A 57,261-nucleotide genomic window follows, 5' to 3' on the forward strand; every position below is an offset into this window, starting at 1 on the left:
CTGGCGCGGCGCGCTCGCGAGCTGGGCCGCCCTCGCCGCCGTCGCCGTCGTGGTGTGGCTGGTCGCCACGCGAACGCTGTCGCCGCTGCGCAGCGCTGCCGCGGCGAACCCCGGCGAAACCCCGCGCCGCTCGCTGCTGCGCGTGCCGCTGGCGTGGGTCGTGACGGTGTTCTTCGGCTGCCAGGCGTGCCTGGCCTACATCGTGATGGGCTGGCTGCCCCAGGTGCTCATGGACGCGGGCGTCAGCCGAGGCGACGCGGGCCTGCTGCTGGGGCTGGTCTCACTGCTCGGCCTGCCGGTCAGCCTCACCATTCCCGCGCTGGCGGCTCGCCGGGGCAGCCAGAGCGGGTGGATCGTGGGGCTGGGCGCCTTCGGTATCGCGGGCATCCTCGGGCTCATGCTGGCCCCGGCCGCGTCGCCGGTGGTGTGGTCGGTGCTGCTCGGCATCGGCATGAGCGTGTTCTCCCTGGCGCTGACCACCATCGCGCTGCGGGCCAGGGACGGTGGCGACACCGCGGCCCTGTCGGGTATGGCGCAGGGCCTCGGCTACCTGCTGGCCGCGCTCGGGCCGTTCCTGTTCGGCCTGCTGCACGACCTCACCGGAGGCTGGACCGTGCCGTTCGCCTTCCTGCTCGCCGTGGTGCTCGCGCAGTGCGCCTTCGGTTACGTCGCGGGCAGGCCCCGGTACGTCTGAGTGCGGCTGAGCTGGGCTAGCCGTCCAGCGGCAGGGCGAGCAACGCGTTCTCGACCAGTTCCGGCATCGCGGGGTGGATCCAGTACTGGCCGCGTGCCATCGACCGCGCGTCGAGTCCGAAACTCATGGCCTGGATCAGCGGTTGCAGCAGCGTCGGCGCCTGCGGGCCGATGATGTGCGCGCCGAGCAGGTGACCGGTCGCGGGGTCGGCCAGCAGCTTCGCGAAACCGGTGGTGTCCTCCATGGCCCAGCCGTAGGCGATGCCCCCGTACTCCTGGGTGGCGGTCACGTACCGCACGCCGCGTGCGGCGGCGTCGCGCTCGGTGATCCCCACGGAGGCGATCTGTGGCGCGGTGAACACGGCGTGGGGCACGAACCGGTGATCCGACTCGATCGGGTCGTCGGGATGCAGCAGGTTGTGCTGCACCACCCGGGTCTCGTGGTTGGCGACGTGCTTGAGCTCGTGCGGCGACGACAGATCGCCGAGCGCGTAGACGCCGTCCACCCCCGTACGCTGCCGCGAGTCCACGACCACGTGCCCGCTGGGCAGGGTGGCGATCCCGGTCGCCGCCACGTCCAGCAGATCGGAGTTGGGGCGTCGCCCGGTCGCGACGAGCAGCAGGTCACCCTCGACGGTCTCCTCCCCGCCGGGGCCCTCCAGATCCAGCGCGATCCCACCCCGAGTCCGGCGGGCGCGCACGGTCCTGCGGTCGAGCCGCACGTCGTAGCGGCGTGCCGCGAGATCGGTGAACCGGCGGCTGACGTCGTCGTCCTCGCCGCGCAGCAGGGCACCCGAGCGCGCCACCACCGTGACCTCGACGCCGAACGACGCGAAGACGTGGGCGAACTCGGCACTGACGAACCCGCTGCCGAGGATCACCGCGCGGCGCGGCAGCTCGTCGATCCGCATCACGGTGTCGGACGTGTGGTAGCCGACCTCGGCGAGCCCGGGGATGTCCGGAACGGTGGCCCGCCCGCCCGCGGCGAGCACGAACTCCTCGGCCGTCAGGGTCTCCTCCCCGCTGCCGTCGCCGAGCCGGACGGTGAGTTCCTTGCGCCCGGTGAACCGCGCTTCGCCCTCGTACACCGTCACGTGCGCGTTGTCCTCGTGTTCCGCGCGGTAGCGGCGGCCCCCGTCGGCGATCGAGTCGATGCGGCCGAACACGCGGTCGCGGATCTCGCGCCACCGCACGTCGCGCAGCGCGAGGTCCACGCCGAGCTCACCGGCCCGTTCCGGCGTGGCCGCGAGATCGGCGGGGTGGACGAACATCTTGGTGGGAATGCACCCGACGTTGAGGCAGGTCCCGCCGAACACGCCCTTCTCGACGATGGCGACCTTCCGGTCGGCGAAACGGTGGTCGAGGATCGAGTTACCCGATCCGGTCCCGACGATCACCAGGTCGTAGTGCGGCATGGGACACCTTTCGCGAGCGCGGTCGGGGCGGGCACGCCGGTCGGGTCACCGCCGTGCCACTGTGATCGAACAGGTCGGCCGCTCGCATTGTTCCCCGCGGGCCCGGTGTGCGCGCGAGCCGGGTTCAGCTCCGTTCGAGCCGGACGGAGGGCAGGTCGCCGGGTACTCCGTCACGAGCGAGCGCCAGCAGTTGTTCGGTGTCGAGGTGTTTGCCCACGGCGTCGGCGAGCGAGTCGAGCATCGTCTCGCGGCGCTCGGCGAACCCCGGGCCACCGCGCGGGCGCCACGCCCAGCCGTGCCGTGCGGCCAGCTCGCCCAGCCAGCCGCGCCGGAAGTCGTCGCTTTCGAGGACGCCGTGCCACATCGTGGCCCACACGTGCGGGAAGTCCGGTGAGGGCAGGAACGGCCCGGTGCCGGGCCCGGGCTCGACGACGCCGTGGTGAATCTCGTAGCCGGTGACCTGATGGCCCCGCCAGGTGCCGTGCGGCGTGCGCAGCACCTTCTCCCGGCCGAACCGGACCCGGTGGGGCAGCAGCGCGAGTCCCGGGGTGCGCTCCACCGAGGACTCCAGCCCGTCGAGCACCTCGCGGCCCAGCATCTGCGCGCCGCCGCACACCCCCAGCACCGGCAGGCCCGCCCTCGCGCGTTCGGTGATCGCCCCGGCCAGCCCGGTGCGCCGCAGCCAGGCGAGGTCGTCCACCGTGGCGCGCGTTCCGGGCAGCAGGGCCAGATCGGCGGCGGCGACCACGTCGGGGTCGGCGGTGACGGTCACCGCGACCCCGGGTTCCGCGGCGAGCGGATCGAGGTCGGTGGCGTTCGAGACCCGGGGAAAGCGCACGGCGGCCACCCGCAGCGTCCCGGACGCGGGGCCGTCGGTGTCCGGGGCCGCGTTGGCCGAAGTGGTCAAAGTATCTTCGGAGTCGAGCCACACGTCGCGCAGCCACGGCAGCACCCCGAGCACCGGCCGTCCGGTGATCTCGGTCAGGGACTCCAGCCCCGGGCGCAGCAGCGCCTCGTCACCCCGGAACTTGTTGATGACGAACGCCGCGATGCGGCGCTGGTCGGCGGGCTCGACCAGCGCCACCGTGCCGGCCAGAGCGGCGAGTACCCCACCCCGGTCGATGTCACCGACCACGACCACCGGCAGGTCGGCGGCCGCGGCGAGGCCGAGGTTCACGTAGTCGCCGTGGCGCAGGTTGACCTCGGCGGGGCTGCCGGCCCCCTCGCAGATCACGACGTCGTAGCGGGAGCGGAGGTCCGCCAGCGCCGCGTACGCGGTCTCGGCGAGCGCCGGCCGCAGCTCGGCCCACCGGTCGGTGGTCAGCTCGCCCCACGGCTGCCCGTTGCGCACGATGTGGCTGCGCCGGTCGCCGCCCGGTTTCAGCAGTACCGGGTTGAGCGCGGGCTCCGGTTCCACTCCCGCCGCCACGGCCTGTAACCACTGCGCCCGCCCGATCTCCCCGCCACCGGGACACACCATCGAGTTGTTCGACATGTTCTGGGCCTTGAACGGGGCGACCGCGACGCCCTGCCGGGCCAGCCAGCGGCACAGGCCCGCGACCACCGTCGACTTGCCCGCGTCGGAGGTCGTTCCCGTGACCAGCAGCGCACCTCGCATGTCGCTCACTGTATTCCACCCCATTCGGTGACAGCGAGTAGCACTGTCCTCGACTTACAGTGTTCCTGTCCGGCCAGGAGGGGAGCTCTCAGCGTGTTCACGAACATCCGCCGCCGACTTGTGGTGGCCTTGACAGTCCTGGCCGGTGCGCTGTGCGTGTCGGCCAGCCACGCGGCCGGGGCGGCGCAGCCGATCGTCGGCGGCGATTCCGCGTCGATCGGCGATCACCCGTACGTCGCCTTCCTCGTCGACGGCCGGGGCAACCAGTACTGCGGCGGCACCGTCGTGTCGTCCACCGAGGTCCTCACCGCCGCACACTGCGCACTCGCCGTCCGCGAGTCGGATCTCGGCGTCGTCGTGGGGCGCGAGCGCGTCGCCTCCAGCGAAGGCGAGGAGGTCGGTGTCGACGACGTGTGGGTCGCGTCCGGCTACGACAACCCGTTGTCGGGCGACGACATCGCCGTGCTCACGCTCGACGAGAGCGTGTCGGTGCGCGCCGCGGCGCTGCCCACGTCCGAGTCGTTCTATTCCCCCGGCACGATGGCGACCGTTCTGGGCTGGGGCAGGCTGTTCGAGAACGGCCCGAAGCCCGGATCTCTGCGGGCAGCCGACGTGCCGATGGTGTCCGACAGCGACTGTGCCGACGTCTTCCGTTCGTTCGACTCCGACACGATGGTGTGCGCGGGCTGGGACTCGGGCGGTATCGACGCCTGCCAGGGCGACTCCGGCGGCCCGCTCGTGGTCGGGGACACGGTGGTCGGTGTGGTGTCGTGGGGCGACGGCTGTGCCGAGCCCGGCAAGCCCGGTGTCTACACCCGTGTGTCGACCTACACCGACGACATCCGGACCGATCTGGTACCCAGAATGGGTGAATGACAGCAGGCTGGTTACCGACGCGCCGGGCGGTTCCGAGGAGCCGTCCGGCGCTGTCCTGTCCCTCACCTCCCGGGCCGGTTCCGAGCTGACCCCGGCGGAGCTCTACGCGGTGTTGCGCCTGCGCGTGGACGTGTTCGTCGTGGAGCAGGAGTGTCCCTATCCCGAGCTCGACGGGCGCGATCTCGCGCCGTCGACCCGGCACCTGTGGGCGACGACCAGGGACGGGCGGCTCGCCGGGTGCCTGCGTGTGCTCGCCGACGAGGATGGCGTGCAGCGGATCGGCCGGGTGTGTACGGCGGGCTTCGCCAGGGGCACCGGCGCGGGAGGCGTGCTGATGCGGGCCGCGATGGAGCACATCGGCGACGCCGTGAGCGTACTGGACGCGCAGACCTATGCCACCGGCTTCTACGCCCGGTTCGGCTTCGTGCCCGAGGGTGAGCAGTACCTGGAGGACGGCATCCCCCACATCACCATGTGGCGCCGCTGAGCCCGGTGCGCGGCGCGGTCGAGGTCACCCGCGTGCCGACGGCGGGGCCGTCTCGCCGATGACGGCGATGGCGCGGTCCAGGTCCGCGTCGCTCAGGTCGGCGCGCGCGGTGAGCCGCAGCCGCGACACCCCGTCCGGCACCGACGGCGGGCGGAAACACCCCACGCGCACGCCCTGCTCGGCGCAGGCCGCGGCCCAGCGCACCGCCTCGTCCGGGCCGGGTGCCCGCACCGAAACGACGGCTCCGTCGGGGACACTCACCCCGAATCCGGCCTCACCCAGCCGTCCCGCCAGCTCGGCGGCCCTGCCGCGCACGCGGTCGGCAAGCTCGGGCTCCTCGCGCAGCACCCGCAACGCGGCGAGCGCGGAGGCCGTGGCGGCAGGGGCGAGCGCGGTGTCGAAGATGAAGCTGCGGGCGGTGTCGACCAGGTGCCGGATGACCCGGCGCGGGCCGAGCACGGCACCGCCCTGCGCGCCGAAGGACTTCGACAGGGTGACCGTGGTGACCACGTCGGGCTCGGCGGCCAGTCCCGCCGCATGGACCGCGCCGCGGCCGCCCTCGCCGAGCACTCCGAGGCCGTGGGCGTCGTCCACCAGCAGGGCGGCCGACTGCCGCCGCACCACGGCGGCCAGCTCGCGCAGCGGGGCCAGGTCGCCGTCGACCGAGAACACGGAGTCGGTGACCACGAGCGCGCGCTCCCTGCGCCGCGTCGACAGGGCGTGCTCCACCGCCGCCGGGTCGCGGTGCGCGACGGCGGCGACGTCGGCGCGGGACAGGCGGCAGCCCTCGATCAGCGAGGCGTGGATGTACTTGTCGGTGACGATCGCGGCCTCGCGCCCGGTCAGCGCGGTCACGGCGCCGAGGTTGGCCGTGAAGCCGGAGGAGAACACCAGTGCCGACTGGGCACCGCAGAACCGGGCCAGCTCGTACTCCAGCTCGGCGTGCAGCTCGGTGGTTCCCGTGACGAGGCGGGACCCGGTGGCTCCGGCGCCCCAGCGCAGCGCCGCCGCCGCGCCCGCACCGGCGACCCGCTTGTCCCTGGCGAGCCCGAGGTAGTCGTTTCCGGCGAGGTCCAGCGCGGTTTCGTCGGCCAGCCGGTGCCGGAGCGTGCGCACCAGTCCCGCGTCGGCGCGCTGGGCCGCCGCGTCGTCGAGCCAGTCGAAGACGTGTTCCGGGGGTACTACCGTGCGAGAGGATCCGGGTGCGCTCACGCTGGCAGTCTCGCACCGGGGCGGCGGAAGGAGCGAAGCAGGTGAACGAGCACGCGCGAGAGCTGGCGCCGATGCCCGACGACTGGCGCCGGGGGCTGGCGGTGGTGGCCCATCCCGACGACATGGAGTACGGCGCGTCGGGCGCGGTCGCCCGGTGGACCGGAGCCGGCAAGGAGGTGACCTACCTGCTCGCCACCCGAGGTGAGGCCGGCATCGACGGCATGGCGCCGGACGAGGCGGCGCCGGTGCGGGAGCGGGAACAGCGGGCGAGCGCCGCCGAGGTCGGTGTGCGGCGGGTGGAGTTCCTCGACCACACCGACGGGGTGATCGAGTACGGGCTCGCGCTGCGCCGCGACATCACCGCGGCCGTCCGCCGTCACCGGCCCGAACTCGTGGTGATCACCAATCACCGGGACAGCTGGCCCGGCGGCGGCCTGAACATGGCCGACCACCGCCACGTCGGTCTCGCCGCGCTGGACGCGGTGCGCGACGCGGGCAACCGCTGGGTGTTTCCCGATCTGCTCACCGAGGGGCTGGCCCCGTGGCAGGGCGTGCGCTGGGTGGCGGTGGCGGCCTCGCCGATGGCCACCCACGCGGTGGACATCGGCGAGACCTTCGAGCAGGCTGTGGAATCACTGCGCCTGCACCGCGCCTACCTGGAGGGACTGGGACAGACGCCGGACGACGCCCGCCGGTTCCTGCGGGAGGTCGCCGAGGACTCCGGCCGCCGCGCGGGCTGTGAGCTCGCCACGGAGTTCGAGCTCATCAGCCTGTGACGGCGCGACGGCCGGTGCCGTGCTGGATCAGCGCGACACGGCGTCGCGACGCCCGCCGGAGCCCCTGCGGGGCGCGCGGCCTCGCGCCGGGCCAGGACGCCTGCGGGGCCCGGACGGGCGCGCGGACGGGTGTGCCCGCGCCCGCTCGACCACGGGAACGCCGCTGGGTGTGCGGGCGCCGGTGATCCGCGTGAGGTCCGTGTCGCCGGGCCGCACGACCGCGTACTCGGGGCGCACGCCCGCCTTCTCGGTCATGCGCTTGACGGTGCGGCGCTGGTCCCGCGTCACCAGGGTCACCACGACGCCCGACGCGCCTGCCCGCGCGGTGCGGCCCGCGCGGTGCAGGTAGTCCTTGTGGTCGGCGGCCGGGTCGACGTGCAGCACCAGGCTCACGTCGTCGACGTGGATGCCGCGGGCCGCGACGTCGGTGGCCACGAGCACCGGCATGCTGCCGCTCTTGAAGTCGGCCAGGACCCGGTTGCGCTGTCCCTGCGTCTTACCGCCGTGGAGCGCCCCCGCGTTCACGCCGCTGGCGCGCAGCCGGGTGGTGAGCCGGTCGACGTGGTGCTTCGTCCGCACGAACAGGATCGTGCGTCCCTCCCGCGCGGCGATCTCGGTGATGATGTCCTGCTTGTCGCGGTGCTCGACCTGGAGCAGGTGGTGCTCCATCGTGTCCACGCTGGCCGTCACCGGAGCCACGGAGTGTGTGACCGGGTCGGTGAGGTAGGAGTCGACCAGCGCCTTCACCGCGCCGTCGAGCGTGGCCGAGAACAGCAGCCGCTGTCCGGTGCGGGGAGTGAGGTCCAGGATCTCCCGCACCTGCGGCAGAAAACCCATGTCGGCCATCTGGTCTGCCTCGTCGAGCGCGAGCATCTCGATCGAGTCGAGCGTGCAGGTGCCCTGCCGGACGTGGTCCGACAACCGGCCGGGTGTGGCGATCAGCAGGTCCACGCCACGGTTGAACGCTTCGACCTGCCGCTGCATCGACATGCCGCCCACGGCGGTGCGGCACCAGAGCCCGGATGCCTTCGCCAGGGGAATGAGTGCGTCCGCCACCTGCATCGCGAGCTCGCGGGTGGGAACGAGAACCAGCGCCCTCGGGCGCCGGGGGGCCGCCTTGCCGCCCGACAGCCGCGACAGCAGCGCCAGGCCGAAGGCCAGAGTCTTGCCCGAGCCCGTCTGCGCGCGGCCGAGCACGTCGCGCCCTGCCAGCGCGTCGGGCAGCGTGGCCTGCTGGATCGGGAACGGGGAATGCATCCCCGCCCTGCGCAGCGACTGCTGCAGCGGCGCGGGGAGGTTCAGATCGGAGAAGGTGAGTGACGACGCGCTGGCCGTCACGGAAGAAGATGTCACAGAGAAATGCCTCTCGGACGTGGCACGTCACAAGGAGGCCCGGCTGCCCGTACGGGCAGGCCGCGTGGTGCCGCGGTGGGCGTGACCAAGGACGAACCCGGCGCGCACAGGCGCCGCTGACAATCGACAGCACCGCATGGCGGGGTCGCCCTCGAAGGCGGTGCCCGGTCAGTCTACCCGAGGTGCCCGCGACCGCTCGGTCCGCCGGTGCGGGGCGGCCTTGCGCGCCGCCGGGGGCGCGGTCAGGCTGGCGCTCATGCGCGTGATCGTGATCGGGTCGGGTATCGGCGGCGCGTCGTGCGCCTACCACCTCGCGCGGAGCGGGGCCGAGGTCGTGGTCGTGGACGCGGCGACCGAGGGCGCGGCCACCGCGGCGGGGGCGGGCATCGTGAGCCCGTGGACGTCCCGCCGGGCGGGCGAGGCGGAACTGGAGCTGGCCACGACCGCGGCGGCGTATCACCGGAGGCTGGCCGACGAGCTGGCCGCCGACGGCGAGGTGGGCTCGTCGTTCGAGGTGGTGGGCGCGCTGGTCGTCTCCGCCGACGACGCCGACCTGGCCGCGCTGGGCGAGCGGCTGGCGGCGCGGGCGGCCCGGTGGCCCGAGATGGGTGAGGTGCGGCGACTCGACGAGGCCGCGGCCCGGGAGCGCTTTCCCGCGCTGGCCCGCGATCTCGGGGCGGTGCATGTCTCCGGTGGCGGCAGGGTCGACGGCGACGCGATCCGGTCGGCACTGCTGCGGTCGGCCGCGCGGCACGGCGCTCGGGCGGTGGAGGGCACGGCCCGGCTGGTGTGGTCCGCTGACCGCCTCGGTGGCGTGACGGTGGGCGCCGAGCGGATCGCGGGTGACGCCGTCGTGGTCGCGGCGGGCGCGTGGACACCGTACGTGCTCGCGCCGCTGGGTGTGCGGGTGCCCGTGGAGCCGCAGCGTGGGCAGATCAGCCACTTCGCGCTGCCCGGCACCGACACCACCGCCTGGCCGGTGGTGCTGCCGCAGACGGGCCACTACCTCCTGGCGTTTCCCGGATCACACGTGGTCGCGGGCGCGACGAGGGAGACCGGTTCGGGCTTCGACCACCGGGTCACGGCGCAGGGCCAGCGGGAGGTGCTGGACCACGCGCTGCGGGTGGCACCAGGGCTGGCCGGGGCGACGTTGAGGGAGACCCGCGTCGGCTTCCGGCCCGCCACGCCCGACGGGCTGCCGATCATCGGTGCTCTCGACGGGTGCCCCGGCGTCGTGCTGGCGACGGGCTTCGGGCCGGGCGGGCTGACCGTCGCTCCGTACGCGGGCAGGCTCGCCGCGCAGGTGGCACTGGGTGAGGCGCCCGACACCCAGCTCGACGCCGTGGACCCGGCACGGTTCAGGGGCGCGTGACGAGTTCCACCGCCGTGTCCCCGGTGCGTTCGCACTCCAGCCCGGCGGCCGTGGCCACCGACACGACGTCGTCGACGGTCGCCGGCTCACGTGGCGTGGTGGCCAGCGCGGCGGCCAGCCTTCCTTTGTGGGCCTTGTTGTGGTGGCTGACGGTCCTGCGGCGGCCCGACGGGTCCTCGGTGACCACGCGCGCGGTGACCGATCCCGGCACCCTGGCCAGGGCCGCGTACGGGCCGGACCGCAGATCGACCACCAGCTCACCGCCGTCGCCGAAGCGGGCCAGCGCGGGTTCGAGCACGGGCCGCCACCACGACCGCAACGACCCGAGACCCGGCAGTGCCGACCCGCCCGACAGGCGGTAGGCGGGGATCGGGTCGTCCGCTCGCAGCACGCCGAACAGGGCGGAGGCCACCGCCAGCCGGTGCCGGGCGCGCTCGCGGGCGGCACCACGCAGTGAGCGCGCGTCCAGCGTGTCGTAGAGCACGCCGGTGTAGCGCAGCAGCGCCGGTGTCGTGGGCGACGACCACAGCCGGGCGTTGCGCTCCACCTCGTCGCGCTGCCGCTCGGACAAGCCCAGCGCGGACAGGCTTGCCGGAACGTCGGCGGCGAGTTCCGCGAGCGCGTCCGCGAGCTTGCGCCGCGCGGGATTCAGCTCCGGCAGTGACAGCGCGTCGAGGTCCAGGCTGGGGCCGTCGCCACCCGGCGCCTTGGTCTCGGAGGGAGGAAGCAGCACGAGCACGGCGCGAGCGTAGTTCGGCGAGCGGCTGACGCCGGCCGCCCCCGGACGGTCGGCGTCGCAGGTCACTCATCCGTGGATCGCGATGCAGAACTCGTTGCCCTCCGGGTCGGCCAGCACGGTCCACGCGATGCCGGGGACCTCGTGCTCGGAGCGCACGGTGGCCCCCAGCCCGACCAGCCGCGCCACCTCGGCACCCCGGTCGTCGGCGGTGAGGTCGACGTGGACCCGGTTCTTGCCCTGTTTGGGTTCCTCGACGCGCTGCAGTGACAGCGAGGTGCCGCTCTCGTCCTGCGCGGACAGCACGAGCATCTCGCCCTCGAAGTCGACCGTCACCCGCCAGTCCAGGGCCGCGGTCCAGAACTCCGCCAGGGAACGCGGGTCGGCGCAGTCGATAGTGACGTTCTCCAGTACCAGTGCCATGGCGCGACGCTAGCGGCGAGGTCCGACAAATCCCGGTTGCGGCCGCTCACGCCGTGCCGACTACCCTTCGAGAACACGTCACCGGCCCGGCTCACCGGTACTTTCCGTGCCAGACCACGCCAAGGAGAACACCGTGATCACCAGGATGTCGTCGCTGTTCCTGCGCACCCTGCGCGAGAACCCGGCGGACGCCGAGGTGCCCAGCCACACGCTGCTGGTCAGGGCCGGATACGTCCGGCGCGTCGCGCCGGGCGGTTACTCCTGGCTGCCGCTGGGGCTGCGGGTGCTGCGCAACATCGAGGCGATCGTGCGCGAGGAGATGGACGCCATCGGCGGCCAGGAGATCCAGTTCCCGGCGCTGCTGCCGAAGGAGCCCTACGAGGCCACGGGCCGTTGGAGCGAGTACGGGCCGAACCTGTTCCGCCTCGTCGACCGCAAGGGCGCCGACTACCTGCTGGGCCCGACGCACGAGGAACTCTTCGCCCTGACGGTGAAGGGCGAGTACTCGTCCTACAAGGACTATCCGGTGATCCTCTACCAGGTCCAGACCAAGTACCGCGACGAGGCGCGGCCGAGGGCGGGTCTGCTGCGGGGACGCGAGTTCGTCATGAAGGACTCGTACTCCTTCGACCTCGACGACGAGGGGCTCGCCCGTTCCTACGCGCTGCACCGTGGCGCCTACCTGCGGATGTTCGACCGGCTCGGGCTCGACTACGTGGTCGTGGCCGCCACCTCGGGCGCGATGGGCGGGTCGGCGTCGGAGGAGTTCCTGGCCGTGGCCGACACGGGTGAGGACACCTACGTCCGCAGCACGGGGTCCGGCTACGCGGCCAACGTCGAGGCCGTGGTGACGCCCGCCCCGCCGGAGCGGCCGGTGGAGGACAAGCCCGCCGCGCAGGTGCACCACACCCCCGACACACCCACCATCGAGACGCTGGTGGACTTCCTCAACACCCACGGAGCCGGGCGCACCTTCACCGCGGCCGACACGCTCAAGAACGTGCTGGTGAAGACCCGCCTTCCGGGTGAGACGGAGTGGACGCTGCTCGGCGTCGGCGTGCCCGGCGACCGGGAGGTCGACCTCAAGCGGCTGGAGGCGTCGCTCGAACCCGCCGAGGTGGCGCTGCTGGAGGAGGCCGACTTCGCCGCCAACCCCTTCCTGGTGAAGGGCTACATCGGCCCGGGCGCGCTGCAGGCCAACGGGGTGCGTTACCTCGTCGACCCGCGCGTGGTCCGGGGAACGGCGTGGGCGACCGGGGCGGACAAGCCCGACCACCACGTCGTGGACCTCGTGTGCGGGCGCGACTTCACACCCGACGGGACCGTCGAGGCGGCCGAGGTGCGGGAGGGCGACCCGTCGCCCGACGGCCACGGCACGCTGGTCGCGGCGCGGGGCATCGAGATCGGCCACATCTTCCAGCTCGGCCGCAAGTACACCGACGCCTTCGAGGTCGACGCGCTCGGCCCCGACTCGAAGCCGGTGCGGATCACCATGGGCTCGTACGGGGTCGGGGTCTCGCGGCTGGTGGCGGCGATCGCGGAGCAGCACCACGACGAGCTGGGCCTGGTCTGGCCGAGGGCCGTGGCACCGGCCGACGTCCACGTGGTCGTCGCGGGCAAGGACGAGACGGTGTTCGACGGCGGCGAGCGGCTGGCGGCGGAGCTGTCCGGGCGTGGCCTGCGGGTCATGCTCGACGACCGCAAGGCCACGCCGGGCGTGAAGTTCGCCGACGCGGAGCTCGTCGGCATTCCCACGATCGTGGTCGTCGGCCGGGGGCTGGCGAAGGGCGTGGTGGAGGTCAAGGACCGCGCGAGCGGAGAGCGCACGGAGGTCGCCGTGGACTCCGTCGTGGAGCACCTCGTGGAGCTCGTGCGTTCCTGAACGGCCCGCCGCGTGCCGAACACGCCGTGTCCGCAGGCCCCGTAGCCGTGTCCGCAGTTCCTGTAGCCGTGTCCGCATCGCACGCGGCGGACACGACTACCCAGGCTGCGGACACGGCTCAGCCCGCGAGGTAGGACAGCCGCACGCGGCGCACGGGGTTGTCTCCGTTGGTGTCGACGAGGCACAGAGACTGCCACGTGCCGAGGGCGAGCGCGCCCTCCAGGACGGGCACGCTCGCGTACGGCGGGAGGAACCCGGGTAGCACGTGGTCACGGCCGTGGCCGTGGCTGCCGTGGCGGTGCCGCCACCGGTCGTCGGCGGGCAGCAGGTCGTCGAGCGCGGCGAGCAGGTCGTCGTCGCTGCCCGCGCCGGTCTCGATGACGGCGAGTCCCGCGGTGGCGTGGGGAACCCACACGTGCAGCAGGCCGTCGCGGGCTCCGGCATCGGAGAGGAAGCGGCGGGCGTCGGCCGTGAGGTCGTGGACCACCGCCTGTGAGCCGGTCCTGACATCGATCTCCGTGGAGTACATGCTCCCGACGGTAGCCGCGTTCGCGGTATGGCGTGGGTCACGTCCGGCCAATACGGTAGCGGGAGGAGCGGGTTCGCGGTCGTGCCCAGTACTCGCCGCCGAGGAGGTCGCCTGTGGCCGAGACACCGACGCCGGCACGCATCGGAGTGGTCGCCGAGACCGCGCCGGCCGAACGGCGGGTGGCGCTCGTGCCCGCCCACGTGGAGCGACTGGTCCGGCAGGGTGCGCGGGTCGTCTGCCAGCCCGGGGCCGGGGCGGGTGCCTGCCACGGCGACGACGACTACGAACAGGCCGGGGCGGAGATCGGCGACGCCTGGAGCGCCGACGTCGTCCTCACCGTCAACCCGCCGGGGCTGACCGATATCGATCGGCTCTCCCGCGGCGCGGTCCTGATCGGGTTCCTCGCCCCCGCCACGAACACCGACGGCATCGCCGCGTTGCGCAAGGCGGGCGTGCACGCGTTCGCCGTCGAGTCGGTGCCCCGGATCTCGCGGGCGCAGAGCATGGACGCGCTGTCCTCGCAGGCCGGGGTGGCGGGCTACCGCGCGGCCCTGCTCGCGGCCGACCGCCTGCCCCGGTTCTTCCCCATGCTCACCACGGCGGCCGGCACGGTGCCGCCTGCCTCGGTGCTCGTGCTGGGGGCCGGGGTGGCCGGACTACAGGCGCTCGCCACCGCGAAGCGCCTCGGCGCGCGAACCACCGGCTACGACGTGCGTCCCGAGGTGGCCGATCAGGTCCGCTCGGTGGGCGCCGCGTGGCTGGATCTGGACGTGCTGGACACCTCGGGGTCCGGCACCGGCGGGTACGCGCGCGAGCTGTCGGAGGCGGAGCGCGCACGGCAGCAGGAGCGGCTCAGTGAGGCCGTGACCAGGGCTGACGTGGTCATCACCACGGCACTCGTTCCCGGCCGCAGGGCACCCACGCTCGTCACCGCCGAGGCGGTGCGCGCGATGCGTCCGGGCAGCGTGGTGGTGGACCTCGCGGGCGAGGCGGGCGGCAACTGCGAACTCACCGTGCCCGGCGAGGACGTGGTGGTACACGACGTGACGGTCTGCGCGCCCCTCGACCTGCCGTCCCGGGGCGCCGTACACGCCAGCGAGCTGTACTCGCGCAACCTGCTGGAGCTGCTGGAGCTGGTGCTCGACGACGAGGGGCGGCTCTCGCTCGACACGAGCGACGAGATCCTCGCGGGCGCGTGCGTCACGGCAACCGACGAGGAGGTCGACTGATGCTGGTCCAGAACCTGGCGGTGCTCGTACTCGCCGGATTCGTCGGCTACCTGGTGATCTCGAAGGTGCCCGCGACACTGCACACCCCGCTGATGTCGGGTACCAACGCCATCCACGGCATCGTGCTGCTGGGCGGCCTCGTCGTGCTCGGGCTGGGCACGGAGGGCGTGCTCAACAAGCTGCTTCTCGTGATCGCGATCGCCTTCGGCACCATCAACGTCGTCGGCGGTTTCCTGGTGACCGACCGCATGCTGGGGATGTTCAAGCAGCGACCGGAACCGCCGCCGGAGCGCGGTGACGACGCGGCGTCGCGGGGAACCGGCTCATGACCACCGTCGCCTCCGTCGGCTATCTCATCGCGTTCTCGCTGTTCATCGTGGGTCTCATGGGCCTGACGGGGCCCAGGACCGCCGTGCGGGGCAACGCCATCGCGGCGGCCGGGATGGCCGTCGCCATCGTCTCGACCCTGCTGCTGCCCGGAATGGGGGACTGGTGGCTGATCGTGCTGGGGCTCGTCCTCGGCGCGGTGGTGGGGGTTCCGGCGGCCCGCCGCGTGAAGATGACGGCCATGCCGCAGATGGTGGCCCTGTTCAACGGGGTCGGCGGTGGCGCGGTCGCACTCATCGCCTGGGTCGAGTTCCGTGACACGGCGGGGTTCGCCGCCGAACCGCTGCACGTGGCCGTGACCTCGTTGTTCGCCGCGATCATCGGCTCGGTGTCGTTCTGGGGTTCGATGATCGCGTTCGGCAAGCTCCAGGAGTGGCTGGCGACCCGGCCGGTGACCCTCGGGGTCATCCACCGGCCGCTGACCGTGCTGGCGGTGGCCGCCGCGCTCGCCTACGCCATCACGGTCATGGCGGGAGCCACCTCGGAATGGCTCGTGATCGGCGTGCTGGTCTCCTCGGCGTTCTTCGGGGTGCTCATGGTCCTGCCGATCGGCGGCGCCGACATGCCCGTGGTGATCTCACTGCTGAACGCGGCCACCGGGCTGTCGGCCGCGGCCATGGGTCTCGCGCTGGACAACACCGCGCTGATCGTGGCCGGCATGCTCGTCGGCGCGTCCGGTTCCATCCTCACCAACCTCATGGCCAAGGCGATGAACCGCTCGCTGGTCTCGATTCTCGCCGGCGGCTTCGGCGGTGCGGCCGTGGCCACCGGTGGCGGCACCGACGACCGGCCCGTGCGCAGCACCAGCGCCTCGGATGCCGCCATCCAGCTCGCGTACGCCAACCGGGTCGCCGTCGTGCCCGGCTACGGCATGGCGGTCGCGCAGGCCCAGCACGCGGTGCGTGAGATGGCCGACCTGCTGGAGGGCAAGGGCGTCACCGTGAGCTACGCCGTGCATCCGGTCGCGGGCCGGATGCCGGGCCACATGAACGTGCTGCTGGCCGAGGCCGACGTGGCGTACGAGTCGCTGAAGGACATGGCCGAGTCCAACTCGCTGTTCCCGCAGACCGACGTCACGCTGGTGATCGGAGCCAACGACGTCGTCAACCCCGCGGCCAGGACCGATCCCGCCTCCCCGATCTACGGAATGCCGATCCTCGACGTGGCGGCCAGCAGGTCGGTCATCGTGCTGAAACGGTCGATGGGCACCGGCTTCGCCGGCATCGACAACGAGCTGTTCGCGGACCCGAGGACGAGCATGCTGTTCGGCGACGCGAAGAACTCGGTGTCGGAGGTGGTGGAGGAGCTGAAGAACCTCTGACCCGCTCGGGTTGCGCGACCCCCGCACGTGGTGTGCCCTCGGAAGGTATGGCTCACGGCACGAACACCACGGACGGCGCGGGCGGTCTTCCCGACAGCGCCGATGTGATCGTCATCGGCGGCGGTGCGGTCGGGGAGAACGCGGCGGCCAGGGCGGTGCGAGGCGGGCTGAGCGTCCTCCTGATCGAGCACGAGCGCCTGGGCGGGGAATGCTCGTTCTGGGCCTGCGTCCCGAGCAAGGCGCTGTTGCGCCCCGGCAACGCGCTCGCCGCGGCGCGGCGGGTGCCGGGGGTGCCGTGCGAGGGTCCACTCGACGCACGCGCTGTCCTCGATCGCCGTGACGCCTTCGTGTCCCACTGGGACGACACCGGGCAGCGGCAGTGGGCGCAGGGCGCCGGGGTGACGGTGGTGCGGGGGCGGGCCAGGCTCGCGGGCGAGCGCAAGGTCACCGTGGACGATGGTGCCGTGCTGCGTGCCGAGCACGCCGTCGTCGTCTGTACCGGCAGCGTCGCGGTCATGCCGGACGTCGAGGGCCTGTCGAGCGTGCCGGTCTGGACCTCGCGGGAGGCGACCTCGGCCGGCGCGGTGCCCGGTTCCCTGGCCGTGCTCGGCGGTGGTGTGGTCGGCGTCGAGATGGCCCAGGCATGGGCCCGCCTCGGCGCGTCGGTGGACCTGCTGGTTGACACCGACCGGGTGCTGCCCCGGATGCCCGCCTTCGCCGGGGAGCGGGTGGCGGAGGGACTGCGGGCCGACGGCGTGCGGGTCACGCTCGGCACCACCGCCCGCGCGGTGTCGCCAGCCTCCGGTGGAGTCCGCGTCGATCTGGGCGAGGCCGGGCATCTCAACGCCGAGCACCTGCTGGTGGCCACCGGGCGCAGGCCCGCCACCGACGACCTCGGACTCGACACTCTCGGGCTCACCCCGGGGGAGCCGCTCGCCACCGACGACACCGGCCTGGTCACGGGGGTCGGTGGACAGTGGCTCTACGCCGCGGGGGACGTGACCGGGCGCGCACCGCTCACGCACCAGGGCAAGTACGCCGCCCGTGTGGTCGGCGACGTGGTGTCGGCCAGGGCCGCGGGCCGGGCAGTCCGGGCCGAACCGTGGACGCACCACGCGGCCACCGCCGACCACCACGCCGTTCCCCAGGTCGTGTTCACCGACCCGGAGGTGGCGTCCGTCGGGCGCGTCGAACCCGCCGAGCCCGGTCATCGCGCGGTGGAACTGGACATCGCGGTCGCGGGCTCGTCCCTGCACGCCGACGGCTACACCGGCCGCGCCAGACTGCTCGTCGACACCGAGCGCGAGGTCCTGCTCGGGGCGACCTTCGTCGGCCAGGACGTGGCCGAGCTGCTGCACTCGGCGACGATCGCCGTGGTGGGCGAGGTGCCGCTGCGGCGGCTGTGGCACGCCGTCCCCGCGTTTCCGACCATCAGCGAGGTGTGGTTGCGCCTGCTGGAGGACTACGGTCTCTAGATCTCTGTTCAATCCAACGGCAGGGTCAGTGCCGCGAACGCCGCGCGCCGCTGGTAGGTGGCGTCGGTCGGCGCGGCTGCCCCGGGCCCGCCCGCCAGCACGAGCCGCACCGTCGCGCCGTCGCGGGCACTCGCGTACGCCGCGCCCGCGAAGGTCGGGGCGGGAGCGGGCCACTTCCCGTGCTGCGTGGCGGCGTCGGTCAACACACCGGTACCGGGCGTGTCGGCCAGGGCCAGGAACTCCTCGGCCGCGCTCGCGTCGCCGAAGGTGACCTCTCCGACGGACACGGCGACCGACCGCCCGTCGAGCGTGGCGGTGAAACTGCCCCGGCGCAGATCCGTGCAGCCCCGCTCGGTGACATAGGGCCGCAGGTCACCCACCGCGTGCTCGGCGGTGCAGGTGCGGCTGTGGTCGCGGGCCACGAGAGTGAACTCCATGCCGTCCTTCGTCATGCCGTCCGTCGGCACCGTGGGAGCCGCCGAGTTTTCGGAAAGCCGGGCGGCCGGTGTCGGAGTGTCCCCGGAACTCACGGCGAGAATCGTGGCGAGGACCGCCGTGACCACCAGGAGCGCGGCCAGCGCCGAGATCACCCGGGTCTGGAGGCGGGGACTCGGTACCGCCCCGGCGGGTGGTGGTGCGACGGGCGTGGTGCCGGCGGTGTCGGTGCTGAAGCCCTCGGCGGTCAGAGCGGCTTCGTCGAACTCCGCCGCGGCGGGCGCGAGCCCCCGGAACACGGCGCGGGCCTGGCCGGTCGTCATCGTGCGCGCGGGAACGGGCAGAGCTTCGGTCGCCGCCAGCATCGAGGTCGCCGACGGATACACCACCCGCACCGAGCCTGCCGCATCGGACGCGGGCTGCTCGACGCGCTCCACGTACGGTCCGACGGCGATGACGACACCGACGCCGATCGCCGGATCGATCCCGTGGATCCGATCGGCCACCTGCCCGGCCGCCGCCAGCGCCGCCGTGGCGGGGTTGGGCGATCCGCGTGGACCGCCCGCGTCAGCCGTCTCGTCCGGCTGGACCAGGGGCCAGCCGTCGGCCACCCACACGCCGTCCAGCGGCGCCGACAGGGTCAGGGCCGGATCGGGCAGGTCGACGCCGACGACGACCAGCACCCCGGTGGGCAGGATCAACACGGCGTCGACGTCGACGCCGGTCTCCGGCGGCGTGACTCCCAGCAGCGCGATGCCCCCGGCCACGGCGTCGCCCCGGCCGAGTGAGGTGAGTGCGGCTCGGACGTCGTCGGAGACGCGGGTGGGTCTGGCCGGGAACCGGACGACTCGCACGGGCCCTCCTCGGCGGGACTGTGGTTCTGATTGTCGGGTAGCCGACGGGTCGGTGGGGATACCGGTCGGTATAAGCACACGGTAACCAACCGCCGTAAATTGGGTCACTGAAATGGAGCAATCGCGGCGTTATCCGGCGTGTGATTCCACCCTGTGGACCGTTCGCGGTTCCGGCGTCGCCGAGTACCGCTGGGATCGAATTGCGCACGGCGCACGCCGACACAGCCCGGCGGTGTGATTTCTGGTGCTCATGTGGCCAAATGGGTGAGTGCGGTGCAGAATAACGGAGGAGTCACCACGAGTTGATTATTCCGCCTCGGGGACGAGGTCGTAGGGGAAGACGCCCCTCGTCGAGTAGCGGAGGTCAGCAGTGAGCACTCGTGGCGTGGTGTACGTCCACTCGTCGCCGTCTGCGGTGTGTCCGCACGTCGAGTGGGCTATTTCGGGCACGCTCGGTGGCCGGGTGGATCTGCGGTGGACAGCACAGCCCGCCGCACCCGGCCAGTTGCGTGCCGAATGCGACTGGCGGGCGCCCGCGGGCACCGCCGGTCAGCTCGCGACGGCACTCAAGGCGTGGCCGATGGTGCGGTTCGAGGTCACTGAGGAGCCGAGCCCGGGCGTGGACGGGCAGCGGTTCTGCTACGCACCCGGCCTTGGGCTCTGGCACGCCCGTACCAGCGCGAACGGCGACATCGTCGTGGGCGAGGACAAGCTCCGCAGCCTCGCGACGAAGAACCGGGCGGGGGAACAACTCGCCCACGAACTCGACAAGCTGCTGGGCGCGAGCTGGGACGAAGCACTCGAACCCTTCCGCCACGCGGGCGACGGGGCACCGGTGACCTGGCTGCACCAGGTGGGCTGAGCGCCTTCGCGGCGCTCAGCCCACCTGGGCTACGCGCGGGCGAACAGCAGCGCGGTGTTGTGTCCGCCGAAGCCGAACGAGTTGCTGATCGCCGCCGTCAGTTCGGCCTTGCGGGCCTCGCCGGACACGACGTCCAGTTCCACCTTCGGGTCCAGGTTGTCCAAGTTCTGGGTCGCGGGCACGATGCCGTGATACAGCGCCAGAATCGTCGCGATGCCCTCCACGGCGCCCGCTCCGCCCACCAGGTGCCCGAGCGCACCCTTCGGTGCGGTCACGATCGGGTGGTCCCCGACGGCCTTCCGGATGGCCGCCGCCTCGCCGATGTCGCCGACCACGGTCGACGTCGCGTGGGCGTTGACGTGCCCGATGTCGCTCTCCGACAACTCCGCCATGCGCAGCGCGTGCCGCATGGCGGTCACCTGGCCGATTCCCTCGGGGTGGTTTCCGGTGATGTGGTAGGCGTCCGACGTGATGCCGTAGCCACCGAGCCGCGCGTACACCCGGGCGCCGCGCTCGGCCGCCCGGTCGGCGCGCTCCAGTACCACCGCGCCCGCTCCCTCACCGAGCACGAACCCGTCGCGGTCGGTGTCGAACGGCCGCGACGCCCGCGCGGGGTCGTCGTTGCGGGTGGACACGGTGCGGGCCTGCGCGAAACCGGCGATCGTGATGGGCGCGATGCATGCCTCCGCGCCGCCCGCCACCACGACGTCGGCCCGGCCCGACCGGATCATCTGCATGCCGGTCGCGATCCCCTCGGCGCCGGACGCGCACGCCGACGCCGGGGAATGCACACCCGCACGCGCCTTCAGGTCGATGCCCACGTGAGCGGCGGGGCCGTTCGGCATCAGCATCGGCACCGTCAGCGGCGACACCTTGCGGATGCCGTGCTGCTCCAGCAGGTCGTCCTGCCCCAGCAGCGTGAGCGGGCCACCGATGCCCGAACCGATGGACACGCCAAGCCGGTCGGGGTCGACGTCCTGCCGCTCGTCCGTGGGCGTCTCGAATCCGGCGTCCGCCCACGCTTCCCTGGCCGCGAGCAGGGCCACCTGTTCGCAGCGATCGAGCCGGCGGGCCTGCACGCGCGGGATCTTCTCCGTCGGCTCCTCGGCGAGCACGGCCCCGATCCGCACCGGAAGGTCTCTCGCCTCGACCCACTCGGCGTCCAGCGTGCGAACGCCGCTGCGGCCCGCGAGTAGGCCGTCCCAGGTGGACGGGACGTCAGCACCGAGCGGCGTGGTGGCGCCGAGGCCGGTGATCACGACGTCGATGTTGCTCATTGGTGTCTCCCCGAGGTTGGAAAGAGAAGCCCTACTTCGCGTTCGCCGCGACGTAGTCGACGGCGTCGCCCACCGTCTTGAGGTTGGCCAGTTCGTCGTCCGGAATCTTGACGCCGAACTTGTCCTCGGCCTGCACCGCGATCTCCACCATCGACAGCGAGTCGATGTCGAGGTCGTCCACGAACGACTTCTCCGCGCTCACGTCGTCGGCGGAGACACCGGCGACCTCTTCGACGATCTCGGCGAGGCCGGACAGGATCTCATCTTTGTTCGCCACTGGGGTTCCTTTCTGGTTTTCGCTTCCGGGTCGCGACGGGCCTTCTGCCGTCGGCGTCAGTGGTATCACGAGTCGATCACGGACAGAGCAGCACTTGCCCCGCGTAGGACAGGCCCGCGCCGAACCCGATGGTGAGCACGACGTCCCCCCGTTTCACGGAGCCCGCCGCGCGCATGTGGTCGAGCGCGATCGGGATGGAGGCCGACGAGGTGTTGCCCGAATACCGGATGTCGTCGGCGACGACCATGTCCTCGCGCGCGCCCTTCGTGCGCAGCCGTTTGGCGATGGCCTCGACGATCCGCAGGTTCGCCTGGTGCGGGATCAGCACGTCGATGTCGGAGAGCGTCAGCCCCGCCAGCTCCACGGCGCGCATCGCCACCGGCGCGACCTGTGTGGTGGCCCAGCGGAAGACCGGCTGGCCCTCCTGGAAAATATGGCGGTGCTCGCGCATGTAGATCATGTCGACCAGGTCACCCGCGCTGCCCCAGGCCACCGGGCCGATACCCGGGTCGTCCGACGGTCCCACCAGCGCCGCCCCGGCGCCGTCGGCGAAGATGATCGCCGTCGAGCGGTCGGTGGGGTCGACGACGTCGGTGAGCTTCTCGGCGCCGATGACGAGCACCTTGCTCGCCGACCCGGCCCGCACGAGGTCCGAGGCGACCCCCAGGCCGTAGCAGAACCCCGCGCACGCGGCGTTGAGATCGAAGGCCCCGGCTGCCCTGATCCCGATCCGGTCGGCCACCTGGGCGGCGGCGTTCGGGATCGGTGAGGGCATGGTGCAGTTCGGCACGATCACCGTGTCGACCTCGGACGGGGTGACACCCGCGTCGGCGAGTGCCTTCGCTCCGGCCGTGACGGCCATGTCGACCAGACGCTCGTCCTCCGAGGCGAACCGGCGCTCGATGATGCCCACGCGGTCGCGGATCCACTGGTCGTTGGTCTCCATGTGCCGCGACAGCTCGTCGTTGGTGACCACGCGGTCGGGCTGTGTGCTGCCCACACCCAGGATGCGGGTGGCCTTCGGGCCGTGTGCCAGCGTGAGCGTCGGCCGGTCTCCGCTCATGACAGTTCCTCCAGGTGGGCGGGCGTCTTCAGGGCGAACGGTGTGGTCACGACGCCCTTCAGTTCGCGCTTGACCAGCCCGGTGAGGGTGCCGGCCGGAGGGAGTTCGACCGTCCGTTCCACCCCGAGTGTGGCGAGCCCGCGCATCGTGAGGTCCCACCGCACCGGGCGCGTCACCTGGGTGACGAGCCTCGCCAGGTACTCGGCGCCGTCGGCCACGACCTCACCGTCCGCGTTCGACAGCAACGGCCGGACGGGGTCGGCCGGGCTCAGCTTCTCGGCGTGTGCCCGCAGCGCCTCCTCGGCCGGGGCCATGTAGCGCGTGTGGAAGGCACCGGCGACCTTCAGCGGCCGGATCTTCGTCCCGGCGAGCGGCTCCGCCACGATCGCCGCGACGGCTTCGGCCGAACCCGACGCCACGATCTGGCCCGCTCCGTTGCGGTTGGCGGCCTCGAGGCCCCGCTCGTGCAGCCATTCCACCACGACGTCGGGCTCACCGAGCATGACGGCGGCCATGCCGGTGGGTTCGGCCGAGCAGGCGGCGGCCATCTCCCTGCCACGCACCGCGGCCAGCGCCACGGCCTCGTCGGGAGCGAGCACGCCCGCGACCGCCGCGGCGGCCAGCTCGCCGACGGAATGGCCCGCGACCGGCCCGTCCTGCGGCAGGTCCCGGGGCAGATATTCGGCGGCCAGCAACGTCGCGGCGACGACCAGCGGCTGGGTGACGGCGGTGTCCTGGATCTCCTCGGCCTCGGCGGTGGTGCCCAGCCGGACCAGGTCGAGCCCGCAGTGTTGCGACCACTGCGCGAGCCGGTCGCGCGCACCGTCGAGTTCGAGCCAGGGCGTGAGCATGCCGGGAGCCTGGGAGCCCTGTCCAGGGCAGAGGAGGGCGGTGGTCACTTCTGTAGGGAACACGGCCGGAGGCGCTCCCGGGCATGCCGCCGAGTCACCAAGTCCGTCCGGTGCTGTTGTGGACTCCCTACAAAGAGCGACGGTGTGGGTGTGGGAGGTGGTCAACGATGTGTTCCGCCTCACCGGTCGCGGTGAGACCTCGCTCACGCCGATCACCACAGCCCGCGCGACCGTGCCAACCGGCCGACCGTCAGCGCGGTCCGCAGCACGAGTGCGTCACGGGGATCCGCCGCGTTGCGGCCCGTCAGCTCGGTGGCCTTCTTGAGGCGGTATCGCACGGTGTTGGGGTGAACGAACAACTGGCGCGCGCAGGTCTCCAGCACGCCACCACTTTCCAGGTAGGTCTCGATCGTCTCCAGCAGCGCGGGTCCCGCGTCCTCCAGTGGCCGCGCGATCTGCTCCACGAGCACGCGCTCGGCCTCCGCGTCGCCCGCCAGTGCGCGTTCCGGCAGGAGGTCGGCCGAGCGGGCGGGCCGGGGTGCCGACGGCCAGCCGACCACCGCGCGCAGCCCCGACAGTGCCTCAGCCGCGCTGCGATGTGCCTCGGCGAGGCTGCCCACGGTGGGACCGGCGACCACGGGCCCCTCGGCGAACGCGGTGGCGAGCGCGGGCAGGATCTCGGCGTCCTTGGCGGTGCCGTCGGTGGCGCCCGCGACGACGACCACCAGCCGGGAACCCTGCACCCCGAGCAGTACCGGCCGTCCGATCCGCGCGGCCTTGCTGCGCACCTCGAACACGACCGAGGGCGGGTCGTCCGAGGGCGGATTGCCGACCAGCACGGTCGCGTCGGCCGCGGGATCCCAGCCCAGCGCGGCGGCCCGCGACAGCACCGACTCCTCCGCGTCACCCCGGACGACGCCGTCGACGACGAGCGCCTCCAAGCGGGCGTCCCAGGCGCCGCGCGCCTCGGCCGCGGCGGCGTAGGAGGTGGCCGCCGCGAACGCGATCTCCCTGCCGTAGCGCAGGATGCCCTCCCGCAGCGCGGCGCGCTCGCCGTCGTCGGCCGCGAACTGCGGGAGCTGTTCCTCGAACGTGGCCACCGCGAGCCGCACGATCTCGACGGTCTGCCGCAGGCTGACCCAGCGCGACAGTTCCCTCGGTGCCGACCGGAACGCCTCGGCGGTGAGCTTCAGCGCCTCCTGCGAGTCGCGCATCCAGCGCACGAACCCCGCGGCTCCCGCCTGGGTGATCAGCAGGACGCTGGCGCGCTGGTCGGCTGGCATCCGCGCGAACCAGGGCAGGCGTTCCTCGATGGCCGTCACGCTCGCCTTGGCGAGGCGGCCGGACGCGCGTTCGAGCGCGCGCAACGTGGTCTCGGACAGCTCCTGTCCGGTGTGTGCGGCGGTGCCGCCGGGAGCGGCAGGCTGGGCGGAGGAGGGTTCGGTGGACATTCTGGTGCGCAATCCTACGCCGGGGCGTCGCAGCGCAGGGCGCCCCGGCCGCGCGCCGCACCCCGGACGTGACCCCACACACGGAACGGGGCCGCCCGGCGCGCCGTCTGGCGGCTGCGTCGGGCGGCCCCGCTTCCCCGGTCCCCACCGGTGACTCCACTATGGACTCGGCGGTGACGGTGCGCCACCGCACTCACCCGATCGTGAGTGACAGTGGCCCAGCCGTGATCCGTCATCCACTTCGGACGCCGGGCACGGGATGGATCAGGCCACCCCGGAGTCCGAGGTCTGCGGTCCCGCGGCGGTGACGTCGTGGATCTCGTACTTGCGGGCGGCCTCCACCACCCGCTCCTGCGGCACCTCGCCGCGACGGGCCAGCATGGTGAGCACGCCGACCACGATCGACTCCGCGTCGACCAGGAAGTACCGGCGAGCGGCGGGGCGGGTGTCGGAGAAGCCGAACCCGTCGGTGCCGAGCGTGAGCATGTCGGTGGGCACCCACGGCCGGATCAGGTCCGGCACCGCGCGCATCCAGTCCGACACCGCCACGACCGGGCCTGCCGCGTCCTCGAGCTGCTGGGTCACGTACGGCACCCGGGGCGAGTCGGCCGGGTTCAGGAAGTTGTCGCGGTCGACCTCGACGGCCTCGCGCCGCAGCTCGGTCCACGACGTGGCCGACCACACGTCGGCGCGCACGCCCCACTCGTCGGCCAGCAACTCCTGCGCCCGAAGCGCCTCGGGCATCGCCACACCCGACACGAGCACCTGGGCACGCGGCCCCTCGGTCCCGGCGGAGTCGCGGTAGCGGTACAGCCCCTTGAGCACGCCCTCCACGTCGAGCTGTTCCGGCTCCGGCGGCTGCTGGTACGGCTCGTTGTAGATGGTGATGTAGTAGAAGACGTTCTCACCGTTGCCGTCCGGGCCGGTCTCGCCGTACATCCGGCGCAGGCCGTCCCTGACGATGTGGGCGATCTCGAACGACCACGCCGGGTCGTACGCCACCACCGCCGGGTTGGTCGCCGCCAGCAGCTGCGAGTGCCCGTCGGCGTGCTGCAGGCCCTCGCCGGTCAGCGTGGTGCGGCCCGCCGTGGCGCCCAGCACGAAGCCGCGCGCCATCTGGTCGGCCGCCGCGTACAGTCCGTCGCCCGTGCGCTGGAACCCGAACATCGAGTAGAAGATGTAGATCGGGATCATCGGCTCGCCGTGCGTGGCGTAGGACGTGCCGGCCGCCGTGAACGACGCCGTGGAACCGGCCTCGTTGATGCCCTCGTGCAGCAGCTGGCCCTGCTCCGACTCCTTGTAGGCGAGCATGAGCTGGGCGTCGACCGACGTGTAGTTCTGGCCCTGCGGGTTGTAGATCTTAGCCGTCGGGAACATCGAGTCGAGTCCGAACGTGCGCGCCTCGTCCGGGATGATCGGCACCAGCCGGTTGCCGATCTCGGAGTCCTTGGCCAGCTCCCTGACCAGCCGGACGAAGGCCATCGTGGTGGCCACTTCCTGCTTGCCCGAGCCCTTGCGGATGGCCTCGTACACCTTGTCGCCCGGCAGCACCAGCGGCTTCGCGGGAGAGCGCCGTTCCGGCAGGTAGCCGCCCAGCGTCTGCCTGCGACCGTGCATGTACTGGATCTCGGTGGAGTCCTCGCCGGGGTGGTAGTACGGCGGCAGCTTGGGGTCGCGTTCCAGTTCCTCGTCGCTGATCGGGATGCGCTGGGCGTCCCGGAACAACTTGAGGTCGTCGAGGGTCAGCTTCTTCATCTGGTGCGTGGCGTTGCGGCCCTCGAACGCCGGGCCGAGCCCGTAGCCCTTGATGGTGTGGGCGAGGATCACCGTCGGCCTGCCGTGGTGCTCCAGCGCCGCCTTGTAGGCCGCGTACACCTTGCGGTAGTCGTGGCCGCCGCGCTTGAGGTTCCAGATGTCGCTGTCGGAGAGGTCCTTGACCAGCTCCTTCGTGCGCGGGTCGCGGCCGAAGAAGTGTTCGCGGACGTAGGCGCCGTCGTTGGCCTTGTACGTCTGGTAGTCGCCGTCGGGCGTCTGGTTCATGAGGTTCACCAGCGCGCCGTCGCGGTCGGCGTGCAGCAGCGAGTCCCACTCCCTGCCCCAGATCACCTTGATGACGTTCCAGCCCGCGCCGCGGAAGTACGCCTCCAGCTCCTGGATGATCTTGCCGTTGCCGCGCACCGGGCCGTCGAGCCGCTGCAGGTTGCAATTGATGACGAACGTGAGGTTGTCGAGGCCCTCGCCCGCCGCGACGTGAATGAGGCCGCGCGACTCCGGCTCGTCCATCTCGCCGTCGCCGAGGAACGCCCACACGTGCTGGTCTGCGGTGTCCTTGATGCCGCGCGAGTGCAGGTAGCGGTTGAACCGAGCCTGGTAGATCGCGTTCATGGGGCCGAGCCCCATCGACACCGTCGGGTACTCCCAGAAGTCCGGCATGAGCCGGGGGTGCGGATACGACGGCAGCCCGCCGCCCTCGCCCGCGTGGGAGTACTCCTGCCGGAAGCCGTCGAGCTGGTCGGCGGTCAGCCTGCCCTCCAGGTACGCCCTGGCGTAGACGCCGGGGGAGGCGTGCCCCTGGATGAAGATCTGGTCACCGCCGCCGGAGTGGTCGCGGCCACGGAAGAAGTGGTTGAAGCCGACCTCGTAGAGCGCCGCCGACGAGGCGTAGGTGGAGATGTGGCCGCCCACGCCCACGCCGGGCCGCTGTGCCCTGTGCACCATGACCGCGGCGTTCCACCGGATGAACGCGCGGTAGCGGCGCTCGATCTCCTCGTCACCGGGGAACCACGGCTCGTTTTCCGTGGGGATGGTGTTCACGTAGTCGGTCGCCGTGAGTGGCGGTACGCCTACGTTGCGCTCCCGCGCGCGTTCCAGCATCCTGAGCATCAGGTACCTGGCGCGCTGCTGACCGCCCCTCGCCAGTGCGGCGTCGAAGGAGTCGAGCCACTCGGACGTCTCCTCCGGGTCGATGTCGGGCAAGTGCGCCGCCAGGCCGTCGCGGATGACGCGCACACGCGCCGGTGTTCCCTGGCCGGAGGCGCCAGCGGTGCCGCCGCGCCCGGCGTCGTCGTTCTGGGGGGCCAAGGGATCTCCTCGCCGGTATTCGGGTTGCTTCGAGTTGACGTGTGCCATCGTGTCCGTGGACACGACGTCCGTCAGCAACTACTGTGCGGTAACATTGAGCTGTTCGTAACACCACGTCACGGTGCGGGCGGTTTCGCGGGTGTTGTCGCGGCAACCGCACGTTCCACCCTAGTTGAGTGTGGGCGGGACAGGGCCGTCCGGAGTCACCGAAAACCGGCGTCCGGCCTGCGGTGTCCGCCCGCTCGTCCCACTTCGTGGGCGCCCCGTCGTCCGGCCTCCGGTGTGGACGGTTGCGCTCCGCGCCCCGGCAGTGTTCGCTAGGCCCAACCGTGTACGTGGGTGTGGTCCGCCGACTGCGTCGCGCCGTGCGAGCATGCTCGGTGAGACACGGACCGCACAACTGTCAGTTGGAGGAGTGAGAAGTCGTGGTCGCCGCGGGAGACGCTGACCAGAACAGCGTCGCCGAGAGGCTCGGGCTCAAGCCGGACATGATCGTTCAGGAGCTGGGCTGGGACGAGGACGTGGACGAGGGAGTCCGCGCCGCCATCGAGGAACACCTCGAAGGTGAACTGCTCGACGAGGACGCTGACGAGGTCATCGATGTGGTGCTGCTGTGGTGGCGCGACGGCGACGGCGATCTCGGCGACGCGCTCGTGGACGCCCGGGTACCGCTGGACGAGCACGGGGTGGTGTGGGTGCTGACCCCGAAGACCGGCCAGTCCGGCCACGTCGAGCCCAGCGAGATCGCCGAGGCGGTCCCGACGGTGGGCATGTCGCAGACCTCCAACCTGAGCCTGGGCCCCGGCTGGACCGCCACGCGGCTCGTACCGAGGTCCACATCACGCCGCTGAGCCCGGCGGGCCTCGCCCGCGCCGGGGCATCGCGCGATAGGGTTTCGCACGGCACGCTGCCCGCCTCCGGTCCCGTCGCGACGACGCGGTCCGGATTCGGACGGGCAGGAAACCGGACAAGCGAAAGGTTGTCGAGCCCATGGCGGTCGAGGTCGGTACCCAGGCCCCGGACTTCACGCTCAACGATTACAACAAGCAGGAAGTCACGTTGTCGTCGTTCCGCGGCGACAAGCCGGTGCTGCTCGTGTTCTACCCGTTCGCGTTCAGCGGCGTCTGCCAGGGCGAGCTCTGCCAGCTGCGGGACGAGTTCGACCAGTACCCCGGCGTCCAGGTGCTCGGCGTCTCGGTGGACACGCCGTTCGCGCTGAAGGCGTGGGCCGAGCAGCAGGGCTACCAGTTCCCCCTGCTGTCGGACTTCTGGCCGCACGGCCGGGTCGCGCAGGAGTACGGTGTGTTCAACGAGCAGGCCGGACTGGCGCTGCGCGGCACGTTCCTGATCGACACCAAGGGGATCGTGCGGTTCGCCGAGGTCAACCAGCCCGGCGAGGCGCGGAACCAGGACGCGTGGAAGAAGGCGATCGCCGACCTGGACTGACCAGGTGGTGAGGCTCCCGGCGCCGAGACGGCGGCCGGGAGCGTGTCGGGCGCATAGCTCAGCGGGAGAGCACCTGCCTTACAAGCAGGGGGTCGCAGGTTCGAACCCTGCTGCGCCCACCGGATCCGGCCGCGGACGTCGCGGCTTCTTTCGGGTTGCTTTGCTGCCCCTCTCCGTAATCAATTCGTGACACTCCGCCGTATCGGTCGCAGGGGCCAGCGCCTATCCTCGTCGCCGGTACGTGACGTCGACCGCGAAGGCTGCTGTGCACACTGTCGGTGATGCGGCGGAGGAACCCGGCTCGAGGCCCGGGCCCGTCCGGCCGTACCTGGACGACCTGCCGTTGGAGCTGTGGGAGGCGGACGAGCGGCCCGCACCGGCCCCCCGGCGTCGGCGGAGACGTCCCGGATGGAACACCGTCCTGCCGGTCGTGGTCGCCCTCGCGCTCGTCGGCGCGCTGGTCTTCGTCGTGCCCCTCGGCGAGGACGAGGGCGGGTCGCGGCCCGGTGCCGTACCGGCGGAGCCCGAGGTGTCCTCGCTCGCCTCGATCGGCGACAACCCCCTGCTGCGACGCGGGACGAACCTGCCCGACGTCCGCTGCGACCTGCCCGGCGTCCGCGCCGACCACGGCGCTCTGCACCGCTTCTACAGCGCCGAACTGCGGTGCCTCGACCGGGCGTGGGAACCCGCGCTGACCGGCGCCGGACTGGACTTCGAGCGGGTCACCGTGGACGTCACCGACGACCCGGCCACCGCGTGCGGCGCGCTGCCGCCTCCCGAGCGCGCCACCGGGCTGTACTGCGCCGAGGACGCCACCATCTACCTGCCCCGGCAGCGCACGCTCGACGCGTTCGGGCTGTCCGACGAGGCGCACCTGGCGACGCTGGCTCACGAGTACGGCCACCACGTGCAGCACCTCAGCGGCATCCTGTCCGACGCGAACGGGCAGCTCAACCGCTATCCCGCGGGCAGCCCGCCCGACCGGGAACTGGGCAGGCGGGTCGAGTTGCAGGCCAACTGCTTCGCCGGAGCGTTCTTCTCCAGCGCGTCGGGGCGAGGCTCGATCACCGACGGCCTCGCCGACGACTCGGTGGACGACTTCCGGAACTGGGTCGACAGCGACACCCACGGCACCAGCGACACCCAGCGCGAGTGGGCCCTGCGCGGGTACCGGAAGGGCGATGTCGGGACCTGCAACACGTGGCACGCGGCGAGCGCGGACGTCACCTGAGCGCCGTGGTCACGGCAGGACCGGCAGCGGCCACGTGCGCCCCGTGGCGCTGTCGATCAGTGCGGCGCTGGTCACGCTCACCGTGAGCGGCAGGATCTCGTACACGGATTCCGCCACCGCGGGCAGTTGCCGCATCGCCGAACGGGTCGCCACGGACGCATGCGGAACCCAGTGGTCGACGGCGTAGTGGCGATGGACCCGCGCTCCCGTGCCGCCGACCGCGCGTACGACGGCCTGCTGCCGTGCCAGCAACCTCGCCGACAGCGGCGGGACGAGCGCGACCCGGCCCCGGCGGAACACGCCCACCGCGTCGAAGCTCAACTCGAACGGGCCGCCGTCGGGCAGGGCGGCTACGGCGTCCTGGACAGCGTCGAGGTGCCATTCCAGCAGCACCACGTACGACAGGTGGGGATGGTGCCTGCCGTGGGTGTGGCTGGCCGGCGTGGCGACGCCGCGTTCCTCGAGACCCGACCACAGCGCCCGTAGCGCGCGCTCGGACCGGCGATCGAACAGCAGGCACACGCCCAGGGCCACGCCGACGACCCTAGGCCGTGCGGGCAACGCCCGCTGTTTTGGCGCACACCACCCGGGTATTCGCCCGATTGAGTGGCACTTGCCACACCAGAGGAGGAGGCGGTCATGACTCGCCCGACAGAGGCCGGCCTGCGCCGCGGCGGGCTGCAACCCGTCCAGGTCCTCGCCGGTCTGATCGGTCTCGTCTACCTCGCGATCGGGATCATCGGGTTCGTGCAGACCGGGTTCGGAGGCTTCGCCGACGACACGCACAGCACGCTGTGGTTGTTCTCGATCAACCCGCTGCACAACACGTTCCACGTGGTGATCGGTGCACTCGGCGTGCTGATGGCACTGAGTTCGGGCCTGGCGCGGACGTACGGCTGGCTGCTGCTCGCCGTGTTCGGCGTGCTCCTGTTGTGGGGACTGGCCCTGACGGGTGTGTTCGCCGAGAATCCCGTGTCCGGACTGGGCAACCCGTTCGCGCTGAACACGGCCGACAACTGGCTGCACTTCGGGACGGCCCTGCTCGGCCTCATCGTCGCCGTCATGCCGGCGCGCAAGAAGATCACCGCGACGCCGGGTACCCGGGACGAGCCGGGACCCGTCCAGGCCGACGACGCCGCCGCGCGGGGCGGGCGCGAGCACGCGCCACGCGCCGGGCGCAGGCTCTGGCGCCGGGGCGCGGCCCACTGACCGTCGTGTCCGAATCTGACGCAGCCCACGTCGTGGAGTTCGCATCCTGCGGACACGGCGACGCAGGCTGCGGACACGGCTACGCAGGCTGCGGACACGGCGGCTGCGGTCAGTCCTCGGCGGTGCCGGGGACGACCTGTGCCACGACGCACGTGATGTTGTCCGGGCCGCCGCCCGCGTTGGCCAGGTCGATCAGCGACTCCACGGCGTCGTCGGGCGTGGTGTGCCCGGCCGGGATGCGCGTGAGGATCCGGTGGAGTTCGTCGGCCTTCACGACGTCGGTGAGCCCGTCGGAGCAGAGCAGGTAGATGTCGCCGTCCTCGGCGGTGTCCACCGACACGTCCGGCTCGGCGGCCACCCCGGCGAGCAGTGCCCGCACGAGCACCGACCGGCTCGGATGCCGCTCGGCGACCTCGGGGGTGAGCCGCCCCTGGTCCACCAGAGTCTGCACCATCGTGTGATCGTGGGTCAGCTGGGCGAGGGTGTCGCCGCGCAGCCGGTAGCAGCGTGAGTCACCGATGTGCGCGAGCCCGAAGCGGGGGCCGTCCCACAGGATGGCCGTGACCGTGGTCCCCATCCCGGTGAGCGCGGGGTCGTCGGCCACCTGGGAGTCGAGCCGCTCTGCCGCCGCCGCGACCGCCCGCGTGAGGGCGTCGGCCAAATCCACCTCGGCCGGTTGCTCGTCCGCGAGCCGGGTGTCGAGGTCCTCGAGCGCGGCGATGGCCTGGGCGCTGGCGACCTCGCCCGCCGCGTGGCCGCCCATACCGTCGGCCACGGCGAGCAGCCTGGCGGTCGCGTAGGCGGAGTCCTCGTTACCGCTGCGGTGTCGCCCGACGTCGGAGCCTGCGGCGTAGCGGAGAGTGAGGGCCTCGTCGTGTGTCATGAGTGCAGTGAACCATTGGTCGGTGCGCGGCGAGGGACAACAGTACGCTAACCGGTCCCGTTTCGCCGCGGAGCCGAGACCGGCACCCGGTCCCGATGCGGCGTGCGCCACGCCCGGCACGGGTGTCCGGTCCCGATCGTCGCCGGGGCTAAGCTGACGGCCACGTTTCTGGTCGTCTCCCGGGTGTCTTCGGAGGTTGTCCGCCGGTGTCCAACGATTCCTTCGTCCACCTGCACGTCCACACCGAGTACTCGATGCTCGACGGTGCGGCGAAGATCGCCCCGCTGTTCACGGAGGCCGCGCGGCTGGGAATGCCGGCCGTCGGCATGACCGACCACGGCAACATGTACGGCGCCGACGAGTTCTACCAGCAGGCGAAGCGGGCGGGGATCAAGCCGATCATCGGCATCGAGGCGTATGTCGCGCCGGAGAGCCGCTTTCACAAGAAGCCCGTGTTCTGGGGACAGTCGAACCAGCGAGGTGCCGACGAGTTCGGTGAGGGCGGTGACGTCTCCGGCGCGGGTGCCTACACGCACATGACCATGCTGGCGGAGAACGCGACGGGACTGCGGAACCTGTTCCGCCTGTCGTCGCTGGCGAGCATGGAAGGTCACTACCGCAAGCCGAGGATGGACCGCGAGCTGATCGCGGAGCACGCCGAGGGGATCATCGCCACCACGGGCTGCCCGTCCGGCGAGGTGCAGACGCGGCTGCGGCTGGGGCAGAAGGCGGAGGCCGTGCGGGCGGCGGCCGACTACCGCGACATCTTCGGACCGGACAACTTCTTCCTGGAGCTGATGGATCACGGCCTGCCGATCGAGCGGTCGGTGCGCGAGGGCCTGCTGGAGGTCGGCAGAACGGTGGGGCTGCGCCCGCTGGCCACCAACGACTCGCACTACGTGACCAAGGACCAGGCCGACTCGCACTCGGCGCTGCTGTGTGTCCAGTCGGGCAAGACCCTGTCGGACCCGAACCGCTTCAAGTTCGACGGGGACGGCTACTTCCTCAAGTCGGCGGCCGAGATGCGCGAGTACTGGGACACCGAGGTGCCCGGCGCCAGCGACTCGACCTTGCTGATCGCCGAGCGCGTGCAGTCCTACGAGGACGTCTACAGCCACAAGGACCGGATGCCGGTCTTCGAAGTGCCCGAGGGCCAGACCCAGGAGTCCTGGCTGCACCACGAGGTCATGAAGGGGCTGGAGTGGCGCTTTCCCTCCGGAATCCCGGACGGCTACGTGGAGCGCGCCGAGATGGAGCTCGGGGTCATCGCGCAGAAGGGTTTCCCGGCGTACTTTTTGGTGGTCGCCGACCTCTGCAACTACGCGCGCAGCGTGGGAATCCGGGTCGGCCCCGGCCGTGGCTCGGCGGCGGGGGCGCTGGTGGCCTACGCCCTGGGTATCACCAACCTGGATCCGATCCCGCTGGGGCTGCTGTTCGAACGGTTCCTGAACCCCGAGCGCATGTCGATGCCCGACATCGACATCGACTTCGACGACCGCAGGCGTGGCGAGATGATCCGCTACGCCACCGAGAAGTACGGGGCGGACAAGGTCGCGCAGGTCATCACCTTCGGCACCATTAAGACCAAGGCCGCCATCAAGGACGCCGCGCGCGTTCACTACGGGCAGCCCGGATACGCCATCGCCGACCGGATCTCCAAGGCGCTCCCGCCGCCGGTGATGGCGAAGGACATCCCGCTGGCCGGCATCGTCGACCCGGAACACGAGCGCCACGCCGAGGCCGCGGAGGTCCGCGCTCTCATCGAGACCGACTCCGAGGTCAAGACGATCTTCGATACCGCGCGCGGCCTCGAGGGACTGATCCGCAACGCGGGCGTCCACGCCTGCGCGGTGATCATGTCGAGCGAACCGCTGCAGGACGCCATCCCGCTGTGGCAGCGCGACGACGGTGCCGTCATCACGGGCTGGGACTACCCGTCGTGCGAGGCCATCGGCCTGCTGAAGATGGACTTCCTCGGGCTGCGCAACCTCACCGTCATCGGTGACGCCATCGACAACATCCGGGTCAACCGCGGTGTCGACATCGACCTCGACACGCTCGGTGTGGACGATCCGGAGACCTACAAGCTGCTGGGGCGAGGGGACACACTGGGCGTGTTCCAGCTCGACGGCGCGGCCATGCGGGACCTGCTGCGGCGGATGCAGCCGACCGAGTTCGCCGACATCGCGGCGGTCAACGCGCTCTACCGCCCCGGTCCGATGGCGATGAACACGCACAACAACTACGCCGACCGCAAGAACGGGCGGCAACAGGTCACGCCGATCCACCCTGAGCTGGAGGAGCCGCTGCGGGAGATCCTGTCGGAGACCTACGGTCTGATCGTCTACCAGGAACAGATCATGCAGATCGCGCAGAAGGTCGCCGGGTACTCGATGGGCCGAGCGGACGTGCTGCGCAGGGCGATGGGCAAGAAGAAGAAGGAGGTCCTCGAAAAGGAGTTCGAGGGCTTCGAGGCCGGGATGCGGGAGAACGGGTTCTCTCCCGAGGCCATCCAGGCGTTGTGGGACACGATCCTGCCGTTCGCCGGGTATGCGTTCAACAAGTCGCACGCCGCCGGCTACGCGCTGGTGGGGTACTGGACGGCCTACCTCAAGGCCAACTACACCGCCGAGTACATGGCCGCGCTGCTCACGTCGGTCGGGGACAACAAGGACAAGTCGGCGGTCTACCTGTCCGAGTGCCGCAGGCTGGGCTCGCGCGTGCTGCCGCCGGACGTCAACGAGTCGGATCGCCGCTTCGCCGCCGTGGGCGACGACATCCGGTTCGGCCTCGGCGCGATCCGCAACGTCGGTGCCAACGTCGTCGAGTCCGTCATCGCGACCAGGGACAAGAAGGGGAAGTACTCGTCGTTCACCGACTTCCTCGACAAGTCGGAGCTGGTGGCGTGCAACAAGCGGGTGATCGAGTCGCTGATCAAGGCGGGGGCGTTCGACTCGCTCGGCGCCACGCGGCTGTCGATGATCCGGGTACACGAGGACGCCGTCGACGCGGTCGTGCCGCTGAAGCGGCAGGAGGCGATGGGGCAGTTCGACCTGTTCGGCACCGGGGGCGACGGCGGGGACGACGACGCCGCCACGGCCTCGTCGCCCCTGGCGCACCTGAAGTTCGACGACGAGGAGTACGCGCGCAAGCAGAAGCTCGGCTACGAGCGGGAGATGCTGGGGCTGTACGTGTCGGCGCACCCGCTCGACGGCGCGGAGCGCATCCTGCGCAAGCACGCGAGGCGCCCCATCGCGGCGATCCTGGCCGAGCCGCCGAAGGAAGGCGAGATCGAGATCGCCGGGCTCATCACGGCGCTGGAGCGGCGGGTGAACAAGCGCGGCGAACCGTGGGCGATCTGCACCGTGGAGGACATGGACGCCTCGCTGGAGGTGCTGTTCTTCCCGAAGTCCTACGCCCTGTTCGCCGCGGACCTCGTCGAGGACAACGCGGTGGTGGTGAAGGGCAGGGTGAACTGGCGCGAGGACAAGATGTCGGTGTTCGCCGCCGGACTCGTGCCGCTGGACCTCAGTGACGTCGCGCTCGGTGACGAGGAGCCCCCGCTGATGCTGCTCGCCTCCGCCGAGAAGATCACCCGGAGCGTGGTGACCGAGTTGCGGCAGACCCTGCAGGCCCACCGGGGTGACACACCGGTGCGGCTCAAGCTCGTCGGCTCGTCGTCCGAGACCGTGTTCGCGCTGTACGACTATCCGGTCAACGTCACCTCGATGCTGATGGGCGAGCTGAAGGGCATTCCCGGTATCGCGGCGGGCAGTTGAGCCGCGGGCTCAATACGGTGAGGGAGTGAGCCCGGAGACCGACGAACCCGATCCGCGGCGGTGGCGGGCGCTGGCCGTCACCCTCACGGCGGGTTTCATGTCGCTGCTCGATGTCAGCATCGTGAACGTGGCGCTGCCCTCCATCCAGCGGGGACTGGGCGCGTCCCCGGCCGGCATCCAGTGGGTGGTCTCCGGTTACGCGCTGACCTTCGGACTCGTGCTGGTCGCGGGCGGGCGCCTCGGCGACGCGCTGGGCAGGCGGCGCATGTTCTTGTTCGCGCTCTCGGCGTTCGTGCTGACGAGCGCTCTGGCTGGTGCCGCGGTCAACGAGACGATGCTGGTGGTGGCCCGGTTGTCGCAGGGCGTCGCCGCCGGGATGCTGACCCCGCAGAACAGCGGGCTGATCCAGGAGCTGTTCCGGGGGGCCGAGCGGGGCAGGGCGTTCGGCGCGTTCGGGACCACCGTGTCGCTGTCCACGGCCGTGGGGCCGGTGCTGGGCGGTGCGATCATCGCCGTGTTCGGTGCGGAGCAGGGCTGGCGTTGGGTGTTCTTCGTCAACGTGCCGATCGGCGTGCTCGCGCTGGTGCTGGCGCTGCGGCTGCTGCCCAAGGCACCCCGCAGCACCACCCGGCTGCGGTCACAGCTCGACTTCGTGGGCATCGCGCTGCTCGGGACCGCGGTCCTGGGCCTGCTGCTGCCGTTGGTGCGCTCCGAGCAGGGCGGGCTGACGGCGCTGTGGTGGCTTCCGCTCCTCGCGGTGGTCGTCGGCCTGCTGTTCGTGCTCTGGGAACGCCGGGTGGTTCGGCGCGGCGGGTCGCCGCTGCTCGACGTGCGGCTGTTCACCGAGACTCCGGGCTACGCGACGGGCGCGGCGATCGGAACCGTCTACTTCGCGGGCTTCGCGGGGATCTGGCTCGTGTTCGCCCTGTACTTCCAGCAGGGACTGGGGTACACGCCGCTGGAGTCGGGGCTGGTGGTGACGCCGTTCGCCCTCGGCGCCGCCGTGTCGGCGACCGTGGCGGGGCGGCTCGTGCCGCGACTGGGCCGGAAGCTGACGCTCGTGGGCCTGGCGATGGTGGCCGTGGGGCTGGGTGCCGTCGCGGTGGTGGCACCGCTCGTGTCCGCGGAACTGACCGGCTACGCCGTGGCGGCCCCGCTGCTCGTGGCGGGCCTGGGCGGGGGCATGGTGATCTCGCCGAACACGACCCTGACCCTGGACCGGGTGCCCACGCGCATGGCGGGCGTGGCCGGGGGCGCGTTGCAGACCGGGCAGCGCATCGGGACCGCGATCGGAGTCGCCGTGCTGGCGTCGGTGTTCCACGTGGGCATCGACTCGCCCGGCGGTTACGAGGCGGGACTGCGCTGGGCCATGCTGACCGCGGTGGGCATCGTCGCGGTGGCGCTGTCGCTGGCCGTGCTCGATCTGCGCAGGCGCCCACCCCGCCCGCTGGGTGGACCCCCAAGCAGGGTGACCACCAGCTCTACTCCGATGGAGTGATGTTCGCGCGCGGTTCGTTACGCCGTCTGGCGTAGCCTTCGGGATGCGGTGGAAGCTGGGGGGCGCCTTCGACGAACGCGCTCCCGCGTCAGGGTGGGTCTCGGCGACCGCGGGGGATCGGCCGGGCCCGGCCCCGGAGGTGTCGCGGCCGGGCGGGTCCCGACGGGAAGGGGCGGGGCTCGTCCGGCCGCCGGTCATCGCGGAGGGCTCACGCCGCCATGCCGCGTCCGGGCGGCTGCCGGGCCCGGTCGGGTTCGACGTACGCGGGCCCGGGTACCAGTGCGGCACACGGGCCGACCCGGGAGGGGACCGCGATGGTGTCGACATCACAACAGCCGACGGTGACCGAGAAGCAGGCACGCCAGGTGGCCGAGGAAGCCAGACAGGGCTGGGACCGGCCCTCCTTCGCGAAGGAGCTCTACCTCGGGCGGTTCCGGCTCGACCTCGTGCATCCCGAGCCCGCGAGCGGCTCGGTGGAACAGGGGCGGGCCGCGACGTTTTTGGCCCGCCTGCGGCAGTACTGCGAGACCCTCGATCCCACGATCATCGAGCGGGAGGGCCGGATTCCCGGCACCTACGTCAAGGGACTCGTCGACCTCGGTTGCTTCGGCATCAAGATCCCGGAGTCCTACGGCGGGCTCGGCCTCGGGCAGGCCGCCTACAACCGCGCGCTGATGCTCGTCGGCTCCGTTCACTCGACGCTGGCGGTGCTGCTGTCGGCGCACCAGTCCATCGGTGTACCCGAGCCGCTGAAGCTCGCGGGCACACCGGCGCAGCGGGAGACCTACCTGCCGCGTTGCGCGCGGGGCGCGGTGTCGGCGTTCCTGCTCACCGAACCCGACGTGGGTTCGGACCCGGCCCGGCTCGCCACCACCGCCACGCCCACCGCGGACGGCGCGGCCTACGAACTCGACGGTGTCAAGTTGTGGACCACCAACGGCGTGGTGGCCGAACTGCTCGTCGTCATGGCGCGGGTTCCGGCGGGCGAAGACCGGCGCGGGGGAGTGACGGCCTTCGTGGTGGAGGCCGACACCCCCGGGATCACCGTGGAACGCCGCAACGGCTTCATGGGGCTGCGTGGCATCGAGAACGGTGTCACCCGCTTCGACCGGGTCCGGGTACCCCGCGAGAACGTCATCGGCGAGGAGGGGCAGGGACTCAGGATCGCACTGGCGACACTCAACACCGGCAGGCTCTCCGTTCCCGCTTCCTGCGCGGGTGCCGCCAAGTGGGCGCTGGGCATCGCGCGCCAGTGGTCGGCGGAGCGCGTGCAGTGGGGCAGGCCGATCGGCGAGCACGAGGCCGTCGCCGGGAAGATCTCGTTCATCGCGGCGACGGCGTTCGCGCTGGAATCGGTGGTGGAGCTCACCTCCCGCCTCGCCGACGAGGGCCGCCACGACATTCGCATCGAGGCCGCCCTCGCCAAGCTCTGGGCCAGCGAGATGGCGTGGCTGATCGCCGACGAGCTGGTGCAGATCCGCGGCGGCCGGGGCTACGAGACCGCCGAATCGCTCGCCGCGCGCGGGGAGCGCGCGGTCCCGGCCGAGCAGCTGCTCCGCGACCTGCGCATCAACCGGATCTTCGAGGGCTCCACGGAGATCATGCACCTGCTCATCGCCAGGGAGGCGGTGGACGCCCACCTCGCCGCCGCGGGTGAGCTCGCGGACCCGGACGCCGACCTGCGCGCGAAGCTGCGGGCGGCGGCCGGGGCCAGCGGCTTCTACGCGCGCTGGCTACCGAGGCTGCTGGCCGGTGCCGGCCTCAACCCGGCGGCGTACCCGGAGTTCGGTGAGCTGGCCCCGCACCTGCGGCAGGCCGAGCGCCACGCACGCAAGCTCGCCAGGGCCACCTTCTACGGAATGGCACGCTGGCAGGCCCGGCTGGAGCGCAGGCAGGGCTTTCTCGGGCGGGTCGTGGACATCGGCGCCGAACTGTTCGCCCAGTCGGCGGCCTGCGTGCGCGCGGCGTCGATCCGGGCCGAGGACGAACAGCGGGGCGAGACCGCGGTGGGCCTCGCCGACGCCTTCTGCCGCCAGTCGAGGCTGCGGGTCGAGCGGCTGTTCGCGGCGCTGTGGACCAACACCGACAGCAGCGACCGCGAGCTGGCGCGCGCGGTGCTCGACGGCCGGTTCACCTGGCTGGAAGCGGGAGTGCTGGACCCGAGCGAGGGAACCGGGCCGTGGATCGCGGACTGGAGCCCCGGCGCGTCGACCGAGCCCGACGTGGCCCGCCGCTACGACGGCTAGAACACCGTGTCCGCAGCCTGTGCAGCCGTGTCCGCACTTCCCGTAGTCGTGTCCGCACCGCACGATGCGAACACGGCTACGTAGGCTGCGGACACGGCTACGTGGGCTGCGGACACGGTTGCGGGGGCGGTCAGCCTCGGCCGTCGGCCGAGTCCTGCGCGGCGGCGGCCAGCGCGGCGGCGGCCTTGCGCTTCTTGTAGCGGATGAGGAAGAAGACGCCGACGGCCGCAAGCACGCCCACGACGATCAGGCCGCCGGTGCTGAGCACGTGTTCCACCCGGCGCGCGGCCTCGCCGAGCGCCGCTCCCAGACTGACGTGCAGCACCGACCAGCAGAAGGCTCCGGACACGGCGGCGGGCAGGAACTTCCGGTAGGGCAGTCCCGACGTACCCGCCGACGCCGGGGTGAGCGTGCGCACGACCGGCAGGAACCGCGCGAAGAACACCGCCCACGCCCCCCGGCGTTGGAGGATGCCGGTGGCCTTGTCCCAGGCGTCGGTGCCGTAGCGCTGGATGAGCTTGGTCTCCCGCAGCCGTGGGCCGTACCGGCGGCCGAGGGCATACCCGATCGAGTCGCCGATACCGGCACAGGCCGTGACGACGAGGACGAGGACCACGAACCGCGGTGCCGTGGTCGCGGTCGTGGCCGCGATGAGCAGCCCCGACTCGCCGGGGGCGATGAAACCCAGGCCGATCGTGCATTCCAGCAGCACCAGCAGGCCTGTCGCCCCGACGAGGGCCGGTTGCGGCAGGCCTTGCAGCCAGTTGAGCACGTCGGTTACCACGGGTTCCCCCTGCTTGTCGTCATCGCTGGACCGAGTGATCGGGCGGTCTTACGCGTACGACGACGGTAGCGGCCGGTCGGTTCACCCGCTCCAGGGGATTTCCCGGATTTTTTCGTGCGCTCAAAGCCCGAGCTGTTCAGTTGTCAGCGCATGCGCGACAGCACGCTGCTGGCCTCCTGGGCGGCGGGTGCCGCCGCGGCGAGGTGCTGGAGGTTATCCGGCAGGGATTCGCCACGATGGTGCTTGGTCTGGGCGAACAGCTTGCCCGCACGGTACGACGATCGCACCAGCGGGCCCGCCATGACGCCCTTGAAGCCCAACGACTCGGCCGCCTTCGTGTGTTCCACGAACTCCTCGGGTTTCACCCACCGATCCACCGGATGATGCCGGACCGAGGGACGCAGGTACTGCGTGATGGTCAGAATCTCGCAGCCCGCCTCGACGAGGTCGCGCATCGCGGGCTCGACCTCCTCTGGGGTCTCACCCATGCCGAGGATGAGGTTCGACTTGGTGACCAGGCCGTAGTCCCGTGCCCGGCGGATGACCTCCAGCGACCGGTCGTAGCGGAAGCCGGGGCGGATGCGCTTGAACACGCTCGGCACGGTCTCGACGTTGTGGGCGAGCACCTCGGGCTCGGACCCGAAGACCTCGGCCAGCTGGTCGTCGTCGGCGTTGAAGTCGGGGATGAGCAGTTCCACACCGGTACCCGGGTTCATCGCGTGGATCTGCCGCACGGTCTCGGCGTAGAGCCAGGCCCCGCCGTCGGGCAGGTCGTCGCGGGCCACCCCGGTCACGGTGGAGTAGCGCAGGCCCATCGCCTGCACGCTCTCGGCGACCCGCCTCGGCTCGTCCCGGTCGAGTTCGGCGGGCTTACCGGTGTCGATCTGGCAGAAGTCGCAGCGCCGGGTGCACTGGTCCCCGCCGATCAGGAAGGTGGCCTCGCGGTCCTCCCAGCACTCGTAGATGTTGGGACAGCCCGCCTCCTCGCACACGGTGTGCAGGCCCTCGCGCCGGACCAGTCCCTTGAGTTCCGTGAACTCGGGGCCCATTCGCGCGCGGGTCTTGATCCACGACGGCTTCTTCTCGATCGGTGTCTGGCTGTTGCGGACCTCCAGTCGCAGCAGCTTCCGACCCTCCGGCACCACAGTCACGGGCCCAGCCTACGCCCGGGGTGGTGGTGATCTCGACTACGCGGGATCGGGGGTGACGCGGGTCAAGTCCGCCGTCAGTTCCCAGAGGCCCCGGCCCGTGTGTGGGTCCAGCGCGCGGCGGGGGACGCGCACCCGGGTGGGATAGCCCCGGACGCCTCCCGGGCCGTGCGGGCCGAGGTAGTCGCCGCCACGGACGTCGGGCGCGGTGGCGGCGTAGAGCTGGGGCAGCGTCCCGGTTCGCGCGGGTTGCCCGAGTGCCAGGTCACCGATGCGGGCCCCCGCGCTCATGACCGCCCGCACCAGCGGCTGCGCGTACGCGCCGGCCATGGCGGTGGTGAGCCCGGTCCTGGTGTAGCCGGGATGGGCGGCGACGCTGCGCACGGTGCTGCCCGCGTCGGTCAGCCGCCGCTGCAGTTCCTGCGCGAACACGATGTTGGCGAGTTTCGACTGCGCGTAGGCGGTGGCCGGGTTGTACCGGCGGCGGTGGAAGTGGGGGTCCGCCAGGTCGAGGCGGCCCCGGTGGCCGACGAGGCTGGCGACCGTGACCACCCTGGCCTCGGTGCCACGTCGCAGCGCGGGCATCAGCAGCCAGGTGAGCGCCGCGTGCCCCAGGTGGTTGGTGGCGAACTGGGCCTCGAAACCGTCCGCCGTCTCGGTCCTGGGCGGTGCCATGATCCCGGCGTTGGAGATCAGGACGTCCAGCCGGTCGTCCGTGAGTTCCCGGGCCCGCTCGGCGCAGCGGCGCACCGAGTCCAGCGAGGCCAGATCGCAGCTCACGAGTGCGGGCTCGGCCCGCGCGACGGTCCGGACGGCGGCGAGCGCGCGCTGCCCGCGTCCGGCGTCCCGGCAGGCCAGCAGCACGGTCGCGCCCCGGGCCGCCAGCACCCTGGCGGTGTGCAGTCCCAGTCCGGAGTTGGCGCCGGTGACCAGCACGGTCCGGCCGCTCTGGTCGGGAATGTCGGCTTCGGTCCACGCACTGCTCGATCGGCTCATCGGATCAGTCAACTACAGTCCGCTGCCGGTTCGCCACGATGCCAGCCCACGACGTTTGCGCTCGCTCACGCCGAGGGCGCCAGCCTGCGCAGCCACCGCCCCACCGACCTGCCCGGCCGCACGCGACGCGGGCGGTCCCGCTGGTCCAGCAACGCCACGAGCGTGGCGCCGATGCGGGCGAGGTCGTCGGCCCCGTCGTGCGGCTCGCCGAGACCGGAGGTGACCGCGAGCAGGCGCAGTTCGGCCTGGTGTGCCCGGCGCAGCGCGGGGTGGCGCTGCACGTTCGCCGCCAGGACCGCGTGCAGGTCCGGCTCCGCACGCACGGCGGCGCGCCACGCCCGCGACACGGTGTCGAGGTGGTCGCCGTGCTCGGCGCTGCGCTCGCCGGGGATCTCGCCCGCGTTCTCGGGCCCGGCCAGCCGGGCGCGAAGGTGCCCGGTGAGTAGCTGGGTCCAGCGGTGGTGCAGGGCGAGCAGCAGGCGCTCCTCGGTTCCGAACATCGTGGCGGCTCCGTCGACGTGGTCGAACGGGATGCGGTGGTCGTCGTCGCGTCGCGCCAGGTCCACGGCGTTGTCCATGATCCGGCGGCGGCGGTAGTACTCGTTCCACCCCATGGCTGTGTCTCCCCTTTCCGGCCGGTTCTCCCCCGTGAGCCGGACCTACCCGGAGTCTGTGGCATACCCCCGGTATGGTCCGCTGAGATCAACATACCATCGGTATGCCCCGATGGGTGAGCGCGTAAGGTTGTGAGCGTGGCGACAGCGAGGTCCAGGCGGGACGACTACTCCGAGTCCACCCGTGGCGCACTGCTCGACAGCGCGGTGGCCCTGTTCACCGAGCGCGGCTACGCGGGCACGTCGCTCGACGAGATCGCCCGGCGTTCCCGGGTGACCAAGGGCGCGCTCTACCACCACTTCAGCGGCAAGCAGGCCGTCTTCGAGGCCGCGTTCGACGTCGTGGAGACCGAGGTCAAGGGCAGGCTGGAGAAGACCCTGCGCGGATCGCAACCGCCCTGGGACCGCGCGCTCGCCGGGCTGCGCGACTTCATCGCCGCGTGCCTCGACCCGGCCTACCAGCGGATCGCGCTGCACGAGGCGCCCGTGGTGATGGGCTGGCAACGCTGGCGCGACGCCGAGGACCGGTACAGCTTCGGGTTGATCAAGGAAGCGCTCCAGGACCTGATCGACGCGGGCGACGTGGCGGCCGTACCGGTGGACGTCACCTCCCGGCTGCTGTTCGGGGCACTGTGCGGTGCCGCGACCGACATCGCGAACTCGGCCGAGCCCGAGCGTGTCGGAGCCGAGATCGAGCAGGTCGTCGTCGCCCTCCTGCACCAGGTGCGGCTCACCGCGCCGCCCTCGGAATCCGGTTAGGCTCGGGCGCGTGAAACTCAGGATCTTCACCGAACCCCAGCAAGGCGCGAGCTACGACGACCTGCTGCGCGTGGCGAGGGCGACCGAGGACGCGGGCTTCGACGCGTTCTTCCGGTCCGATCACTACTTGAAGATGGGCTCCGCCAGCGGACTGCCCGGCCCGACCGATGCCTGGATCACCCTGGCCGGGCTGGCGCGGGAGACCTCCCGGCTGCGCCTCGGCACGCTGGTCACCGCCGCGACGTTCCGGCACCCCTCGGTGCTCGCGATCTCCGCGGCCCAGGTCGACCAGATGTCCGGTGGCCGCATCGAGTTCGGTCTGGGGTCGGGCTGGTACGCCGACGAGCACACGGCCTACGGCATCGACCTGCCGCCCACCCGCGAGCTGTTCGACCGGTACACGGAGCAACTTCAGATCATCACCGGGCTGTGGGAGACGCCCGACGGCGAGACGTTCTGTTTCGACGGCGAGCACTACACCCTCAGGGAGGCTCCCGGCCTGCCCAAGCCCGCCCAGCGCCCCCGTCCGCCGGTCATCCTCGGCGGCACGGGCAAGAAGCGCACCCCGGCGCTCGCGGCTCGTTACGCCGACGAGTTCAACGTGCCGTTCAACGACATCGAGACCGCGCGTGCGCAGTACGAGCGCGTGGCCGACGCCGCGGAGGCCGAGGGCCGCGGCCGCGACGCCATCATCCGGTCGGCGGCGCTCGTGGTGGCCGTGGGCAAGGACGACGCCGAAGTCGCCCGCCGTGCCGCCGCCATCGGCCGCGAGCCGGACGAACTCAGGGCGAACGGGATCGCGGGGTCCGTGGCCGAGGCCGTCGACACGATCGGCCGCTGGCGCGAGCGCACCGGTGTCACCCGGCTCTACCTCCAGGTGCTCGACCTCTCCGACCTCGAGCACCTCGACCTGATCGCGTCCGAGGTGGCGCCGCAGCTGGCCTGACGGCGCCGGGCCGGTGGCCCCGCCGAGAGGTCACCGGCCCGGCGATGCTCAGCCGCGGGGCAGCGCGAACGTGACGCCGGGTGCCTCCGGCTGCGCCGGCCGGGGAAGCCACCGGTCGTCGCGCACCGGGAGCGTGCCGTCCAGCGCGGCGAGCACGGTGTCGCGCACCACGGGCAGAGCCTCGTCGACGGTCACCGTGCGGCCGAGTTCCTCCGTCAGCGACGTGGTCCCCGCGTCCCGGATGCCGCAGGGCACGATCCGGTCGAACGCGGAAAGGTCGGCGTCGCAGTTCAGTTCGAAGCCGTGCATCGTGACCCCACGCTGTACCCGGATGCCCACGGCCGCGATCTTGCGCTCGGGCCTGGTCCCGTCGTCGGGCACCCACACGCCGCTGCGGCCCTCGACCCGTCCGGTGCGCAGGCCGAAGCCCTCGCAGACCGTGATCAGAGCCTCCTCGATGCGCCGCACGTAGTGCACCACGTCGATCGGATCGGCGAGCTTCACGAGGGGATAGCCGACGAGCTGGCCCGGCCCGTGCCAGGTGATGCGCCCGCCCCGGTCCACGTCCACGACCGGCGTGCCGTCCGTGGGCCGGTCCTCCGGCTGCGTGCGCTTGCCCGCCGTGTACACCGAGGGATGCTGGAGCAGCAGCATCGTGTCCGGCCCCTCGCCGTCGGCGCGGGCGTTGGCCACGTCGCGTTGCAGGTCCCAGGCTTCGAGGTAGTCGATGGTGCCGACGTCCCGCACGTCCACGGGCTCGGTGGACACGCGGCAGGAACGGGTCGCTGTCTCGCTCACGACGACGAGGCTACGCGCTCGGCGCCCCGGGGCGGCAGCAACCGCAACGCGGGCGCGACGAGCAGGCCGACACCGGCCACCACGAGCACGGCGCCGAGCACGTCGGTGAACCAGTGAACCCCGAAGGCCACCCTGGCGGCGCACGCCAGCACGGTGGCGGCCACCGCCACGCGGCGCACCCGCGCCACCAGCCGGGGCGCGAGCCACAGGCAGAGCACCACGGCCGCGAAACCGGCACTCGCCACGGACGACACGTGCCCGCTGGGGTAGGCCCAGTCGCCGTACTCGCGCGGGCGCTCCCTGGCGAACAGGGGCTTGCCGGCCAGGCTGATGAGCCGGCAGGCACCCAGCAGGATCAGGACCCGCAACGTCACCCACGCCCGAGGGTCGCCCCGTCGGCGGAGCACGACGGTGGCCACGATCAGGCCCACCCCGAGCAGCACCGGCAGCACCGGGCCGAGCACCGCGCCCGCCAGCAGCGCGGCAGTCCCCAGCGCGCCTTCCCAGCGAGTGCCCACGGCGTCGCGCAGGGCCGCGTCCGCGGCCGTGGGTTGCTCCTGTGTCAGCACACCCAGTGCCACGAACCCCGCGACACACAGCGCCCCGGACAGCATCGCGATCCTGGTCATGGTCGCGGGTACCCGGGAGGCGGCGCGGGGTCTCATGTCACAGCGCCGCCGCCAGCGTCTCGTCGAGGTTCAGCTGCGAGTACGGGAAGCCCGCCGACGTCAGCACGCCCGGTACGGCCCTGGGCCCCGCGAGCAGCATCTCCTCCGCCGCGTCACCCAGCGCCGCCCGCAGCACCGGTCCGGGAACGCGCCACGGTGCCGGGCGGCGCACCGCCCGGGCCACGGCGCGGGTGAACTCGGCGTTCGTCGGAGGGTCCGGCACGGTCGCGTTCACCGGCCCCGCGACGTCGTCGTGGGTCAGGCAGAACCGGATCACGTCGACGAGGTCGGTCAACCCGATCCACGGCAGGTACTGCCCGCCGCTGCCGAGCCGGGCGCCGAGGCCCAGCCGGAACACCGGAGCGAGCAGTCGCAGCATCCCGCCCTCGCCGGTGAACACCGGCGCCGTCCGCAGCAACACGACGCGGCTGCCCGCCCGGCGCGCCGGAGTCGTGGCAGCCTCCCAGTCCGCGCACAGCGTCGCGAGAAAGCCGTGTCCCGCGGGGGCGGACTCGTCGACCTCGACGTCACCCGTGTCGCCGAAGTAGTTGATGCCGGAGCCGTTCACCAGCACCGGGACCTGGTGCTCGGCGACCGCCTCGGCGAGGACCTCCGTCGGTTCGAGGCGCGAGTCGCGCAACAACTGCTTGCGCGCCGCGCTCCACCGGCCCGACGCGAGCGGGGCGCCGCACAAATTCACCACCGCGTCCACGCCGTCGAAGGCACCGTCGTCGATGCGGCCGGACGGCGGATCCCAGCCCCGTTCGTCGGAGCGGGCCGGTGCGCGCCGCACCAGCCGCACCACCTCGTGCCCGTCCTGCTTCAGCCGCGAGCGCAGGGCAGTGCCGATCAGGCCGCTGGAACCGGCGATGAGAACCCGCATGCGCCCACCTTAGATCCGAGACGACACGGGGGCGTCCACCGCATGCGGTGAACGCCCCCGTACCTACCGTGACGACCGGGTCAGAGCCCCAGCTCGTCCTCGAAGTTGCCTTCCTCAAGACGCTGCTTGATCGTCGTGAGAAAGCGTCCCGCGTCGGCACCGTCGACGAGCCGGTGGTCGTAGGTCAGCGGGAGGTAGGCCATCGACCGGACGGCGATGGTGTCGTTGCCGTCGGCGTCGGCGGCCACCACCGGACGCTTCACGACCGCGCCGGTGCCGAGCATGCCCGACTGCGGCTGCACGATGATCGGCGTGTCGAACAGGGCACCGTTGCTGCCGATGTTCGTGATCGTGAACGTGCCGCCCGTCAGCTCGTCCGGCGTCACCTTGTTGTTCCGGGCCCGCGTGGCGAGGTCGGAGATCCGGTGGGCCAGGCCCGCGAGGCTCAGCTCACCGGCGTCGTGGATCACCACGGAGAGCAGGCCGCGCTCCGTGTCCACGGCCACGCCCAGGTGGACGGCGCCGTGGTAGGTGATCTCCTTGGTGTCCTCGTTGTAGGAGGCGTTGACGTTCGGGTGCTGCTTCAGCGCCTCGACCGTGGCCTTGGCGAAGAACGGCAGGAACGTCAGGTTGACGCCCTCGCGCTCGCGGAACGCGGCCTTGGCGCGCGACCGCAGCTGCGCGATCTTGGTCACGTCCACCTCGTGGACCTGCGTCAGCTGCGCCGAGACCTGCAACGACTCCCGCGTCTTCACGGCCGTGATCTGCCGGATGCGGCTGGCCTTCTGCACCGTGCCGCGCAGTGCCGCCTTCTCCGAGTCGGAGACCGGCTCCGGTGCCGCCGCGCGCTGTGCGGGCTGCTGTGTGGCCTGCGGTGCGGACTCAGCGGGCGCCGACTGTGCCGGCTGTGCTGGCTGTGCTGCTGGCGCCGGGGCCTGCTTCTGCTTGGCCTCGGCGGCGGCGAGCACGTCCTGCTTCCGGATGCGTCCGCCCACGCCGCTGCCCGACAGCGTGTTCAGGTCGATGTCGTGCTCGGCGGCGAGCTTGCGCACCAGCGGAGTGACGTACGGCGAGCCCGCACCGTCCCGCTCGGCAGCCTGCTCCGTGGCCGGTGCCTGCTGCTGGGCAGGTGCCTGCTGCTGCGCCGCCGGTACCGGAGGGGCGGGCTGCTGTGGCTGCTGCGGCTGGGCCTGCGGCTGCGGCGCCGGGGTGCTGGGCGCCTGCGGTTCCGGCTCGGGCTGCGGGGCAGGCTGGGCCGGCGGTGCTTGCTGGGCGGGAGCCTGCTGGGCGGGAGCGGCGTCGGCGGAGCCCACGACGGCGAGCTGAGCACCGACCTCCACGGTCTCGTCCTCGCTGGCCGTGATCTCCAGCACCGTGCCGGCGACCGGGGAGGGGACCTCGGTGTCGACCTTGTCGGTGGAGATCTCCAGCAGTGGCTCGTCGACCTCCACCGTGTCACCGACCTGCTTGAGCCAGCGGGTGACCGTGCCCTCGGTGACGCTCTCACCCAGCTCGGGCAGCGTCACGGGAGTACCGGACTCGTTGGAGGACGGTTGTGCCTGCTGTGCCGCGGGCTGGGCCTGCTGGGCGGCGGGCTCGGGCGTCGGCTGCGCCTGCTCCTGGCGCGGCGCCTCGGCCTGCGGCGCGGGCTGGGCGGCCTCGGCCTGCGGCGCGGACTCGGCCTCGCCACCTCCGGAGCCGTCGTCGATCACGGCGAGTTCGGCGCCGACCTCCACGGTCTCGTCCTCACGCGCCACGAGCTTGCGCACCGTGCCGGCGACCGGGGAGGGGACCTCGGTGTCGACCTTGTCGGTGGAGATCTCGAGCAACGGCTCGTCGACCTCCACCGTGTCACCCTCCTGCTTCAACCACCGGGTGACGGTGCCCTCCGTGACGCTCTCCCCGAGCTCCGGCAGTGTGACGGAGTACGCCATCGTTTGCTGACTCCCTTGTGTGTGCTGGTGTGGTCCCGTTTGCTGCGTCGGCGGTGCCGGCTGGTGTCGCTGTGTCAGCTCAGCCGTGTACGTGCAGCGGCTTGCCCGCGAGGGCGAGGTGCGCTTCGCCGAGAGCCTCGGTCTGGGTGGGATGGGCGTGGATCAGCGGGGCGACGTCCTCGGGGAACGCCTCCCAGTTGTAGATGAGCTGAGCCTCGCCGATCAGCTCGCCGACGCGGTCGCCGACCAGGTGGAGTCCGACGACGGGGCCGTCGGGGGCCTTGATGAGCTTCACCGCACCGGAGGTCTTGAGGATCTGGCTCTTGCCGTTGCCGGCCAGGTCGTAGGTGAAGGTGGTGATGTCGGGACCGTACTTCTCCTTGGCCTGCGCCTCGGTGAGACCCACGGACGCGACCTCGGGGTGCGAGTAGGTCACCTTGGGGATGCCGGCCTCGTCGATGGGCTGCGGCGCGAGGCCCGCGATCTCCTCGGCGACGAAGACGCCCTGCTGGAAGCCGCGGTGGGCGAGCTGCGGTCCCGGCACGATGTCGCCGACGGCGTACACGCCGGGCAGGTTGGTGCGCAGGCGCTCGTCGGTCGGCACGAAGCCGCGGTCCATGCTCAGCCCGGCCTCGTCGTAGCCGTGTCCCGCCGTGTTCGGACCCCGGCCCACGGCGACGAGGAGGACGTCCGCCTCCAGCGTCTCGCCCGATTCCAGCGACACGGTGACCCCGTCGCCGTCCTGCTTGGCGCCGGTGAACTTCACGCCGGTCTTGAAGCCGATCTTGCGGCGGCGGAAGGCGCGCTCCAGCTGCTTGGAGGCGAACTCGTCCTCGGCGGGCACGAGCCTCGGCAGCGCCTCGACGATGGTGACCTCGGTGCCGAACGAGGCCCACACACTGGCGAACTCGACGCCGATCACACCGCCGCCCAGCACGACGGCCTTCTTCGGCACGAAGTCGAGGGTCAGCGCGTCCTCGCTGGTGAGGATGCGGCCACCGAGTTCGAGACCGGGCAGGGTCTTCGAGTAGGAGCCGGTGGCCAGCACGAGGTTCTTGCCGGTGTGGCGCGTGCCGTCGACCTCGACGGTGGTGCCGCCGACGAACGTGCCGGTGCCCTCGACGTAGTTGATCTTGTGGCTCTTGGCCAGGCCCTGCAGCCCCTTGTACAGCCGCGTGACCACCGTGTCCTTGTACTTGTGGACACCGTCCATGTCGACGCCCTCGAGCGTGGTCCTGACGCCGAACTGCTCACCGTCCCGCGCGGAGTCGGCGACCTCGGCGGCGTGCAGCAGCGCCTTGGTCGGGATGCAGCCCCGATGCAGGCAGGTGCCGCCCAGCTTGTCCTTCTCGACGAGCGTGACGGATAGGCCCAGTTCGGCGGCGCGGAACGCCGCGGCGTAACCACCGGATCCGCCACCAAGGATTACCAGGTCGGCTTCAGCGTCGGTCACTTCTCATACTCCTCGGCAGGCGATGTCAGTGTCTCGATACGGCAGTCGTGTCCGATCGTGTCCACGGGCGCGTCACGGCGCTCATGCCACCTCATCTTGTCACTTCGCCCGATCGGCGTGCGACCTAGTGCGGGTGTGACGCGGTCGGGGGCATTGCGTGATCGGGATAATGCATGGTGCGAGGTCGGAAGGAGTGTGGTCGAGGTGGGCCTGTTCGACGGTTTGCGCAGGCGTCGGCGGCGAGGCAAGAAGCAGAAGGACCGTCCCGGGACGTTGCGCGGTGCGAGTTCCGCCGACACCACGTACCTGGACCAGTGGGCCGCCACGCACCGTGGTGTCGAGGCCTTCGTGGAGCCCCGCACCAACGTCACCGAAACCACGGTGGTGCTGGTCGCGCACGACGGGGAGTGGACGCGGCGCCGTATCGGCAGCCTCGACGCCGCGCAGCAGTTCGGCCGCAAACGGTCCATCCCCGTCTACGAGGTCGCCAAGACGGGTTACCCCCGGCGGATGCGGGAGTACACCGAGCGTCAACGGGTGCTGCGCAAGAAGGCGCAGCGGGAGCAGGACAGTGCCTGACTGCCTGACTGCCTGACTGCCTGACTCAGCCGGCCGCGTCGAGGAGCCGCCGGTGCTCGGTGAGTAGTGCGTGGATGCCGGTGTGACACGTGACACCGAACACCGGATCGTCCTCCAGCACCTCGCCTCCCGGGCACCGCAGCGTCAGCACGGCGGGCTCGGAGATCACGACCAGGCCCGCGCGGACTGTCAGCTCCGCCGCGCCGAGCAGCCGGGGAAACACCACGTCGGCGGGCAGGCCGTCACAGGTCAGCAGGAATCTCCGGTAGGAGCCGGGCAACGCCGTGCCGAGCCTGCGTTCCGCGTCGTCGAGCGCGGTGTGACTCGCCGGTGGTGGTGCGGCGTCCGCGGTCCCGCGCAGGCGCAGGACGGCGGCCACCAGTTCCGGCCACGAGGCGTCCTCCCGCCCCGAGGGCTCGCGGGCGGCGTCCCGGGCGTCCAGTGCCGCCACGAGGGCGTCGGCGAGACCGTCGGCCCAGCCCTGCGGCATCGTGAGCGCGTTTCCGGGCTCGGCCACGAGCAGCGCCGCGACCGAATCGCAGCCCGCGAGCGCCGCGACCGGCGGTTTCGGTAGCTGCCGCGCCCGCTCACCCCACTCCCGCAGCGCGGCGCGGGCTCCCTCGGCATCGCCCGCGTCAGCGAGGTCCCAGGCGTGCAGGGCGAGATCCGCGAGGTGCGCACGCGCACCGCCACCGTCGCGCAGCGTGTTCAGATGGCGACGCTGCGCGACTCTCTCGGTGGCGGGATCGCGCGGGGTCAGGCCGTCGGCCCAGTCCGGCACGGAACCCCGCGCCGACCGGGCCGACAGCACCGCGGCCCATGCCCTCGCCGTCGTGGCGTCGCTCACCAGCCGGTCCACCGGCCCGCCGGTGAGCCGCCACCACCGGCGGACGAGCCGGTCACCCGCCGCCGGAGCACCGGAACAGCACAGCAGCAGCGCCGCGTGCGAGACCTCGGCGTCCACGGTGTGCGTGTCGGGCTCGGCCGCTGTCAGCACCGTGCGGACGGCGGCCTCGACCGCGTCGGCGGGTTCGGCGGGACCGAGCCGGGGCTCGTCCGGCCACGGCGGGAGGACCGGCTCCACGGGTTTTCCGCGACCCGTGCTCAGCCGTTGTCGGCGATGTCGGCGAGCACCGCGGCGATGGTGCGTACCGGCACGCCCGTGCCGCCCTTGCCGGTGTAGCCCCACGGGCCGCCCGAGTTGTACGCCGGGCCCGCCACGTCGAGGTGCGCCCACGGCACGTTCTCGGCCACGAACTCCCGCAGGAAGATGCCGGCCGCGAGCATGCCGCCCCACCGCTGACCGGTGACGTTGGCGAGATCGGCCAGCTTCGAGTCCAGTTCGGAACGCAGTTCCTCCGGCAGCGGCATCGGCCAGCCGTTCTCACCCGTGGCCTGGGCGATCGCGGCGACACGGTCGCGGAACTCGTCGGAGCCCATGATCCCCGGCGTGCGGTCGCCCAGCGCCACCTTCTGCGCACCGGTCAGCGTGGAAGTCTCGATGACGTAGTCCGGCTGCTCCTCGCAGGCGCGCGTGAGCGCGTCGGCCAGCACGAGACGGCCCTCGGCGTCGGTGTTGAGCACCTCGACCGTCCTGCCGCCGTACATCCGCAGCACGTCGCCGGGCCGGTACGCCGTGGCGGACGGCATGTTCTCGGCCAGCGGGATGTGCGCCACGACCTCAAGCGGGTACTTGAGCTTCGCGGCCAGCACCACCGAGGCGAGCACGGCCGCCGCGCCCGCCATGTCGGAGGTCATGTCGTCCATGCCCGCAGCGGGCTTGAGGGAGATCCCGCCGGTGTCGAACGTGATGCCCTTGCCGACCAGCGCCACGCTCTTCTTCGCCTTCGCCCCCCGGTAGGCCACGCGCAGCAGCCGGGGCTGGCGGGACGAGCCGCCCCCCACGCCGAGGATGCCACCGAAACCCTTGCGCTTGAGTGCCTTCTCGTCGAGGACCTCGACGTCGAGCCCCTCGGCGCCGGCCAGTTCCCTGGCCCGGTCGGCGAACGAGGCGGGGAAGAGATCGTTCGGGGGAGTGTTGACCAGGTCACGGGCCACGATGACGGCCTCGGCGATGGCGCCGGCGGCCTTCAGCGTCGCCTTGTGGGCGCGCGTGGTGCCCTCGGCGGGCGCGGCGACCTCCAGTGCGGCCGGTGGCGTGTCACCCGGCTCCGACTTGTAGGCCGTGAAGCCGTAGGAGCCCAGCACCGTGCCCTCCACGGCGGCCTGGAGGTCGAGTGCGGACAGGGTCGTCAGGACGCGCTTGCGGCCCGACAGCGCCCGGCCCGTGGCGCCCGCAGCACGGCGCACCCGCTCGGGGGTGAGATCGTCGGGTTTGCCGAGTCCCACCGCGAGCACCACTCCGGCGGACAGCCGGCCCAGGCTGGGCACCCGGACCGTCTCCTCGGCCTTGCCGGTCGCGCCGAGGGTGGTGAGCACCTCGGCGAGCGTTCCGTCGAAGGCCGCGTCCACGGCCTCGGCGCCGTCCGCCAGCTCCGGCCCGTCGGGGCCCTGCACGGTACCCACGATCACGACCTCGGCGCGGGTCTTGGCCAGCGCCGCCTCGGAGTTGTCGGACAGGGACAGCTTCGGCACGCTCACGTCAGGCTCCTCTGTGTTATCGCGTCCTGCTCCGGCGGGCGGGTGAGCCCACCGGGGTCCTCGGTCTCCCCCGGACCTGTCCCGCCATGCTATTGGCGGAGTCGCTGTGAGCGTGGAGGTAGGTCGGCGGGATGTCGCTGGGAGCCGGACTGTTCGTGGTGCTCGCCGTCGCCGCCTCGGCCGCGGGCTGGTGGTCGCTGGCGGCCCCGGTGCTGGCGGGCGCACTCGCGTGGGTGGTGTGGCGCGGGCCGCTCACCGAGCGGGGCAGGGTGGGCGCGGCGCTGGCCGGGGCAACCCAGTGGGCGCTGCTGGCGGTGTCGGCGGTGGTCGCCGCCACCTACCTCGTGCCGGGTTCGGCCTCGACGGGTGCGGCGGGGCCGGTCTTCGCCGTGGTCGCGTTGGTGGTCGTCGCCGTGGCGGTGGCCGCCGACGCGGCGGGCGCGCGCGTCGGCGACCGGATTCCCCGCTGGTACGCGGTGCTGCTGGGGCTGGCGGCGGTCGCGTTCGTCGCGGTCTGCGTGGCGATCGCGCCCGCCGGTGATGTGGCCGATGCCGGGACCGGCGCGCTCCCGCCTCCGGGACTGGTCGTCGCCGTGCTGGTGTACCTGCCCCTGGTGGCGGAGCTGCGCGGGTGGCGCCTGATCGTGGGCGTCGCGGCGGCGGTGACGGTGGCGGGCGCCGCGCTGTACCAGGTCGGTCCCGTCCGGCTGGGCCTGTCGGCGGCGTCGTTGCGCGACGTGCTGGCCGCCGCCGACGCGACGGCACTGACCCCGATGCTCGTGGCCGTCGCCGCGCTCGCGGGTACCGCCTCGGCCGTGCGGTGTGCGGGACGGTTGCGGCGGGCGAGTGGCCGTCCCGGCTGGAGCGCGTCCGCGCTCGCCGCCGCGGGCGCCGCGGGCGTCGCGGCAGCGGTGCTGGGCCCGCAACCGGTGCTGCTGCTCGCCGGTGCGGTGGCGCTGGCCGACTCGGCCCACGCGGTCGGGCAGCGGGTCGCGCGGTGAGACCCGGCTCCCGGGCTCAGGCCATCAGCGCGGCGAGCCCGAACAACACCGCACCGGCCACCGCGAGTCCGGCCAGCGACTTTCCGGGGACGTCGCGCGGCAGCATGCTCTTGTGCTGCTCCTTCCACCACATCAACCCGAACGCGATGCCAATGATCGCGAGGATGACGCCGAAGACGCCCACCATGACGTAACCGATCAACGCCAGCATGCCGGACGTGAACGTCAGCAGGACGGCGGTCGCGAACGCCTTCGCGTCCGAGGCCCCTCCGGCGGAGACGCGGTTGTACACGGGCTGGTACTGGGACTGCTGGGAGGTCACCCGCGTCATCCTAGACGCACGAGCGGCCCGTGAGGCTCTGGTTTCGCGCATCGGGCCGGATATGCTGGCGGCCATGACTACGACGATCCCGTTCACCAGCCGCCACAGCCCCACTCCCGCCTCGGCGGAGCGGGTAGCCGAGGTACTGGCGAAGCCGGGATTCGGAGTCCACTTCACCGACCACATGGTCACGGTGACGTGGACGGCGGAGCGCGGGTGGCACGACGCGGAACTGCGGCCGTACGAACCGGTCACGCTGGACCCGGCCACCGCCGTGCTCCACTACGGCCAGGCCATCTTCGAGGGGTTGAAGGCGTACCGGCAGCCCGACGGGACCGTGAAGGCGTTCCGCCCCGACGCCAACGCGGCCCGCTTCCGCCGCTCGGCCCGCCGGATGGCGATGCCGGAACTGCCCGACGAGTTGTTCCTCGGCTCGATCCGCGAACTGCTCGCCGTGGACGAGCGGTGGGTTCCCACCCGGCAGGGAGACTCGCTCTACCTGCGGCCGTTCCTGATCGCCACCGACGTCGGGCTCGGGGTGAACCACCCGTCGCGCAGCTACCTCTACACGCTGCTCGCCTCGCCCGCGGGCTCCTACTTCGCGGGCGGGGTCAAGCCGGTGAGTGTCTGGCTGTCCACCGACTACACGCGGGCGGCACCGGGCGGTACCGGCGAGGCCAAGTGCGCCGGCAACTACGCCGCCTCGTTCGTGGCCCAGGCGCAGGCCGTGGAGCAGGGCTGTGACCAGGTGGTGTGGCTCGACGCCGCCGAACACCGCTACGTCGAGGAGATGGGCGGGATGAACCTGTTCTTCGTGTTCGGTTCGGGTGCGGACGCCAGGGTGGTCACGCCCGAGCTGAGCGGGGCACTGCTGCCCGGGATCACCCGGGACTCGCTGCTGCGGGTGGCGTCGGACTTCGGCTACCGGGTCGACGAGCGCAAGATCACCACCGACGAGTGGGAGAGCGCGGCGGCGTCGGGCGAGCTGACCGAGGTCTTCGCGTGCGGCACCGCCGCGGTGATCACCCCGGTGGGCCGCGTCAAGCACCCCGGTGGTGAGTTCCGCGTCGCCGACGGCGAGCCGGGTGAGGTGACCATGCGGTTGCGCGCCGAGCTGACCGGGCTGCAGGAAGGCACCCGGCCCGACCCGCACGGCTGGATGCACACCGTGCGCTGAGTGCGACGGCGAGGGCGGCGTCCGCCGGTCCGGGCGCCGCCCCTTCCGCTACTCCGCGAGCCGCGCCGCCATCGTCAGCAGCGGCAGCAGGGCCGCCGCGCCGGTGCCGGAGCCTTCGGCGAAACCGAGATCGAGGACGGGTTCCAGATCGAGGTGTTCCAGCGCCAGCGCGTGGGCGGGCTCGGTCGTGAGGTGGGCCGCGGCCCACCAGGACCGCGCACCCGGGGCGAGTTCCTCGGCCAGCAGCGCGGCGGCACACACGACGAGGCCGTCGAGCAGGACGGGGGTGCGGCGCACGGCGGCCTGCGCGAGGAACCCGGCGAGCGCGGCGACATCGGCCCCGCCCACGGTTCGCAGCAGGTCCATCGGGT

At 72.0% G+C, this 57,261-nt stretch carries 52 protein-coding genes and 1 tRNA gene (2 of these 53 only partly in view); 24 read left to right on the forward strand and 29 right to left on the reverse strand.

Annotated features, from left to right (window positions below; genetic code table 11):
* On the forward strand, positions 1-694 hold the 3' portion of the coding sequence (locus tag FFT09_RS16840) for a CynX/NimT family MFS transporter (RefSeq protein ID WP_081194609.1). 536 nt of this gene lie to the left of the window's left edge; only the last 694 of its 1,230 coding nucleotides appear in the window; its start codon lies off the left edge, out of view; it ends in the stop codon at positions 692-694.
* A 16-nt stretch (positions 695-710) separates the two neighbouring features.
* Here the strand turns inward: FFT09_RS16840 and FFT09_RS16845 are convergent, their stop codons facing one another.
* Together FFT09_RS16845 and FFT09_RS16850 are read right to left on the reverse strand one after the other, a co-directional pair.
* The gene (locus FFT09_RS16845) at positions 711-2,108 is read right to left on the reverse strand and encodes a mycothione reductase (protein ID WP_081194611.1); all 1,398 of its coding nucleotides are present in this window, start codon (positions 2,106-2,108) and stop codon (positions 711-713) included.
* Between the two features lie 124 nt (positions 2,109-2,232).
* The gene (locus FFT09_RS16850) at positions 2,233-3,726 is read right to left on the reverse strand and encodes a cobyric acid synthase (RefSeq protein ID WP_138383298.1); all 1,494 of its coding nucleotides are present in this window, start codon (positions 3,724-3,726) and stop codon (positions 2,233-2,235) included.
* Positions 3,727-3,819: 93 nt separating this feature from the next.
* Between FFT09_RS16850 and FFT09_RS16855 the strand changes: the two genes are divergently transcribed.
* Both FFT09_RS16855 and FFT09_RS16860 read left to right on the forward strand, forming a co-directional pair.
* A complete protein-coding gene (locus FFT09_RS16855; RefSeq protein WP_081194613.1) occupies positions 3,820-4,602 on the forward strand; it encodes a S1 family peptidase in 783 nt (260 codons plus the stop codon).
* Between the two features lie 55 nt (positions 4,603-4,657).
* On the forward strand, positions 4,658-5,089 hold the full coding sequence (locus FFT09_RS16860; RefSeq protein ID WP_081195392.1) for a GNAT family N-acetyltransferase: 432 nt from the start codon (positions 4,658-4,660) through the stop codon (positions 5,087-5,089).
* A 24-nt stretch (positions 5,090-5,113) separates the two neighbouring features.
* Here FFT09_RS16860 and FFT09_RS16865 read toward each other — a convergent pair whose 3' ends face one another.
* On the reverse strand, positions 5,114-6,301 hold the full coding sequence (locus tag FFT09_RS16865) for an 8-amino-7-oxononanoate synthase (protein ID WP_138383299.1): 1,188 nt from the start codon (positions 6,299-6,301) through the stop codon (positions 5,114-5,116).
* A gap of 71 nt (positions 6,302-6,372) precedes the next feature.
* Here FFT09_RS16865 and FFT09_RS16870 point away from each other — a divergent pair, with 71 nt between their 5' ends.
* Positions 6,373-7,077, forward strand: coding sequence for a PIG-L deacetylase family protein (locus tag FFT09_RS16870; RefSeq protein ID WP_420852711.1), 705 nt, complete (start codon positions 6,373-6,375; stop codon positions 7,075-7,077).
* Between the two features lie 27 nt (positions 7,078-7,104).
* Here the strand turns inward: FFT09_RS16870 and FFT09_RS16875 are convergent, their stop codons facing one another.
* Complete coding sequence (locus tag FFT09_RS16875; RefSeq protein WP_024876149.1) at positions 7,105-8,430, reverse strand: DEAD/DEAH box helicase; 1,326 nt, start codon at positions 8,428-8,430, stop codon at positions 7,105-7,107.
* Between the two features lie 256 nt (positions 8,431-8,686).
* Here FFT09_RS16875 and FFT09_RS16880 point away from each other — a divergent pair, with 256 nt between their 5' ends.
* On the forward strand, positions 8,687-9,802 hold the full coding sequence (locus FFT09_RS16880; protein WP_138383300.1) for an NAD(P)/FAD-dependent oxidoreductase: 1,116 nt from the start codon (positions 8,687-8,689) through the stop codon (positions 9,800-9,802).
* On the opposite strand, the gene yaaA is transcribed toward FFT09_RS16880, so the two are convergent.
* Together yaaA and FFT09_RS16890 are read right to left on the reverse strand one after the other, a co-directional pair.
* Entirely contained in the window at positions 9,789-10,541 is a 753-nt protein-coding gene (yaaA, locus tag FFT09_RS16885) for a peroxide stress protein YaaA (RefSeq protein WP_138383301.1), read from the reverse strand. The two genes, FFT09_RS16880 and yaaA, sit on opposite strands and share 14 nt — an antisense overlap.
* A gap of 66 nt (positions 10,542-10,607) precedes the next feature.
* Entirely contained in the window at positions 10,608-10,961 is a 354-nt protein-coding gene (locus tag FFT09_RS16890) for a VOC family protein (RefSeq protein WP_081194619.1), read from the reverse strand.
* Between the two features lie 133 nt (positions 10,962-11,094).
* Between FFT09_RS16890 and FFT09_RS16895 the strand changes: the two genes are divergently transcribed.
* Entirely contained in the window at positions 11,095-12,843 is a 1,749-nt protein-coding gene (locus FFT09_RS16895) for a proline--tRNA ligase (RefSeq protein ID WP_138383302.1), read from the forward strand.
* A 118-nt stretch (positions 12,844-12,961) separates the two neighbouring features.
* On the opposite strand, the gene FFT09_RS16900 is transcribed toward FFT09_RS16895, so the two are convergent.
* Complete coding sequence (locus tag FFT09_RS16900; RefSeq protein ID WP_024876144.1) at positions 12,962-13,372, reverse strand: YjbQ family protein; 411 nt, start codon at positions 13,370-13,372, stop codon at positions 12,962-12,964.
* Positions 13,373-13,485: 113 nt separating this feature from the next.
* Between FFT09_RS16900 and FFT09_RS16905 the strand changes: the two genes are divergently transcribed.
* The 4 genes from FFT09_RS16905 to FFT09_RS16920 are packed head-to-tail and all read left to right on the forward strand — an operon-like array spanning position 13,486 to position 17,784.
* Positions 13,486-14,601: a Re/Si-specific NAD(P)(+) transhydrogenase subunit alpha gene (locus FFT09_RS16905; protein WP_138383303.1), complete on the forward strand. Its 1,116-nt coding sequence runs from the start codon at positions 13,486-13,488 to the stop codon at positions 14,599-14,601.
* Positions 14,601-14,930 carry an NAD(P) transhydrogenase subunit alpha part 2 gene (locus FFT09_RS16910; RefSeq protein ID WP_024876142.1) on the forward strand — a complete coding sequence of 110 codons (330 nt, stop codon included), beginning with the start codon at positions 14,601-14,603 and terminating at the stop codon, positions 14,928-14,930. Before FFT09_RS16905 ends, FFT09_RS16910 begins: the two co-directional genes overlap by 1 nt.
* Entirely contained in the window at positions 14,927-16,309 is a 1,383-nt protein-coding gene (locus FFT09_RS16915) for an NAD(P)(+) transhydrogenase (Re/Si-specific) subunit beta (protein ID WP_138383304.1), read from the forward strand. The genes FFT09_RS16910 and FFT09_RS16915 overlap by 4 nt, the downstream gene beginning before the upstream one ends.
* Before the next feature lie 47 nt (positions 16,310-16,356).
* Complete coding sequence (locus FFT09_RS16920; RefSeq protein ID WP_081194629.1) at positions 16,357-17,784, forward strand: dihydrolipoyl dehydrogenase family protein; 1,428 nt, start codon at positions 16,357-16,359, stop codon at positions 17,782-17,784.
* Positions 17,785-17,792: 8 nt separating this feature from the next.
* On the opposite strand, the gene FFT09_RS16925 is transcribed toward FFT09_RS16920, so the two are convergent.
* Positions 17,793-19,073 (reverse strand): hypothetical protein, encoded by a 1,281-nt coding sequence (locus FFT09_RS16925; RefSeq protein ID WP_138383305.1) that lies wholly within the window; start codon positions 19,071-19,073, stop codon positions 17,793-17,795.
* Positions 19,074-19,443: 370 nt separating this feature from the next.
* On the opposite strand from FFT09_RS16925, the gene FFT09_RS16930 reads away from it, so the two are divergent.
* On the forward strand, positions 19,444-19,935 hold the full coding sequence (locus FFT09_RS16930; RefSeq protein ID WP_024876138.1) for a DUF3145 domain-containing protein: 492 nt from the start codon (positions 19,444-19,446) through the stop codon (positions 19,933-19,935).
* A gap of 29 nt (positions 19,936-19,964) precedes the next feature.
* Here the strand turns inward: FFT09_RS16930 and FFT09_RS16935 are convergent, their stop codons facing one another.
* From FFT09_RS16935 to aceE, 6 genes are all read right to left on the reverse strand, one after another.
* Positions 19,965-21,212, reverse strand: coding sequence for a beta-ketoacyl-[acyl-carrier-protein] synthase family protein (locus tag FFT09_RS16935; protein WP_138383306.1), 1,248 nt, complete (start codon positions 21,210-21,212; stop codon positions 19,965-19,967).
* A 31-nt stretch (positions 21,213-21,243) separates the two neighbouring features.
* Positions 21,244-21,489, reverse strand: coding sequence for an acyl carrier protein (locus FFT09_RS16940; RefSeq protein ID WP_024876136.1), 246 nt, complete (start codon positions 21,487-21,489; stop codon positions 21,244-21,246).
* A gap of 76 nt (positions 21,490-21,565) precedes the next feature.
* On the reverse strand, positions 21,566-22,552 hold the full coding sequence (locus FFT09_RS16945; protein ID WP_138383307.1) for a beta-ketoacyl-ACP synthase III: 987 nt from the start codon (positions 22,550-22,552) through the stop codon (positions 21,566-21,568).
* Positions 22,549-23,466 carry an ACP S-malonyltransferase gene (locus tag FFT09_RS16950; protein WP_138383308.1) on the reverse strand — a complete coding sequence of 306 codons (918 nt, stop codon included), beginning with the start codon at positions 23,464-23,466 and terminating at the stop codon, positions 22,549-22,551. Before FFT09_RS16950 ends, FFT09_RS16945 begins: the two co-directional genes overlap by 4 nt.
* A gap of 149 nt (positions 23,467-23,615) precedes the next feature.
* On the reverse strand, positions 23,616-24,854 hold the full coding sequence (locus FFT09_RS16955) for a PucR family transcriptional regulator (RefSeq protein WP_024876133.1): 1,239 nt from the start codon (positions 24,852-24,854) through the stop codon (positions 23,616-23,618).
* A 264-nt stretch (positions 24,855-25,118) separates the two neighbouring features.
* Positions 25,119-27,935, reverse strand: coding sequence for a pyruvate dehydrogenase (acetyl-transferring), homodimeric type (gene aceE / locus FFT09_RS16960; protein ID WP_081195398.1), 2,817 nt, complete (start codon positions 27,933-27,935; stop codon positions 25,119-25,121).
* 425 nt (positions 27,936-28,360) lie between these two features.
* On the opposite strand from aceE, the gene FFT09_RS16965 reads away from it, so the two are divergent.
* The 4 genes from FFT09_RS16965 to FFT09_RS16980 all read left to right on the forward strand — a co-directional run bounded on the left by FFT09_RS16965 (position 28,361) and on the right by FFT09_RS16980 (position 30,612).
* Entirely contained in the window at positions 28,361-28,786 is a 426-nt protein-coding gene (locus tag FFT09_RS16965) for a DUF3052 domain-containing protein (protein WP_024876131.1), read from the forward strand.
* A 139-nt stretch (positions 28,787-28,925) separates the two neighbouring features.
* Positions 28,926-29,381 (forward strand): peroxiredoxin, encoded by a 456-nt coding sequence (locus FFT09_RS16970; protein ID WP_024876130.1) that lies wholly within the window; start codon positions 28,926-28,928, stop codon positions 29,379-29,381.
* 47 nt (positions 29,382-29,428) lie between these two features.
* Positions 29,429-29,500 (forward strand) — tRNA-Val (locus tag FFT09_RS16975).
* A gap of 146 nt (positions 29,501-29,646) precedes the next feature.
* Positions 29,647-30,612 carry a neutral zinc metallopeptidase gene (locus tag FFT09_RS16980; protein WP_081194639.1) on the forward strand — a complete coding sequence of 322 codons (966 nt, stop codon included), beginning with the start codon at positions 29,647-29,649 and terminating at the stop codon, positions 30,610-30,612.
* A gap of 9 nt (positions 30,613-30,621) precedes the next feature.
* Here the strand turns inward: FFT09_RS16980 and FFT09_RS16985 are convergent, their stop codons facing one another.
* Complete coding sequence (locus tag FFT09_RS16985) at positions 30,622-31,146, reverse strand: 2'-5' RNA ligase family protein (protein ID WP_081194641.1); 525 nt, start codon at positions 31,144-31,146, stop codon at positions 30,622-30,624.
* 105 nt (positions 31,147-31,251) lie between these two features.
* Here FFT09_RS16985 and FFT09_RS16990 point away from each other — a divergent pair, with 105 nt between their 5' ends.
* On the forward strand, positions 31,252-31,821 hold the full coding sequence (locus FFT09_RS16990) for a DUF4383 domain-containing protein (protein ID WP_024876127.1): 570 nt from the start codon (positions 31,252-31,254) through the stop codon (positions 31,819-31,821).
* Between the two features lie 109 nt (positions 31,822-31,930).
* Here the strand turns inward: FFT09_RS16990 and FFT09_RS16995 are convergent, their stop codons facing one another.
* Positions 31,931-32,704 (reverse strand): PP2C family protein-serine/threonine phosphatase, encoded by a 774-nt coding sequence (locus FFT09_RS16995; protein WP_024876126.1) that lies wholly within the window; start codon positions 32,702-32,704, stop codon positions 31,931-31,933.
* A gap of 206 nt (positions 32,705-32,910) precedes the next feature.
* On the opposite strand from FFT09_RS16995, the gene dnaE reads away from it, so the two are divergent.
* From dnaE to FFT09_RS17010, 3 genes are all read left to right on the forward strand, one after another.
* Positions 32,911-36,483 carry a DNA polymerase III subunit alpha gene (dnaE, locus tag FFT09_RS17000; RefSeq protein ID WP_138383309.1) on the forward strand — a complete coding sequence of 1,191 codons (3,573 nt, stop codon included), beginning with the start codon at positions 32,911-32,913 and terminating at the stop codon, positions 36,481-36,483.
* Between the two features lie 25 nt (positions 36,484-36,508).
* Positions 36,509-37,981 carry an MFS transporter gene (locus FFT09_RS17005; RefSeq protein ID WP_081194645.1) on the forward strand — a complete coding sequence of 491 codons (1,473 nt, stop codon included), beginning with the start codon at positions 36,509-36,511 and terminating at the stop codon, positions 37,979-37,981.
* Between the two features lie 314 nt (positions 37,982-38,295).
* Positions 38,296-40,227, forward strand: coding sequence for an acyl-CoA dehydrogenase family protein (locus FFT09_RS17010; protein WP_138383310.1), 1,932 nt, complete (start codon positions 38,296-38,298; stop codon positions 40,225-40,227).
* A 130-nt stretch (positions 40,228-40,357) separates the two neighbouring features.
* Here the strand turns inward: FFT09_RS17010 and FFT09_RS17015 are convergent, their stop codons facing one another.
* From FFT09_RS17015 to FFT09_RS17030, 4 genes are all read right to left on the reverse strand, one after another.
* Positions 40,358-41,011, reverse strand: a complete 654-nt coding sequence (locus FFT09_RS17015; protein ID WP_081194649.1) for a DedA family protein — start codon at positions 41,009-41,011, stop codon at positions 40,358-40,360.
* 143 nt (positions 41,012-41,154) lie between these two features.
* The gene (gene lipA, locus FFT09_RS17020) at positions 41,155-42,162 is read right to left on the reverse strand and encodes a lipoyl synthase (protein ID WP_138383311.1); all 1,008 of its coding nucleotides are present in this window, start codon (positions 42,160-42,162) and stop codon (positions 41,155-41,157) included.
* Between the two features lie 36 nt (positions 42,163-42,198).
* Entirely contained in the window at positions 42,199-43,155 is a 957-nt protein-coding gene (locus FFT09_RS17025; protein WP_081194651.1) for an oxidoreductase, read from the reverse strand.
* Positions 43,156-43,220: 65 nt separating this feature from the next.
* Positions 43,221-43,769 (reverse strand): hypothetical protein, encoded by a 549-nt coding sequence (locus tag FFT09_RS17030; RefSeq protein ID WP_081194653.1) that lies wholly within the window; start codon positions 43,767-43,769, stop codon positions 43,221-43,223.
* 132 nt (positions 43,770-43,901) lie between these two features.
* Here FFT09_RS17030 and FFT09_RS17035 point away from each other — a divergent pair, with 132 nt between their 5' ends.
* Together FFT09_RS17035 and FFT09_RS17040 are read left to right on the forward strand one after the other, a co-directional pair.
* Positions 43,902-44,528 carry a TetR/AcrR family transcriptional regulator gene (locus FFT09_RS17035; RefSeq protein WP_138383312.1) on the forward strand — a complete coding sequence of 209 codons (627 nt, stop codon included), beginning with the start codon at positions 43,902-43,904 and terminating at the stop codon, positions 44,526-44,528.
* A 10-nt stretch (positions 44,529-44,538) separates the two neighbouring features.
* Positions 44,539-45,474 carry an LLM class F420-dependent oxidoreductase gene (locus FFT09_RS17040; protein WP_138383313.1) on the forward strand — a complete coding sequence of 312 codons (936 nt, stop codon included), beginning with the start codon at positions 44,539-44,541 and terminating at the stop codon, positions 45,472-45,474.
* Positions 45,475-45,522: 48 nt separating this feature from the next.
* Here FFT09_RS17040 and lipB read toward each other — a convergent pair whose 3' ends face one another.
* The 5 genes from lipB to lpdA form a co-directional block, all read right to left on the reverse strand.
* Positions 45,523-46,272 carry a lipoyl(octanoyl) transferase LipB gene (gene lipB / locus FFT09_RS17045; RefSeq protein WP_024876117.1) on the reverse strand — a complete coding sequence of 250 codons (750 nt, stop codon included), beginning with the start codon at positions 46,270-46,272 and terminating at the stop codon, positions 45,523-45,525.
* Positions 46,269-46,901: a phosphatase PAP2 family protein gene (locus FFT09_RS17050; RefSeq protein ID WP_081195400.1), complete on the reverse strand. Its 633-nt coding sequence runs from the start codon at positions 46,899-46,901 to the stop codon at positions 46,269-46,271. Before FFT09_RS17050 ends, lipB begins: the two co-directional genes overlap by 4 nt.
* A gap of 37 nt (positions 46,902-46,938) precedes the next feature.
* Positions 46,939-47,823 carry a TIGR01777 family oxidoreductase gene (locus FFT09_RS17055; RefSeq protein WP_138383314.1) on the reverse strand — a complete coding sequence of 295 codons (885 nt, stop codon included), beginning with the start codon at positions 47,821-47,823 and terminating at the stop codon, positions 46,939-46,941.
* Between the two features lie 80 nt (positions 47,824-47,903).
* Positions 47,904-49,757 (reverse strand): 2-oxoglutarate dehydrogenase, E2 component, dihydrolipoamide succinyltransferase, encoded by a 1,854-nt coding sequence (gene sucB, locus FFT09_RS17060; protein ID WP_138383315.1) that lies wholly within the window; start codon positions 49,755-49,757, stop codon positions 47,904-47,906.
* A gap of 79 nt (positions 49,758-49,836) precedes the next feature.
* Positions 49,837-51,210, reverse strand: coding sequence for a dihydrolipoyl dehydrogenase (gene lpdA / locus FFT09_RS17065; protein WP_024876113.1), 1,374 nt, complete (start codon positions 51,208-51,210; stop codon positions 49,837-49,839).
* A gap of 204 nt (positions 51,211-51,414) precedes the next feature.
* On the opposite strand from lpdA, the gene FFT09_RS17070 reads away from it, so the two are divergent.
* Positions 51,415-51,789, forward strand: coding sequence for a hypothetical protein (locus tag FFT09_RS17070; RefSeq protein ID WP_024876112.1), 375 nt, complete (start codon positions 51,415-51,417; stop codon positions 51,787-51,789).
* 25 nt (positions 51,790-51,814) lie between these two features.
* On the opposite strand, the gene FFT09_RS17075 is transcribed toward FFT09_RS17070, so the two are convergent.
* Positions 51,815-52,873 carry an SMI1/KNR4 family protein gene (locus tag FFT09_RS17075; protein WP_138383316.1) on the reverse strand — a complete coding sequence of 353 codons (1,059 nt, stop codon included), beginning with the start codon at positions 52,871-52,873 and terminating at the stop codon, positions 51,815-51,817.
* Between the two features lie 20 nt (positions 52,874-52,893).
* The gene (locus FFT09_RS17080; RefSeq protein WP_138383317.1) at positions 52,894-54,390 is read right to left on the reverse strand and encodes a leucyl aminopeptidase; all 1,497 of its coding nucleotides are present in this window, start codon (positions 54,388-54,390) and stop codon (positions 52,894-52,896) included.
* Between the two features lie 131 nt (positions 54,391-54,521).
* On the opposite strand from FFT09_RS17080, the gene FFT09_RS17085 reads away from it, so the two are divergent.
* The gene (locus tag FFT09_RS17085; protein WP_138383318.1) at positions 54,522-55,391 is read left to right on the forward strand and encodes a hypothetical protein; all 870 of its coding nucleotides are present in this window, start codon (positions 54,522-54,524) and stop codon (positions 55,389-55,391) included.
* Positions 55,392-55,407: 16 nt separating this feature from the next.
* Here the strand turns inward: FFT09_RS17085 and FFT09_RS17090 are convergent, their stop codons facing one another.
* Positions 55,408-55,722 carry a hypothetical protein gene (locus FFT09_RS17090; protein ID WP_138383319.1) on the reverse strand — a complete coding sequence of 105 codons (315 nt, stop codon included), beginning with the start codon at positions 55,720-55,722 and terminating at the stop codon, positions 55,408-55,410.
* Between the two features lie 64 nt (positions 55,723-55,786).
* On the opposite strand from FFT09_RS17090, the gene FFT09_RS17095 reads away from it, so the two are divergent.
* Positions 55,787-56,890, forward strand: a complete 1,104-nt coding sequence (locus FFT09_RS17095; RefSeq protein WP_081195402.1) for a branched-chain amino acid aminotransferase — start codon at positions 55,787-55,789, stop codon at positions 56,888-56,890.
* Positions 56,891-56,938: 48 nt separating this feature from the next.
* On the opposite strand, the gene FFT09_RS17100 is transcribed toward FFT09_RS17095, so the two are convergent.
* Positions 56,939-57,261, reverse strand: partial view of a nicotinate-nucleotide--dimethylbenzimidazole phosphoribosyltransferase gene (locus FFT09_RS17100; protein ID WP_138383320.1) — the end only. It continues 649 nt past the right edge of the window; the window shows 323 of its 972 coding nt (coding positions 650-972); its start codon lies off the right edge, out of view; its stop codon occupies positions 56,939-56,941.

This window comes from Saccharomonospora piscinae (assembly GCF_005862235.1).
Taxonomy (GTDB): domain Bacteria; phylum Actinomycetota; class Actinomycetes; order Mycobacteriales; family Pseudonocardiaceae; genus Saccharomonospora; species Saccharomonospora piscinae.

Coding starts and splice junctions, on each gene's coding strand:
- FFT09_RS17095 (WP_081195402.1), top strand. CDS start 55,787: ATGACTACGACGATCCCGTTCACCAGCCGCCACAGCCCCACTCCCGCC.
- FFT09_RS17050 (WP_081195400.1), bottom strand. CDS start 46,901: ATGACCAGGATCGCGATGCTGTCCGGGGCGCTGTGTGTCGCGGGGTTC.
- FFT09_RS16900 (WP_024876144.1), bottom strand. CDS start 13,372: ATGTACTCCACGGAGATCGATGTCAGGACCGGCTCACAGGCGGTGGTC.
- FFT09_RS16915 (WP_138383304.1), top strand. CDS start 14,927: ATGACCACCGTCGCCTCCGTCGGCTATCTCATCGCGTTCTCGCTGTTC.
- FFT09_RS16995 (WP_024876126.1), bottom strand. CDS start 32,704: ATGACACACGACGAGGCCCTCACTCTCCGCTACGCCGCAGGCTCCGAC.
- sucB (WP_138383315.1), bottom strand. CDS start 49,757: ATGGCGTACTCCGTCACACTGCCGGAGCTCGGGGAGAGCGTCACGGAG.
- FFT09_RS16955 (WP_024876133.1), bottom strand. CDS start 24,854: ATGTCCACCGAACCCTCCTCCGCCCAGCCTGCCGCTCCCGGCGGCACC.
- FFT09_RS16850 (WP_138383298.1), bottom strand. CDS start 3,726: ATGCGAGGTGCGCTGCTGGTCACGGGAACGACCTCCGACGCGGGCAAG.
- FFT09_RS16845 (WP_081194611.1), bottom strand. CDS start 2,108: ATGCCGCACTACGACCTGGTGATCGTCGGGACCGGATCGGGTAACTCG.
- FFT09_RS17055 (WP_138383314.1), bottom strand. CDS start 47,823: ATGCGGGTTCTCATCGCCGGTTCCAGCGGCCTGATCGGCACTGCCCTG.
- FFT09_RS17090 (WP_138383319.1), bottom strand. CDS start 55,722: ATGACGCGGGTGACCTCCCAGCAGTCCCAGTACCAGCCCGTGTACAAC.
- FFT09_RS16920 (WP_081194629.1), top strand. CDS start 16,357: ATGGCTCACGGCACGAACACCACGGACGGCGCGGGCGGTCTTCCCGAC.
- FFT09_RS16910 (WP_024876142.1), top strand. CDS start 14,601: ATGCTGGTCCAGAACCTGGCGGTGCTCGTACTCGCCGGATTCGTCGGC.
- FFT09_RS16890 (WP_081194619.1), bottom strand. CDS start 10,961: ATGGCACTGGTACTGGAGAACGTCACTATCGACTGCGCCGACCCGCGT.
- FFT09_RS17030 (WP_081194653.1), bottom strand. CDS start 43,769: ATGGGGTGGAACGAGTACTACCGCCGCCGCCGGATCATGGACAACGCC.
- FFT09_RS17010 (WP_138383310.1), top strand. CDS start 38,296: ATGGTGTCGACATCACAACAGCCGACGGTGACCGAGAAGCAGGCACGC.
- FFT09_RS16870 (WP_420852711.1), top strand. CDS start 6,373: ATGCCCGACGACTGGCGCCGGGGGCTGGCGGTGGTGGCCCATCCCGAC.
- FFT09_RS16970 (WP_024876130.1), top strand. CDS start 28,926: ATGGCGGTCGAGGTCGGTACCCAGGCCCCGGACTTCACGCTCAACGAT.
- FFT09_RS16990 (WP_024876127.1), top strand. CDS start 31,252: ATGACTCGCCCGACAGAGGCCGGCCTGCGCCGCGGCGGGCTGCAACCC.
- FFT09_RS16935 (WP_138383306.1), bottom strand. CDS start 21,212: ATGAGCAACATCGACGTCGTGATCACCGGCCTCGGCGCCACCACGCCG.
- FFT09_RS16880 (WP_138383300.1), top strand. CDS start 8,687: ATGCGCGTGATCGTGATCGGGTCGGGTATCGGCGGCGCGTCGTGCGCC.
- FFT09_RS17085 (WP_138383318.1), top strand. CDS start 54,522: ATGTCGCTGGGAGCCGGACTGTTCGTGGTGCTCGCCGTCGCCGCCTCG.
- FFT09_RS16945 (WP_138383307.1), bottom strand. CDS start 22,552: ATGAGCGGAGACCGGCCGACGCTCACGCTGGCACACGGCCCGAAGGCC.
- FFT09_RS17025 (WP_081194651.1), bottom strand. CDS start 43,155: ATGAGCCGATCGAGCAGTGCGTGGACCGAAGCCGACATTCCCGACCAG.